We start from the raw sequence: 53,253 nt of genomic DNA on the forward strand, positions 1-53,253 counted from the left end.
GCCGACGACGAAGGGCAGCCCCAGAAACCACATTCGCAGTCCGAGACGGTCGCGAATCGCACCAGTGTAGTAGCTCAATCCTGCGCCGAAGAGACTATACGCCGCGTAGAACCATCCGAGCAGTGATTTAACCTGCGTCTGCGACACACCAAAGTCGAGAACGACTGTCTCGAAAATCGGTTGGAGAAACACGAACACGAGGTACGTCACCGCCGCATAGAGAACGTAATAATACAGAACGAACGCCCGTATGTTACGCTGTGAGACCGTCCGACGGATCATCGAGAGTGTCCGCCGAAAACTCAGTCCCGTGGTGTCGGCTTGTTCATACGTTTCAGGTTCGTCGATCGTCAGGAGGACGAACACGCCGATTGCCGTCACTGTGGCAGCCACGAACCACGGATACGACAGGTCAATACTCCCGAGATAGCCACCGATGATCGCCGCACCTGCGCCAATCGCCAGTGAAACGGACTCTCCCCGCCCACGGACGTGCGCAAACTCGTCTTCCGAGAGGTCATCGGTGAGCGTATCGTACAGCCAGGCATCTTCGCTTCCCGAGCGGAAGTTGTAACCTGTCGACCAGCACACGTACAGGGCCGTGAGTGCCCAGAAGGAACTAGATAGCCCGATTCCGAGCAGTGTGAGTGAGATGAGGACGGTTCCAATGAGGAGACTGTTGCGCCGACCAACACGGTCACCGATATAGCCTGTCGGAATCTCTCCCAGCAGCGTCGTCAGATTGTATACCGCTTCGAGGATGGCGATCTGTGTAAAGGTGAGCCCTTGGGCGAGAAAGAAGAGATACATAATTGGCCGGTAAAACTCGACCGCTTTTGTCGATTTGTAGAGATAATATTTCAGGATGCTCGGAGAGGGAAGAGCAGAAGAATTCCGGGACGGAACAGCCATATCGGATATGGATACCCCTGAAAAATGGTTGTTGTGTTATGATCAGCCTGGTGTTTCGTAATACTGCTGGACCGAACAGGAAGAGCTGTTCGTCAGTGTCCAAGAGTGAGAGTCGATTTGAAGCAGTTCCCGCTTACTAAGCGGTCCAAACTACGCCTAATTCTTTTTAAATAGTCATTCTTGTCCGCTACATACTCGAGTTCCATTGGAACGTTTTCACGGAGATGTTTGGTAATAGTGACGTCGTTAGCGGACTTCAATCGATTCAGGATTGAGTGAGGCATCAAGAACTGTCGAGAACTCGTGTAGCTCATCGAAGTAGCGACTGTTGATGCCGACCGCGCGCGCCGCACGTTGATCAACGATTGATAGCGCTCGAATTCGATGTTCGATCCTTGGACGTGTAGATTCACACCTTCCTCGAGATCGTCGGGTACGGAGATCGTGCTACCGCCCTTGCTCCGCATTCCCTGCCAGCGCGGCGCGATGTGAGTGCGGAACGACCGTTCACCGACGATATCGTCACCACTCTCTACGTTGAGTTCGAATTCGCGCCTCTCTGCGAGACGGAACTCGGTTCCAGTCGGGAGCTGGTCTCCCGGATGCTCGAGACCGGAGTCTCGATAGGACAGCGTCACCTGCCACGGCTCGCCCTTGAATGCGAACTCGGCGTGCTGACTTCCGTCACCGTCCTTGATCCGACGGTCGCACGCGAAGAACGGATCGAGACCGTGCTCTGCGAAGAGGAAGTGAGCCGCGAACTCGTGGGGCGCGGTCTCGATCAGTTGCACCCGCGCTCACCCCCCTTGCAAGCAACGGCATAGAGACTACTGAGTAGGGGGTTTGTCGTTCCGGCATGTAAACCGAGAAGGGAGTGCCGCCTTCCGGATTGTGAACCTCGCCGAGACGTGCTCGCTTCGCTGCGCACGACTCGTCTGGTTCAAATCCTCGCAAGCAGTTTCACTGCTCACGTTGTTCGCAGGAAAATGCCGCCTCCCGGATTTGAACCGGGGACAGCTCGATCTTCAGTCGAGTGCTCTCCCAGTCTGAGCTAAGGCGGCTTACCTCTATCTCCGTCCATGATATAAAAAAGGATTTCGAATCGCGATCGTCGTTCCACGCTGCTTACAGGAGACTGCAGCGGGGCGCAATATATTGAGTATGGTATTGAAAAACCAGTAACGGAGACAATACGCCGCACTCTATGTGAGATTACCGTCCGTCTGTTGGATTATCGGATATTCAAGACACCCTTTTCCGCCCTGGGAGGTAATACCGTGTTATGGAGCCCCTTACCTCGAGTCAAGAGCCCACCGAACTCGACGCCGACACGATCCTCGAGTTACTGGCGAACCGCCGACGGCGCTATCTCCTCTATGCGCTCCGGGGACAGGACGACCCGATCGAACTGTCGACACTGGCCGAAACGGTCGCCGGCTGGGAACACGACGTGCCGCCGGACGAGGTGGCAAAAAACGAGTACAAAAGTGTCTACGTCTCATCTGTCCAGTGTCACGTCCCGAAACTGGACGATGCAGGTGTTGTCGAGCACAACGAAGACAATCACACCGTCGTCCTCGCGGACAATTTCGAGCAACTCGAGCCGTATCTCCGCGTCGTCGTCGAGGACGAACCGGAGAACTCGACGTTGTATGCAGCCCTCGAGCCCGGGTCGGGGGACGGCCTCCTCGGCCAGATTCGAGAAAACGTTGCGCGACTCAAGCACTGACTACGTCGGCCCGATCCCGTTCGAACTCGAAAGCTGACTCGAGGACGGCATCGAAACCGATCGCAGGGGGACCGAAGCACTGTTGTTTGCTGTCGCCATCGGACGTCTCGGCCTCGAGGTGTGTCGCAGACACATCGGCTCGGACGGGTTCGAACCACGGCGTTGCTGCGCGCGTCTCGTCTCCGTCGAACCCGCCCTCGTTCCACATACCTGCTGCTCGCGGAGTTGCTCGCAGCAGGAAGTGGGCTCGGGCGGGTTCGAACCACCGACCTCGGCCTTGTAAAGGCCGCGTCATGACCAGCTAGACCACGAGCCCGCATCCGAGACGAGTAGGTCCGTCCGAATAACCTTTACTCTCTGGCGGTGCAGCTATCACGTATGGCATTCGGGCGCATGGGAAAGACACTGCTCGCCATTGCGATCCTCTCGATCGCCGGTGTCGTCCTCCTACAGGCCGGACTCGTCTCGACGCCGTGGGGGCCCGACAGCGGAGAGGTACGGGTGGTCGACGACGCCGACAGCGACGAGCCGAAAGCAGTCATCGACGTCGAGGTTGCGGACTCTGTCGATGAACGCTACACCGGGCTGAGCAACCACGACTCGCTCGAGCCGGGTAATGGAATGTTGTTCGTCCACGGAAGCGAACAAGACCTGACCTACGTGATGCGCGAGATGGACTTCGATATCGACATCATCTTCATCGGTGCGGACGGCGAGATCACGACGATTCACCACGCCCGCGCGCCCGGCCCGAACGAAGATGGCAACGATCTCGAGTACTCCGGTCGCGGGAAATGGGTGCTTGAAGTGCCACGCGGCTACACGAACGAGACCGGAATCGAGGTCGGCGACGAGATCGACATCGACCTCGAGTCGAATCAGACGACCATCACCAGCCTCGGTACCGGTGACCGCGCGTAAGTCACAGCGAGAACGAGCGTGAACCGCAGCCGTCGACGCCGGATATCGTTCGGTTGGTCGGCAATTCTTATTGCTGGCGATCCCTGAGCCCCGTGCAATGAATCGCTCCGGCGGAGACGAGGACGATCCATTCGAGGAACAACGGGCAGAGGTCGAGAACCCGATGAAGCGGCTGTTCCTCGAGTACGGGAACGACTACGTCGGTGCGGCGATTATCGGCGTGGTCGCAAGCGTCGTCGCTCGCGTCCTCGATCTGTTGCCACCGCTGATGCTCGGGATCGCGATCGACGCCGTGATCCGTCAAGAGATCGCGTACGCGGCGGCGTTCCCGGTGGGTGGTGGCCTCATCGCACCGTACGTCCCCGACGGTCGGCTCGCCCAGTTCTGGCTGACGATCGGGATCATCGCGGGAGCGTTTCTCTGTTCGGCGATCTTCCACTGGACCCGAAACTGGGGGTTCAACACGTTCGCCCAGAACGTCCAACACGACATCCGGACCGACACCTACGACGAGATGCAGCGCCTGGACATGGGCTTCTTCGCCGATAAGCAGACTGGCGAGATGATGTCGATCCTCTCGAACGACGTTAATCGCCTCGAGAAATTCCTCAACGACGGGATGAACTCTCTGTTTCGGCTGCTCGTGATGGTGGTGGGGATCGGCGGCTTACTGCTGGCGATCAACTGGCAGCTCGCGCTGGTCGCCTTGCTGCCGGTGCCGCTGATCGCCGGTTTCACGTATCTGTTCATCAAGACCATCCAGCCGAAGTACGCACAGGTGCGCTCGACCGTCGGCACGGTCAACTCCCGGCTCGAGAACAACCTCGGCGGGATTCAGGTCATCAAGTCGAGTACGACCGAGTCCTACGAATCCGACCGCGTCGAAGACGTCTCTCAGGAGTACTTCGACGCCAACTGGGGTGCAATCCGGACGCGGATCAAGTTCTTCCCCGGGCTGCGCGTGCTCGCGGGGATCGGCTTCGTCGTCACCTTCCTCGTCGGCGGTCTCTGGGTCATCTCGGGTCCGCCGGGGCCATTCTCGGGCGAACTCAGTACCGGGATGTTCGTCGTCTTCATTCTCTATACCCAGCGATTTATTTGGCCGATGGCCCAGTTCGGACAGATCATCAATATGTACCAGCGCGCGCGAGCCTCGAGCGCGCGCATCTTCGGACTGATGGACGAACCGAACCGGGTCGGCGAAGACCCGGACGCACCCGACCTCGACGTTACCGACGGGTGCGTCGAGTACGATGATGTGGCGTTTAGCTACGAAGACCGTGAGACACAGGAGTCAACGACCACAGAGCCGATTCTCGAGAACATCGACTTCACCGTCGAAGGTGGGGAGACGCTCGCGCTGGTCGGGCCGACCGGTGCCGGCAAGTCGACGGTCCTCAAGCTCCTCTTGCGAATGTACGATGTCGACGAGGGTGCGATCCGGATCGACGGTCAGGACATCCAGGATATCACGCTCCAGAGCCTTCGCGACTCGATCGGCTACGTCAGCCAGGACACCTTCCTCTTCTACGGCAGCGTCGAAGAGAACATCAAATACGGCACCTTCGACGCCGATCGTGAAGCCGTGATCGAGGCCGCGAAGATGGCCGAAGCCCACGAGTTCGTTCAGAACCTGCCCGATGGCTACGACACCGAGGTCGGCGAACGCGGCGTCAAACTCTCCGGCGGGCAACGCCAGCGTCTCTCGATCGCCCGTGCGATCCTGCGAGATCCGGCGATCCTCGTCTTAGACGAGGCGACCAGCGACGTCGACACCGAGACCGAGATGCTCATCCAGCGGTCGATCGACGAGCTCGCGGCGGATCGAACCACGTTCGCTATCGCACACCGACTCTCGACGATCAAGGACGCAGACGGGATCCTCGTCCTCGAGGACGGCGAGATCGTCGAACGGGGAACACACGCGGAGTTGCTCGCAAACGACGGACTCTACTCGCATCTCTGGGGTGTGCAAGCCGGCGAGATCGACGAACTTCCCGAGGAGTTCATCGAACGCGCCCAGCGCCGCCAGGCACAGACGGAAGTCGGCGACGACGACTGAGACGGTCTGCTATAACGATGTACCGGTGCAACCGCGACCCGAGCGGCGGTTGCACCGGAAATGACCTGCAGTAGTCCGTATGTGGTGGTCGGTCGCCACTGTCTTAGAACGACTCCTGCTCGCTCTGGTCGTCCTGATCCGGGGCTCCTTCGTCCTGTCTGTCCTCGCCTACCGCAGGCGGCGTGCGATCGCTGTAGTTTTTCCGACCGATGGCCTCGTCGCCGACCATGTTCATGATCGCGCCCTCGACCTCGTCGTAGTCCCGATACTCGTCTTCGTTCAACGGCCCGATGAGGTCCTCGAGCGTCGTCGTGTTGCCGCTCATTTCGATCTCCTCGTCGCCGTGTGCGTCGAGTAACTCGTCGTGACCGATCGGGTACTCCACGTTCGTGAGCGTCGCCTGTACGTCGCCGAGTTCGACGCCGCGTTCGCGGTTCTCGTCGGACATACGTGACGGAACGCAATCGGACCGCAAACGGATTGGGCCTGCGTTCGCCGTGGCCGTCGACGCGATCGAATACGTATCGACTTTTGTCCGACAGCAACGTACCGTCGAACATGGATCTCACAGCGGCGACGTGGACGGATGTGGGTGATCTCGAGACGGATCTCGCGGTCGTTCCGGTCGGCAGCACGGAACAACACGGCCCGCACGCACCCCTCGGGACGGACGTGCTCACTGCGGAAGCGGTCGCCGACGCGGGAATCGAGCGAGTCGAGCGCGAGGTCGCCCGCGCGCCGGCGATTCCGGTCGGGGTCGCCGCGGAACACCGCCAGTTCCCCGGGACGATGTGGGTCTCCGAAGACACGTTCCGCGACTACGTCGGCGAGGCCGTCGAAAGCCTCTCTTACCACGGCTTCGACCGCGTCATTATAGTCAACGGTCACGGCGGCAACGTCGACGCCCTCCGGGAGGTCGGTGGCCGGCTGACGCGAACCGGCGACGCCTACGTCGTTCCCTTCACCTGGTTCGAGGCCGTTGGCGAGCACAGCGATGATATGGGCCACGGCGGCCCGCTCGAGACCGCACTGCTTCGCCACTGCGAGCCAGACCTTGTTCGGGAGGATCGAATCGACGAGGCTCGAACCGGCGCAGCCGACGGCTGGGGCGACTGGACGAGTCACGTCAATCTGGCCTACGACTCGGCGGAGTTCGCGGAAAACGGCGTCGTCGGCGATCCTGCCGATGGCGACGCCCAGCGCGGGGAGACACTGCTCGAGTTAGCTGCCGACTCGCTGGCCCGGCTGCTCGAGACGGTCGCCGAGCGTGACGTGGCGCGGCCCGACCACCGGTAAGGATCGGCTAGTGAGTCGGCTAATTGTCGGTGCGATTCGGCCCTTCGACCGAAGGAGATCGATTACTCCTCGGCTTCGTCCTCGTCACCCGCATCATCGTCGGCTGCGTCGGCTGCATCGTCTGCGGGCCCGGCGTCCTCGAGCGTGCCGCGAAGCGCCGGAATCGTCGACGTGAGTTCGCCGACCTGCTCGCTTGCCGCCGAGATGTCCGTGATTGCCTCGTCGAGGTCGGCGATCTCCGCTTCGAGGTCGTCGGCGTCGTCGAAGGCGTCGGCACGCTGGCCCATCGTGAACCACTTTTTCGCATCGCGAAGGTGATCCTCGGCGTCGCCGACCTCGAGCGCCGAATTGAGTCCGTTGAGGGCACCCAGCACGTTGTTGGCATCGGTCTCCCAGATATCATCGGCGTCGGGGAGTGCCGCCCAGGCGTCCGCGAGCGAGGACTCGACGTCCGCGCGCATCTCGGTGGCCGCTTCTCCGAACAGTTCCTCGTCGTCGCCGAGCGTCGCTTGGCTCATGCCACCGTGTTCACGGGGACCAAGGTTAAAAGGTAGCCCGAAAGTGAAAGTGAAATCGGCCCGGAGCGGCGCAGTACCGGTAGAACAGCGAGCAGATTCCGAAAGGGAGGTCTTCCAGCGATTAGAGTTCCTCGATCGACCGTAATTTCTGCTCGACGTCCGGCGGCGCGGCGCTTGGACCGTCACGGACCCGATGGTCCGGGATGAGAATCGGCGTCGGGTTCTCGGAAAGTGCAGTCCGAACGCGGATGATGTCGTCGTCGTCTTCGTGATCGAGTCCCGATGTCATCCGGGCGAGCGTGTCGACGGTGACCTGGTCGCCGTAGGGAATCTCCTGGACGCTCTCGAGGACCGCTCGCTGGTCAGTGGGCATGGTCATCGCGACCTGCACGTCGTCGAACGTGATCGGCTCGAGGCCGTCTAAGTACTCGAAGATGCGATCGAGAACGGGGTGGTCCGCCTCGGCGTCGTCGTCGGGCACGTCTGGAAACGAAACGCTGAGGACCCGTCCACTGGCAGCCCCCACTTGCACGTACCGGTCGAGATACGACGATTCCCGCGCGTAGATTCCGGCGTCCGTAACGTCCTCCATGCGGTTCTGTAGGCAAGCCGGACTTGAATAGCCGCCGGTCCCGGTCGCGTTTCGACCGACCAGCCGTTGCTCACTCGAGGGAAACCTGCCGCCCCGTCTCGGCAGCCTCGTAGGCGGCCTCGATCGCGCGCAAGTCGGCCAGTCCGTCCTCGCCGTCGGGTTCGGGATCGGCCCCCGTCAGCACACAGTAACCGAAGTAGTCGAACTCCTCGCGGACCTCGTCGACTCGTGGACCGGTGTACTCCATGCGAACGTCACCACTCTCGACGACCATCTCCTGGGGGACGACGCCGCCGAACGGTGACTCGATGTCGATCATCCCGTCGGTGCCGACCAACTCGAGCGCGCTGCGAGCGTGGGCGTCGAAACTCGCCGTACAGGAGGCCGTCGCACCGGTCTCGTACTCGAGTTGAATGGCGACGTGTTCGTCGACGTTTGCAAACGGAGGGTCCTCCGAGCGAGTGGTAGCGTACACTCCGGTGGGCTCGCACGCGAGGACGAACCGAATCGTATTGAGCGGGTAGATCCCGAGATCGACCAGCGCGCCGCCGCCAGCAACGTCGGGATCGAGCCGCCACGTGTCCGGGTCGGCCTCCTCGAGCAGCGGATGTGAGAAGCCGCCGTGGACCTGGACGACATCGCCGATCACGCCATCCTGGACGAGTTCGCGCGTACGACGCACCGTCGGTTCGGCCTGCAACCGATAGGCCGTCATCAGCGTCACGCCGGCATCGGCACAGGCGTCGACGACAGCTCGTGCGCGCTCGACAGTCGTCTCGAGGGGCTTCTCACAGAGGACGTGCTTCTCGAAGTCGGCTGCCGCGGTCGCGTACTGGCCGTGGACGGCGTTCGGTGCCGCGATGTAGACCGCGTCGTAGGCGTCGACGCAGGCCCCCTCGAGGAAGGGATCGTAGTCGACGACGTGGTCGACGCCGTACGTTTCGGCGACGTCGGCCACGCTCTCAGGCGGGCTGGCGACGAGTACCGTCGTCTCACAGCGCGCGCTGTCGGCGATCGCGGGGAGCGCACGCTGGCGTGCGAAGTGGCCGACCCCGATGACGGCGAGTCGGACCGTGCCCGTGGTCGTCTCAGCCTCCCAATCTCGTCGCATAAAATCCGAAAAGGCGTCCTCGAGTGCCATACGCCGCCTACGAGCGCCAGCAACAAGGACCACAGCGACTCATGCAGTGACTTTCACGTCAGAGAGATGTTCACAACGCTGAGTTCCCGCCGATCGGTTTCAGTCGCCGTATTCACCGATGGTATTCGACCGGACTCGACTTTCGAAGGAAAAAGTTATTCAATACTCGCGTGTGATGTGGTGTTACCCATAGGTGACGTGAAATGGCCAATATGGAAACGGCGGAGTTCGAAACCGATCTCAGTTTGTTCAAATACGACAATCTCGAACAACTCCCGCCACGATACCGCAATCTCGAAGAAAACGAGCGGACAGAACGCATCGAGGCGGCGCTCGCCGAACTCGGCGATGACGTCGTCATTTTGGGCCACAACTACCAGCGCCGGGAAATCGTCGAGCACGCGGACTTCATCGGCGACTCCTATCAGCTCTCGAAGCAGGCCGCCGAGGCCGACGCGGAGTACGTGATCTTCGGCGGCGTGACGTTCATGGCCGAGAGCGCCGACATCATCACAGACGACGACCAGTCGGTGATCCTCCCGAGCATGGAGGCGTCGTGTCCGATGGCCGGGATGGCCGAAGCGCTCCAGGTCGACAGTGCGTGGGCCGAAATCACCGACGCAGCGCCCGACGCCAACATCATCCCGATCACGTACATGAACTCCTACGCGGACCTCAAAGCCTTCTGTGCGAGTCAGGGGGGACTCGTCTGTACCTCCTCGAACGCGCACAAGGCCTTCGAGTACGCCTTCGAGAAGGGCGACAAGGTGCTGTTCCTGCCCGATAAACACCTCGGAGAGAACACTGCCCACCGACTCGGCATGGAAGACGAAATCGCCCAGTGGGACCCCTGGGATCCAGAGGGCAAAGACGCCGCGGAGGTCGCCGAGAGCGATATTATCCTCTGGGACGGCTACTGTCAGGTCCACGAACGGTTCCGCGTCGAGCACATCGATCGGGTTCGCGAAGCGAACCCCGGTGCAAAGGTCATCGTTCACCCCGAGTGTCGCCGCGAGGTCGTCGAAGCTGCTGACAAGGCCGGCTCGACGGCGACGATCTGTGAGACGGTCGAGAACGCTGACCCCGGCGACACCTGGGCGATCGGCACCGAGGTCCACCTCACGAACCACCTCCAGCGCTGGCATCCCGAGGTCGACGTCGTCCCGCTCTGTGGCGACGCCTGCATGGACTGTAACGCCATGCGACAGATCGACCCCAACTATCTGACCTGGGTGCTCGAGGAACTCGCCGAAGGCCGCGAACACAACGTGATCGAGGTCGCACCCGAGGAGAAAGAACTCGCGGGCGTCGCGCTCGATCGGATGCTCGAGATCTAAGATGACTGAAACAGACACCAGCACGGCGACGACGACAGACGGTGAAACGACCGACGTGCTCGTCGTCGGCAGCGGAATCGCAGGCTGTGCAGCCGCTCTGTCGGCCGCACGAGAGGGCGCAGAGGTCCTCCTGCTGACGAAAGCGACGAAACCCGACGATGCCAGTACCGACTGGGCGCAGGGCGGGATCTCGACGACGCGAGGGGACCCAGAGAGCCTCAAACAGGACATCATCGACGCCAGCGACGGTACCGCCGATCCCGCGGTCGTCGACACCCTCGTCAACCACGCCGACGACGCCGTTGAGGACGTTCTCATCGACACTATCGGGGTCGACTTCGACGAGACCGCCGAGGGGGACCTCGATTATACGCGCGAGGCCGCGCACTCCGCGTTCCGCATTCTCCACGTCGACGCCGCGACCGGCACCCACATCCTTCGACCGTTCCTGAACCACATCGACGACCACGACCGCATCGAGGTTCGTCAGGATACGGCTGCGCTCGAGCTGATCACCGCCGAGGGGCGCGTTCACGGCGTCGTCAGCGATGAGGAGCCCACCGGCCACCCGATCTACGCCGGCGCGACCGTCCTCGCGACCGGCGGGGTCGGCGCGCTCTACAGCCGGTCGACCAACCCCGACGACGCCACCGGCGACGGCATCGCCATGGCCGCGCTCGCGGGCGCGGACGTCACGGACATGGAGTATATCCAGTTCCATCCGACCGCCTACGCCGGCGAGGACCCGTTCCTCCTCTCCGAGGCGCTGCGCGGCGAGGGGGCCGTCCTCCGCAACGGCGACGGCGAGCGATTCATGGATGACTACCACCCGCAGGGCGACCTCGCACCGCGGGATGTCGTCGCCCGCGCGGTTAAGGCCGAACGCGAGGCAACCGGCGAGGTCGTCCTCGACGTGGGTCCGCTCGAGTTCGAATCCGACTACCCCGCCATCGCCGAGAAATGTCGCGACCGCGGGATCGACGGCGACGAGATTCCGGTCGCACCGTCCGAACACTTCCTGTGTGGCGGCATCGACGTCGACGACCGCGGCCGCACCTCGCTCGATCGGCTCTACGCCGTCGGCGAGTGTGCCCGCACCGGCGTCCACGGTGCGAACCGACTGGCGAGTACGAGCCTGCTCGAGGGCCTCGTCTGGGGCCTGCGCGCGGGCGAGGACGCAACCGGGTTCGACTCCGAGGTCGTCGAGGCACCCGAACTCCTGAATCGGGATCCCGACCTGCCTGCGCGCTTCGCCGCCGAGAAGTTCACGCGGCTCCAGCAGACGATGGACGAGTATCTGGGCCTCGAGCGCGGTCCCGACGAAATCACCCGCGCGAGTGCCGTCCTCCGGCGGCTGAAAGGCGAGGTCGACGCCTACATTCGAACCCGAACGGCACGTGACCTCTACGAACTCCGGAACGCGAGCGTCGTCGCGCTGTTGATCGCGCGTGCGGCCGGAGAAAACACCGAATCGGTTGGCTGTCACCACGTCGATGACGAGCCACGTGCTAGCCACTGATACGGTTTCCTGGCCGTATGACAAACGCAGTGTGACGGCTACGTCCGTCGCCAGCCCGCGAGCAGGCCGCCGATCGCACCACAGATTAACGCCAGAAGCGCCGCACTGAACAACGCGGAAAGTGGTTTTCCGACGAGGGAGAGCGTCTCCTCGCGACTGACGAGCGTGTATTCGAACTGCGAGGCTCGCCAGGCGACCGTTAGCGCGAACGGGACGGCGATAGACGCGCCGAACGTCGCGTACCGCCTGATCCCGCCGTCACCGATCCGCGCGGCGAGGACGTAACTCGCAACGATAAGAAACGGACCGGCGACGACCACAGCGATAATGATTCCGAACAGGGCCAACTCCTGAGCGTCGCCGACGCCCTCGAATTGTATGCCGTTCAGCGCCGACAAAAAGAGGAGCTCAAAGCCCTGTCCAGTACTCTCGAATGGCTCCGGATCGATCGGGACGCGTCCAGCGAGAACGTATATGAGCGCGTACACGCCGACTCCCGTCCCCACGAGCCAGCTGACCGATCTCCTATCCCACGTGTCGCGATCGAACACCGACTGCGGTTCTTGTCTATTGTCTTCCAATTCCGCGTCCCCCTGAGTTGGTACTCGTTCCTCGTGTTGCTTCCCCTGATCCATGCGATATACATTCAATTTAGCAATGAAAAAGACATTGGCCGTGACAGGTTTTTATCGCCGTCCCGCCCTCTCGTTGACGATGGTTCAAGCGCAGTCGAAAACACGCCGTTTATCGTAAGTCGGTCGCCAACGTGGCACAACGTGATCACCGACGCACAGATCGACGGCTGGCTCCGCGAGGACGTCGGCCACCACGACGTGACCAATCAGGTTCCCGGCGAGACGACCGGCCGGCTCGTCGCCAAAGAATCGGGCGTCGCAGCCGGTCTCGAGGCCGCGGCGGCCGTCTTCGAGTACCTCGACGTACCCGTGACCGATCGGCTCGCGGACGGCACCGCGGTCGAACCCGGTGACGAACTGCTCCGGGTCGTCGGCTCGGCCCGTGAAGTGCTGCGCGGCGAGCGCGTCGCCGTCAACATTGCGGGCCACGCCTCTGGGATCGCGACGCGGACCCGCGAGGCGGTCGACCAGGCGCGAGCCGAGTCCGAGGACGTCGCGATCGCCGCGACCCGCAAGACCACGCCCGGCCTGCGCGGCATCGAGAAGCGCGCGGTCGTCGCGGGCGGCGGCGACACCCACCGGCTCGATCTTTCCCATATGGTGATGGTCAAGGACAACCACGTCGCCGAGTTGGGGCTCGAGGAGGCGATCGAACACTTCGACGAACGGACCTCGTTCGCGACGAAAGTCGAGGTCGAGGTCGAAACTGTCGCCGACGCCCCGCGGGCAGCCGCGGCGGGTGCGGACATCGTCTTGCTCGACAACATGACACCCGAGCAGACGGCGGCGGCTGTCGGCGAACTCACAGACTACGAGAGCGTGCTGGCCGAAGCTAGCGGCGGCATCACCCTTGCGGACGTGCCCGACTATGCCGCGACGGGTGTCGACGTGATCTCGATGGGATCGCTCACGCACTCCGCACCGTCGCTCGATCTGTCGTTTCGAACCGGGGACTAAGTCGACTTACTCCGCGTCCCAGGCACGAACGTCCGACTTCTCGAGAAACAGCGACGGATCGTCGTGGGAGAAACTGACCCAGCCGTCGTCCGGCGCGGCCAGTACGTGCACCAGCAGTTGCTCCTCGAGCAGCGCCGTTTCGAAGGCGGGACGAACAGCCGTGATATCGTAGGCAAGCGGGACGAAAATCGCCGTCTCGCTGGCATCGTCGCGCTCGACTGCGAGGGCGACTCGCTGGTCGGTCTCCTCGGCGGCGAGCGGTCGGTAGTATACGTCAGCCGCAGTGATCGTCACATCTCCGTCGTCGATGAGTCCCGCGACGACATCGTACTCGTCGGCGCTGACCGTCACGTCGAGGCCGACTCGCTCCTCGCTGTCGACCGGTGCGATGTCGGTCGGCTCGAGGACGATGGCGTCCCAGCCGTCCTCGCGGTACTCCTCGGCAAGATCTCGTGTGTCTTCGAGGAGATCGGTCCACAGAGCGTCAGCCAGTGCAGACTCGTCGTCGGTCGTCGATTCGTCCGCTGTCATCGCTTGCCCTCCAGCCGTACTAGGGTCGTCATATGCGAGTCAGACACCACGAAGCGAAAAAATAGTATCTCAGTCTCTCACAGTGATTCGATCGAAACGGTCGTCGCGTCGCCGACCAGCGCGTCCTCGACCGCTGCGCGAACGGGCTCGGGCTCGGCTGGGCCGCCCGCAGCTGCGATACTCCCTACTGACGCCGGCGCGAGCGCCACGCCGAGCGCACCGTAGACCGCCTCGAGCACGTCAGAGAGGTCCCCGCGATCCGCTACGAGGACGATGCCGGCGACGAGGGCGGCCTCGCTTCGGACACGCTGGGCGATGCCGACGACCTTGCGCTCGCCTGCGTGCGCATCGATAGAGAGCGAGTGCGTGCCGGGACAAAACGAGTCTGCAGGCTCGCCGCGATTCGGCTCGAGGCCGAGCGTCCGCAACGCCTGCTCGAGGGCAGCCGTGGTGCGTTCGTATCGGGCGGTTGTGCCGGTTCTGCCGTCTGTAACCGGTTCGGCACGGGCAAACGCCAGCGTCGTCGCGCCGTCGTAGGCCACCGCGCGACCGCCGACATCGCGCTCGATCGGCGGGAACCCACGCTCGGTAGCGGCCACACGGGCGCGCTCGTATCCCTCGAGACGGGCGTCTCGACGACCGAAGGCGACCTGTCGGTGGGGAGTCCAGACGCGGACGGCGGGCTCGCCGTCGGCAGCGATCGAAAGTAGCCGCCGACTCACGTCGCGATCAGCCGCGATGGATGCCGCCCGGCCGCGAAAGACGCGCATACCATGGGTTAGACCCGGTGGGTCTAAACGCTCCCGCCGCCCAGCGTTGGTATCCGATGGCCGTCACGCTCCCCGAACCCGTGCTGGCGCAGTACGAGCGCTTCTCGCTGTACAACTCGCCGTATCCCGCCCACGACGGTGGCTGTGCGATCGATCTCTATCCCGGAACGCTGGTCGACGGTCGGACGACCGCCGCACCGAGCCCCGTCGCTGGTACCGTCCGCGAGACCCGCACCGTCCGCGCGCCGCCGAAACCCTACGCGCCAGAACACGATCACTTGATCCTGCTCGAGCCCGCCGACTCGAGTCCGCTCGCGGGATTGGCGGTCAGAATCCTCCACGTCGAGCCATCAGTCGCGGCTGGCGACGTCGTCGAACGAGGGGAGTCGCTCGGTCGACTCGTCCGGGCCGGCTTTTTCGCTCCCTGGGTCGACAACCACCTCCACGTGGGAGTTCGCGGCCCCGAGCAGAACCCCTATCGTGCGTCGGGCTCGCTCCCGCTCGAACTCGGCGTCTCGGTCCGGCCACTCGCGTGGGACGGCACCGGTCAGGTCGTCGCGACCGGCGACACCTATGCGGTCCTCGACGCACCCGCACACCCCGATCCCGGCACTGGCTTCGTCGGCGTGCGCGCTGACGGAGGTGGCGTCTTGGATGGCGGGCTGCCACACTACGACGGCGGTGGGGTCCTCGAGCGCGGCGACGAGGAAACAGTGGTCTCGCTGAATGGCGATCGGCTCGGCGTCGCCGACGGTCGCACGATCACGTGGGACGACGTGACGGTGACGGCAAACGACGAGCCGATCACCGGCTTATCGCTGTTCTGTGCGCAGGACGGCGATTTCGGCGCGAAACTAATCTGTCCAGAGCGGTCGTTCGCGGTGGGCGAGCGGGTTCGGGTGCGGGTTCGCTCGAGCGAGCAGGCCTGAGGCTGTCCGCTGACACGGCGTGACATCGAGAAACGCAGCCGTCAAGACCGTCGCTCACAGACGAGAGGCTATGACCGAGGAGACGCCACCGGCGGACATGTTCGACGAGTTCGACGACCTCGAGAGTCTGCTCCAGTACTCTCTCGAGGAGGATCACGAGTTCCTCGCGTGGCTCGAGACGAGCGTCGACAACGTCGGCGACGGGACGATGACGATGTCGATTCCCTACGACGAGAAGCTGACGAACACGCGGCCAACCGCAGCCCCCGACGAGCGAGCGGACCTCCACGGTGGCGTCGCGGCGACACTCATCGACACCGTCGGCGGGCTCTCGCTGCAGACCGCGGTCGACAACCCCTTCGAGACGAAAATCGCGACGATCAATCTGAACGTCAACTACCTCCGCCCGGCGACGGGAGACCTCGTCGCGACCGCAGACGTGATCCGGGCCGGTAGCAGCGTCGGCGTCAGTGAGGTCACCGTCGAAAGCACGACGCCCGACGGGGAGACGAAGATCGTCGCCATCGGACAGGGCGCCTATCGGATCCTCCGACCACAGTAAGAGCGAGTCCACACCCCCGTCTCAGACCGGCTGCTGTCCCGCTGTTCCGATGGCCCCCAGCGCGGTCGCGGACCCGCCGGCACCCACTGCCAGAAGGTCGTCTCAGGAGTCAGCGGTCAGTTTTCGAAGCCGTACCACGAGAACCACCGTCACGAGTCCGAACGCGATCGCGTACAGATTCGAGCCAGCCGTGGCGAAATACCAGAGTGCGTATGCGCTGGCCGCAACGCCGAGCAGATACAGCGGTCGCAGCTGTTGTTGGTTCATCGCGTCTCACCGACCGACCGCGGCTCGAGGCTCACGTGGCTTGTCGCGTTCGCACGACGTGGCTGCAAGCTGTTCATACTGCACGTTGGATCGGCGGCGACGAAAAAGACGGTGGGACGGCTGTTGCGATTACGCGAACTCGAGGTCGGCGCTCTGCTCGACCTCGCCGAACAGCCAGTCGGCGTGCTCTAAGGCGTACTCGTGGTGGTCGTCCTCGATCGCACCGATGCAATCTTCGACCAGGATCGGGCGGAAGTCCCGCACCCCCGCACTGCCGCCGGTGTGGAGCACGCAGACGTTCGCGAGGGTGCCACAGATCACCAGATCGTGGATGTCGCGGGCCGTCAACCACCCCTCGAGTTCGGTGTTGTAGAAGGCGTCGTAGGTGTGTTTCTCGACGACGTGGTCGCCTGCCTCGACGGGGAGTTCGTCGACGATCTCGGCCTCCCAGGAGTTCTCGAGGACGTGTTCGCCCCACTGGTCGAACTCGTCGTAGTAGTGGGCGTCGTCGAACTGGTCCGGTGGGTGGACGTCGCGGGTGAAGATCACCTGGACGCCGGCCTCGCGAGCACGCTCGACTAACTCGGCGATCGGCTCGATAACGGCCTCGCTGCCCGGTGCGTACAGCGAGCCCTCTGGGTGACAGAACCCGTTTTGCATGTCGACGACCACCACTGCCGTGCGGTCTGGCTCGAGGCGCATAGCTAGACGGTCGTACGGGCGGAGCCATGAAAACGTTCGTGCCCGCTTCAACGCAGGACTTCGATTTCATCGTTCTCGCGTGATCGGCAGGAGCGAAACGCATACGTCGCGATCGTCACCGGCGACGAGCCACCCTTTCATGTGACTGCCGAACAGGGAACGCGACGGAGCGAGTATCCGCGACTCGTCACGAGCGGCCCGTACGAAAACTGACCTCCACCACTTGAGTATGCAGTACACCCGCCTCGCAGAGTACGGCGCGATCGGCGACGGGAACACAGTCGCCCTCGTTGGTCGCGACGGCTCGATCGACTGGTGTCCACTCCCACACGTCGAGTCGCCGAGCGTCTTCGCCGCGCTGCTCGATGCCGACCGCGGCGGCCACTTTGCCGTCCGGCCAACGGGCTCGTTCGACTCCGTCCAGCGGTATCACGACCGGACCAACGTCCTCGAGACGACGTTCCGGACCGCCGGCGGGGAAGCGAGGGTGACGGACTTCATGCCCGTCGCGGAGGCGACCGAATCGGACGACTCGCCGCCTGCCGTCTACCGGCGACTCGAGTGTGCGGACGGACCGATCGAGTTCGAGATCCGGTTCGAGCCGCGGTTCGATTACGCGCGTGACATCCCCGATATCGAACTGACTGCCGACAGCGTCGTTGCACTCGGCGACGACGAGCGGGCCGTCCTCTCGAGCGACCTCCCGCTCGAGCCGTCGGCCGACGGCCACGCGGCGAGCGCGACGGTGACGCTCGAGGCCGACGAGCGACACTGGCTGGTGCTCGGCTACGGCGAGGAAATCCCGCTTGCGCCGGCCACACATCGAGAGACGTTACAGCGAACCGTCGACTACTGGCGGGAGTGGAGCCACGATTGCAACGGGACGGACTGTCCCGTCGGCGGCCGGTGGCACGACCTCGCCGTCCGCTCGGCGCTCGTCCTCAAACTGCTCATCCATCGGCAGAGTGGCGCAGTGTGTGCGTCTCCGACCACATCGCTGCCCGAGGACCTCGGCGGTGTCCGCAACTGGGACTACCGGTACAACTGGATCCGCGACGCGGCCTTTACCGTCCGAGCGCTGGCCGAACTCGGTCACCTCGCGGAGGCGAAATCGTATTTCCAGCTGTGTCTCGACCACTGTAGCGAGCATGATCCTGCCGCGGTTCCGCCGGTCTACGGCCTCCACGGCGGGAGCGACTTCGAGGAGCGGGTCCTCGATCACCTCGAGGGATACCGCGGTTCGGCCCCGGTCCGCGTCGGCAACGCGGCCCGGGATCAACACCAGCTCGACGTCTACGGCGAACTGATCCTCGCGATCTACGAGGCCGTCCGCTACGGCCAACCGGTGACGCCCGACGACTGGGCGGTGATGTGTGACCTCATCGACTACGTCTGCGAGGGCTGGGACGAGCCCGACGCGGGCATCTGGGAGGTCCGAAACGATCCACAGCAGTTCGTCTACTCGAAGGTCATGTGCTGGACGGCGCTGGACCGCGGAATCAAGCTCGCCGAGGCCGCCGACGGCATCGACGCGCCACTCGAGCGCTGGCGGACGTGTCGCGCGGACGTTCAAGCGGCGATCCTCGAGCGCGGGTTCAGCGAGCGGACGAACAGCTTCGTCCGGGCGTTTGGCGACGAAGACACACTGGATTCGGCGAATCTGCTCGTCCCGGTCGTCGGCTTCCTCCCGCCCGACGACGAGCGCGTTCAGGGGACGATCGACGCGACGATCGACCGGCTGGTGACCGACGACGGCCTCGTCCGGCGCTACGAGGGCGACGACGGACTTCCGGGCACCGACAGCCCGTTCGCCGTCAGTTCGTTCTGGCTCGTCACCGCCCTCGCGCTCGCGGGGCGAACCGAGGAGGCGACCGAGCACTTCGAGGCGATCCTCGAGTACGCCAGCCCACTCGGACTGCTGGCAGAGGCGGTCGACCCGGAGACGGGTGACCAGCGCGGCAATTTCCCGCAGGCGTACAGCCACATCGGACTCATCAACAGCGCGCTCGCGCTGGCCGACGCCGACCGCTCGAGCGCCGAATCGTCGGCGCCGCTCAGCCGCGAGGAGTCGCTCGAGGATCTCGACTCGAGCGAGGAGATCATCAGCCGACCGACCGACACGGAGTGAGAGACAATGAGTGACGACAGACACGACACGACAGACGAACCGACCGCCGTCACGACCGACGCGCGCGATCGCCGCTCGCGGGCCGATGGCGGTGAGAGGACCGACACTGACGGACAGGGTGATGGAAACGGCGACTCGATGCGTCCAGGCGACATGATGCTCGCCCATCCGACGAAGGAGGTGTGGCCGCAGTACGCCATCATCTCGCTCGGCCTCTGGCTTATCGCAAGCACGCCGACACTGGGTTACGAGAGCGTGCTGATGGGCTGGAACGGCGTGATCAGCGGCATCGTCCTCATCGCGCTGGCCGGGCTCACGATCTATCGTGAGAGCGGCTACGCCAACTACGCCAACGGCTTCGTCGGCCTGTGGCTGGTGTTCGCGCCGATCGTCTTCTGGGCGCCGACGGCGGCTGCCTATGCCAACCACTCCCTCGTGGGCGTCATGGTGATCACGTTCTCGGTCCTGATCGTGATGCGCTCGGAGATGGAGGGACCCGCCGTCCCACCGGGCTGGTCGTACAACCCCTCGACGGGTGCCCAGCGCGCCCCGCTGATCGCGCTCGGCGTTTTCGGCTTCTTCGCCTCATGGTACATGGCCGCCTTCCAGCTGGGCTACATCGGTAGCGTCTGGGACCCACTCTACGGGTCGGGTACCGAGCAGATCCTCACGTCGAAAGTGTCGAAGGCGTTTCCCGTCTCCGACGCCGGGCTCGGTGCGGTGGCCTACTCGGTCGAGGCGCTGATGGGCTTCATGGGCGATCGGCGGCGCTGGCGCACCATGCCGTGGATGGTCGCGTTCTTCGGCGTCGTCGTGATCCCGCTCGGCTTCGTCCAGGTGCTGCTGGTCATCATGCAACCGATCATGGTCGGAACGTGGTGTTCCCTCTGTCTCCTCTCGGCTTTCGGCATGCTGTGGATGATCTCGCTGACGGTCGACGAGGTCGTCGCGATGGGACAGTACCTCGTCCGGCTGACGCGCCAGGGCGATAGCCTCTGGACCGCCTTCTGGATGGGCGGGACGATCACCGAAGACGAGTCGGGCGTCGACGAGGCCTCTGAGCGACCGATCGGCGAGTCGCCGATCGGCGAGCCGTTCTGGGGCGTCTCGATCCCGTGGACGCTGCTGGCCGCGATGGCGCTCGGCGCGTGGCTCATGCTCTCGCCGACCGTCTTCGGGACAACCGGGGTCATGGCCGACAGTAGCCACCTCGTCGGCTCGCTGGTCGTCTCCTTCACCGTGATCGCGACCGCGGAACCCGCCCGCGCGATCCGGTTCCTGAACGTCCCGCTGGCTGCGTGGATCGCCGTCGCCCCGTGGCTGGCGACCGGTGTCCCGACGATCGCCGCGATCAACGCCGTCGTCGTCGGCGCGCTCGTCGTGCTCGTCAGCGTCCCGCGCGGCCCGATCGCCGATCGCTACGGCGGCTGGGAGCGGTATGCCACACTCGAGACGGTCGACCGACTGAACCCGCTCAGTAGCTAACCATGTCTGAATCCACTGATTCGGAAGTCGTCGTCGTCACGGGCGCATCGGCCGGCGTCGGGCGAGCCACCGCTCGCGCGTTCGCCGAGCGTGGTGCGAAGATCGGGCTGCTCGCACGCGGCGAGGATGGCCTCGAGGGCGCACGCGAGGACGTCGAACAGGCCGGCGGCGAGGCGGTGGTCGTCCCAACGGACGTGGCCGACCCCGATGCGGTCGAGGCCGCGGCCGAGGTCGTCGAGGACGCGTTCGGCCCGATCGACGTCTGGGTGAACAACGCGATGGTTTCGGTGTTCTCGCCGGCCGCGGAGATGTCTGCCGACGACTACCGTCGCGTCACCGAGGTCACGTACCTGGGCTACGTTTACGGGACGCAGGCCGCACTCGAGCGGATGCGCCCCCGCGACGAGGGAACGATCGTGCAGGTCGGCTCGGCGCTGGCGTATCGGGGAATCCCCCTGCAATCCGCGTACTGCGGCGCGAAACACGCGATTCAGGGCTTTACCGAGTCCATCCGGACAGAACTCATCCACGACGACTGTGACGTCCAGCTGTCGATGGTGCAGATGCCCGCGATGAACACCCCGCAGTTCGAGTGGTCGAAAAGCCGGATGTCGAAGAAACCACAGCCGGTGCCGCCGATCTACCAGCCGAAAGTCGCCGCGCGTGCGATCCGGTGGGCTGTCGATCATGACAAAGACGAACTGTGGGTCGCCCGGTCGACAGTGAAAGCGATCCTCGGCAACCGCATCATGCCGCGGCGACTCGACAACTATCTCGCACGCGGCGGGTACGACTCACAGTTGACGGACGAACCGATCGATCCCGACCGAGAGCACAACCTTCACGAGCCGGTAGCGGGGGATTTCGGCGCTCACGGCCCGTTCGGCGGCCAAGCGCGCGATCGAAGCTACCAGCTGCAGGCATCGATGCATCGGCGAGCGCTCACTTTGCTCGCCGGCCTCGTGGCTGTGATCCTGGGCGTCCTGCTTGGCCGGCGGGCCGCGTCGACCGACGCCGAGTGAGTGGCGGCCTGACCGTCGTGCTTTTTGCACTTCTATTCAAATGGATCACTAGTCACGTCAGATGCCATCGACGCGCCCCCGCACGTCCGTCGTCCTCCTCGTACTGGTCCTCGCCGGAGCGCTGGTGACAAGCGGCCTCGCCGGCCCGGTCCTTGCAGCCAGCGCGACCGCGGCTTCCGACGGAACGACCGCCGCCAGTGCCGATCGAGCCGAACTGACCCCGCGTCTGAACTCGGCCACGACAACGAACGCGGCGATCACCCCACCGGACGACCGCCCCGCGAACCCATCGACCGAAGACACCGTCGGTTACGTCGAAGGCTACTGGTACGACGACGAGCTGCCCGTCGACGACCAATCGGACGCGGTCGTCGACGACGATGACCTCGAGCCCGTCGTCTACCGAGCGATGGCCCGTGTCGAGCGGATTCGAAATCTGACCTTCAAAGACGAGGTCGCAGTCGACGTCGTCTCCCGTGAGACCTACCAGCAGACGAACGACGACCGCTTCGAGAACTACACGACGGCGGAACGACTCGAGCAGAACGTCGGCTACGAAGCACTGTTTACCGTCGATCGGGACACGACGGCGGTCAACGCGACCAAGACAGTGTACGGCGGTGCCGTCAAGGGCTACTACGACCCCGAGACCGACGAGATCGTCATCGTCTCCGAAAACCCCGAAACGCCGGAACTGGACGAACTCACGCTCGGCCACGAGCTCGTCCACGCGCTGCAGGACCAGCGATTCAACCTCTCGGAACTCACCGACTCGACACAGGACGGTTCCCTGGCGACGAAAGGGGTCGTCGAAGGCGACGCGAGCTGGGTCGAACGTGAGTACGAGAGTCGTTGTAGCGTCGAGTGGGACTGTCTCACCCCCCGTAGCCAGGGAGCGGGCCAGTTCGACGTCAACTGGGGTATCTACTTCGCCATCTACCAGCCCTACAGCGACGGCCCCGACTACATCGACCACCTGCGTCAGCAGGGCGACGGATGGTCGGCAGTCAACGCAGCCTACGACGAGCCGCCGGCGACCACCGCCGCGGTTATCCATCCCGGCTCCGAGCGCGAACCGGAAACGGTCGCGATCCCCGACCGCTCGAGCGACGGCTGGCGACAGCTCACCGTCGACGGCGTGGTGGCAAACGACACCATCGGCGAAGCGGGGATGGTCGCGATGTTCGCCGCCGACGCGATGAATCAGGATCAGCCGTCGGTGCTCGACGCGACCGATCTCGATGTCCTGGGCGGCGGTCGCGGCTTCAACTACGATCACGCGGTCACCGACGGCTGGGCCGGCGATACGCTAGTCATCTACACCACCGACGAAATCGACAACGAGAGCGATCCCGCCGCTGCAGCGGGCCGAGCCGGCTACGTCTGGCGAACGGAGTGGCAGTCGACCGAGGATACCGGCGAGTTCCTCGAGGGATACCGGGAACTCCTCGAGAACCACGGTGCCGAGCCCGTCGTCGCCCGTCAGAACACCTTCGTGATCGACGATGGTGGCTACGCCGGCGCGTACTATATCGAGCGAAACGGGACGACGGCGACGGTCGTCCGCGCCCCGTCGGTGGCAGCGCTGTCGAACGTCGACGCCGGTGCCGCCCCCGACGCGACTCCCGGCTTCGGCGTGACGGCTGCGGTCGGCGCGATCGCAGTTACGTTGTTCGGAACGGGGGCCTGGCTTGCCGTCGGTCGCAAGCGATAGCGACCCGCCGTGCGAGCGACATCTCAGTTTTAATCAATGGCGAAACAGGTGCGAAAGCTGACTGTCGGAAGCTGTACGTCAGCCCCGGACGCCGGCAGACGGGTAGCTTTTTTGCCTCCCGCGGGAAATCGGCGATATGTCAAATCCGTTCGGAACCGTGCCCTCGAAGGCCATTCTCGAGGGGGACGCGACTGACGCCTACTTCGAGCGCACGCGAGCGACGCTCGAGCACGCGGGGAAAAACCCCCACGTCGTCGCCGAAGTGACCGCAGACCAGTTCTCGACCGGGGCGTTCGAGGTCTTCACCGGCGTCAAAGACGTGGCCACGCTGTTCGAGGGCCGCGCCGTCGATATCGACGCGCTTCCCGACGGCCAGTTGTTCGACGGCGGTCCCGTTCTCCGAATCGAAGGCCCGTACCTCGAGTTCGCCGCACTCGAGACCTCGATGCTCGGCTTCCTGTCGCAGCCGAGTGGCTTCGCGACGGCGGCACTCGAGGCCAGACTGGCAGCGCCCGAGTCGATGGTGTTGTCGTTCGGCGCGCGCCACGTCCACCCGTCGATCGCAGCGACGGTCGAACGCGCGGCGTTGCTCGCTGGCCTCGATGGGTTCTCACACGTCGCAGCAGGGGATATCCTCGGCCGCGAGGCAGGCGGAACGATGCCCCACGCGCTCATGTTCTGTTTCGGCGAGGGCAATCAGGCCGAGGCCTGGACGGCGTTCGATGAGGCTGTCGGCGAGGACGTGCCGCGGATCGCGCTGGTCGACACCTTCTGGGACGAGAAAAGCGAGAGTCTGCTAGCTGCCGAGACGCTCGGCGACGACCTGGATGGCGTCCGCATCGACACGACTGGCTCCCGACGTGGTGATTTCCGACACATCATCCGAGAAGTGCGCTGGGACCTCGACGCGCGAGGATACGATGACGTCGATATCTTCTGTAGCGGCGGACTCACCCCCGAAACGATCCGGGAACTGCGCGACGTCGCCGACGGCTTCGGCGTCGGCAGCCACATCACCGGTGCCGATTCGATCGACTTCAGTCTCGACATCGTCGAAATAGAAGGCGAACCCATCTCCAAGCGGGGCAAACTTTCCGGCGTCAAAGACATCTACCGAATGCCCAACGGCGGCCACCACGTCACGCTGGCCAACCGCGACGGACCGACCGAGGGCGAGTCGCTGCTCGAACCACTGGTCCGCGACGGCGAGATCGTCCGCGAGTTCGAGCTGGATGCGGCGGCCGAACGATGTTTGGCCGACGCCGAAGCGGTCGGTTTCAACCGATAGACGCCGGCACGCGACCGATAGCAGCCTGAGCCGGACTGTACGCGAGCGCGGAAGTACGTCAACGAAGGTAGGATACTTGGCTTTTTATCGGACGCGGGAAAACCGATCATCGATGGTCGCCGCCTCCGAAGCTCCGCACTCTCGAATCGCGACGCAGCTTGCGAGCCGCCTCGTCATCGTCTTTGCGATCGGTGGTGTCTGTACGGTGATCCTCCTGCCGGGGCCGACACTGCTCTCGATCCCGTTGATTCTCGTCGTCAATCTGGCCGTCCTCTGGTTTACCGTCCACTCCGTGTTCGCGGCGCTGAACGCGCTGCTCGAGGTCAAACTCGAGCGGCTGGATCGAGCAGCCAAATCGGGCGACTAAGTCGAGAGATGGGTGAGAAACACGCTGCTCTTGATACAGCAAGCGGCTCGGAGAATCGCGGCGCTATTCAGACCTGTTCGATGCTGCCGTCGGCCTCGCGTTCGCGGAAGACCTGCCCTTCGAACAGCGTGACGACGACGTCGTCGTTTTGCCACGCATCCGGCGCGAGTTTCGCTTTCCGGCAGGTGCGCTCGAGGTATTCGCGGGCGGTCCAGCCGTTTTCGACTGGGACCGTCGGATAGAGCCAGCCGCCCTCGCCGCCGTCGATGGCGATGCCGTGGGTACCGACCTCGAGATCGGCCAGCGGGTTGTCAGTCAACACGACATCGCCGACGATACAAACCGAGACCGTCAGGTTCGACAGTTCCGAGGGGCTGACTTCGGAGCCACAGGAGTCTCCACTGGCGGCTTCGATCGCCGCATCGACGATGACGTGGCCGAGCTGGTCGCCCGAGCGGTGGCCGCCCGCACAGCCACGCAGGCTGCCGCGGCCACGGGTCGACTCGAGGCGGACGAACGCCCCGGTTCGCTCGTAGAAGGCTTCGCGCATGCTGCCCGGTTGTTCTCGCTGCCCGTGTCGTACGTAAGAGTCGACGGCTTCGCGCGCGAGTTCGACCGCACGTGCACCGTCCTCGTAGGAAAGGTCGACGCCCTGTCCCTGGGACATACAGATAACCATGGCAGTAGTCGTCCTAAAGCGCTTCCATTCGTCGGTGGACGTTTTTTCGAGCCCCAATCGGGGGACTTATTCGGCAACCGCCCCTAGAATGACTGGGAGAGAGAGCCTGGCTGCCGCGATAGTCGTGCCGGCAACGGCGCGACTACCTTTCGTGGAGCGACTCGGAGAGTCGCTCCACGCACCTAACGTGATCCGTCCCTTCGGGACGCATCACGCTCGTAACGTTGGCCAACCCTCCGGGTTGCCTAACGCCCGCGAGGAAAGTCCCCCCACCTGTTCGGGCAGGTGACCGGATGCAAGTCCGGAGCGGGAGACCGCTGGCTCTGGAACAGAAACGACACGTCTCGGCCCGACCGATGATGCGCGCGAACCTGACCGAGAGGAAGGGGAGCTAACCCGCAGAGGAAAGCGTGGTCGCATGTTGCTCGCGGTTGAACTCCGCAGGTCACGCTCGACGTGACCGACCACGGACTGACGGCCGAGGATCGATGGAACGGCGAACCCTCACCGGTGCAAGTCCGCGCCGTGGTAGCCCGAACACCCCGCGGCCTCGCCGCGGACGGCGCGGACGCTTAGCCGAATGCCGGGATGAACAGAAGGGGGCTTACTCCTCTCACCCAGTTTTCGATCGTGAGTTGCGACGCTGTCGCTCGAGCGCTCGCTAGATACCGCACGGTATTGAGCTGAAGAGAAACGTCCTGACGGAGTCCAACGCGAACGAAGTGAGCGTTGGGCACGTCAGGACCGAACGCAAAAGCGAGTGCTGAACAACGTGAAGCACTCGCGATAAGTGAGCGTCCTGACGGAGATTTGAACTCCGGTCCCTGGCTCCGCAAGCCAAGAGGATAGTCCACTACCCTATCAGGACTCATCTCTACGTAACCCGCTTACCATTAAAGCCCTTTCGAAACGAAGCCGCCGCTGGCTGTCGATTCCTGCTGTCTGCCGACACGTCTCGAGGTGAGGTGTGTCACAGTAACTCGCCTGGAATTTATATACTGAGGGGAAGCCAGGGTGGGATATGGTTCCCTGCTCGAGCCCCGGCAGGTCGTGGCGTTTCCGTGCCGAGTTCACGACGACAGAACGGGTCGATCTGGCCAGTATGCGTACTGTACTCGTCGGACATTCCCGTACGGGAAAGCAGCGAATGGATAACGCTTATGCGCGGGCTACCCATGCACGAGCATAGAATGAGCGACATCGAGGGTGTATATGAGGACCTCGAGGCCGACGTTTCTCTCGAGGAGTTTCGCGAGGCCGTCGAGGCGAAAGTCGAGCAGATGGGGGGACTCGCGGACGAGGAGACGGCGGCGATGCTCGTCGCTCACGAAGTCGGCGAGAGCGAGGTCGGCGGCATCGCCGATATCGAACCCGGCATGGAAGAGGCGAAGTTCGTCGCCAAGGTAATCTCGATCGGTGAGAAACGGACCTTCGAGCGCGACAGCGAGGACGAGGACGGGCAGGTCGTCAACGTCGAAGTCGCGGACGAGACCGGGTCGGTGCGCGCGGCCTTCTGGGACGACCACGCCGAAGCTGCCATCGAGGAACTCGAGGAGGGGCAGGTCCTGCGGATCAAGGGCCGCCCCAAGGAGGGCTTTTCGGGCGTCGAGGTCAGCGTCGACGACGTCGAACCGGACGACGACACCGAAGTCGACGTGCAGGTCTCCGACACGTACGCGATCGAGGACCTCTCGCTTGGCCTCTCTGACGTCACCCTCATCGGCCTGCTTCTGGACACCGACAGCGTGCGCACGTTCGACCGCGACGACGGCTCCGAGGGGAAAGTCTCGAACCTCGTCCTCGGGGATTCCACCGGGCGCGTGCGCGTAACACTCTGGGACGAACAGGCCGACCTCGCCACGGAACTCGAGGCCGGCGAAACAGTCGAGGTCATCGACGGCTACGTCAAGGAACGCGACGGCAGCCTCGAGCTCCACGTCGGCAACCGCGGTGCCGTCGAGGAAGTCGACGAAGACGTCGAGTACGTCCCCGAGAGCACGCCGATCGAAGACCTCGAGATCGGGCAGACGGTCGATATCGCTGGCGTCGTCCGCTCGGCTGACCCCAAACGCACGTTCGATCGCGACGACGGCTCCGAGGGGCAGGTCCGGAACATTCGCGTCCAAGATGCGACCGGCGACATCCGCGTCGCGCTGTGGGGCGAGAAAGCCGACACCGACGTCGGGCCGGGCGACGAAGTCGCGCTGGGTGACGTCGAGATCCAGGACGGCTGGCAGGACGACCTCGAGGCTTCCGCGGGCTGGCAGTCGACGATTACGGTCTTAGAGTCCGAATCGGCCACCACCAGCGGCGGAGCGACAGATAGCGACGGCGCAAGCGACGAAAACGCCGGCCTGTCGGCCTTTGCTGGTGACGGGGCAAGCGAGGCGGCGACAACTGACGACACCGAGTCGACCGCTACTGCAAGTGACGGCGGGGACGATCCGTCGGACGGGGAAGAACTCGAGTTTACCGGTGTCGTCGTCCAGGCGGGGAACCCGTTGGTGCTCGATGACGGTGAGACGACGATGAGCGTCACCACCGATACCGATGTCGGCCTCGGCGAGGAGGTAACTGCTCGGGGCGTCGTCCGTGACGGTCGACTCGACGCAAACGACGTGTTCTGACGCGCCGAGCAACCTCATCAGCCGACTAGGAAAAGCGTTAAGGGCGTTAGCTTCGCCTATAATGATATGAACGTCGAACTCCCGTTCGCCCCGGTGGATACGATCATCCGTCGGAACGCAGGCGAGCTTCGGGTGAGCGCCGACGCGTCCAAGGAACTCGCAACGCGGATTCAGGAACACGGGAGCGAGCTCGCGATCGACGCCGCCGAGGAGGCGACGGCGGACGGTCGCAAGACGCTGATGGCTCAGGATTTCGGGGTCGAAACTGTCATCGACAAAGACGAGCTCGAGTTGCCGGTCGCACCGGTCGATCGCATCGCTCGATTGGAGATCAATAACCGCTATCGCGTCTCGATGGACGCCCGCGTCGCGCTGGCCGACATTCTCGAGGATTACGCCGACAATGTCGCCCGGGCGGCGGCGATCCTCGCACGCCACGCCGACCGGCGGACGATCACCAACGACGATATCGAGACGTACTTTTCGCTGTTCGAGTGAGCAAATGCAGTTCGGCTACAGCGAGGACTGCCTCGCACACGATCCCGGTTCGCGCCACCCAGAGTCGCCGGACCGGCTACGAGCGATCCGGGAACGACTGAAGCGCAAACACGGCGTCGAGTACGTCGAGGCCGACCCCTGCGACCTCGAGACGATGGCAGCCGTCCACGACCGCGAGCATCTCGAAGAGGTCCGGGAGTTCTGTGAGAACGGTGGGGGGAACTGGGACCCCGATACCACCGCCGTCGAAGCCACCTGGGACGCGGCCAGCCGGAGCGCCGGGCTCGCCTGCTGGGCCGCCGAATCGGCACTCGAGGGAGCCACGGGTCGCAAGACGCCGTTTTCGATCGGTCGACCACCGGGCCACCACGCGGAGTACGACGACGCGATGGGCTTTTGCTTCGTCAATAACGCCGCCGTCGCCGCCCAGTACGCCCTCGATCACGATGACTACGACGTCGACCGCGTCGCGATCCTCGACTGGGACGTCCACCACGGTAACGGGACCCAGGACATCTTCTACGACAGAGGCGATGTGTTCTTCGTCTCGATCCACGAGCAAGGGCTCTATCCCGGCACTGGTGATGTCGATGAAACCGGTGAGGGTGACGGCGAGGGAACGACGATGAATATCCCGATGCCAGCCGGCACTGACGATCACGAGTATCTGGCCGCTATCGACGGTCCGATCACCGCCGCGTTCACCGCGTTCGATCCGGACCTGCTCCTCATCAGTGCGGGTTTCGACGCTCATCGACACGATCCGATCTCACGGATCCGCCTGTCGACGGAAGCCTACGCGCTGATGAGCGCCCGTATGCGGACACTCGCCGACGACCTCGACGCCGCACTGGCCTTTATTCTCGAGGGCGGCTACGGGCTCGACGTGCTCGCCGACAGCGTCGCACTCGTCCACGAGACGTTCGACGGTCGCGAACCGATCGAACCCGACGACGACCCCGGCGAAAAAGCGAAAGACGCTCTCGACGACGTGCTCGAGGAACACGACCTCGACGCCGACGTTGACGTTGACGATCTCTGAACCGGCCAGCGTCTCACTGCTGTCTCAGGGCCTGGGATCGTAATACGCCGCCAGCTCCGTGCCGAACTCGTCGAGCAACGCTGCGATCTCGTCATCGACCAAGACCTCGTATCCGTCCTCGAGTGCCGTCTCGACGTGTGCGCCCAGGCCGACATCGAAGAGCCGATCACTCTCGAGAAACTCGCGCGCTGTGGTGAACGAGCGCGGGCGCTCGGTAACGTACCGGTCGCCCTCGATGAAGGGGCCGTAGGCCTCGAGATCGTCCACGTAGGCATCGTAGAAGCCGGCGGCGTGGTCGCGGACGTGGATCGGCGGCCCCTCGTGGCGCTCGACAGCAGGCCGTTCGCTGACGGAGAGTTCGGCGAAGACGACAGCCGTCTCGTCGGCGAACGTCGTCGTCCGGAAGACGTCGAATCCACGGTCATCGAGGCCGTTCGTGATCCCGTCGAGTGACTTGTAGAGCTGCGGGTAGAGTTGATCCTCGACGAGATCTGGCGCGTCGAACCGAACGGCGACGGGCGTCGTCTCGCGGCGCTCGAGGTGTTCAGACAGTGCTGGGTTAGTAAGTGGCTCCGGCGTCTCGGCTTCGAAGTAGTCTATTTGTGGAGTCGAGAGGAACGCACGGGCGTAGTGTTGGAACCGCGCGACGTTCTCGGTCGCACAGACGGCGGCGACGTTTCGCTCGGGATCGGTGGGATCGATGACGACCAATGGATCGTCGAAGCTCGCACGACCGTGGGAGTCGGGATCGAGGTCGACTGGCGGGTGCCAGTCGGCGGCAGCCTCGAGTAGCGACCGAAAGCCGCCGTACTCACAGACGAGCAGTTCGGTAAGATAGCCGCTAAAGCCCCGGGTTCGGAGGTCGCTGCCGTAGACGCCGATCCCCTTGAGAAACTGCTTCGTGATCCGGACGTCGCCAGCGAGGTCGTCGTCGAGTCGCTGCTCGAGATACTGCGTGTGAAATGGTGTCCGATCGACCGCCGACCGGATTTCCGGCGCCGACTCGAGGCGAAAGCAGGGGACGACATCGATATCGAACCCCTCGACTTCACCTTTGACGTAGGGGTGTTCGGCGTACTCCTCGTGGCCGTCGGGGAGCGTCGCGTGGCCGACCTCGAGGCCGTACTCCTCTAGGGTGTCGCGGTCGAGTTCCGGTGGGAAGCGAACGAAGATGTCGATATCGCGATCGCCGCTAATCCAGGTGTTTCTGGCCGTCGAGCCGACCTGCAAGACGTCGGCGTCGGCACACAGCTCCGTGGCCGCAGTCTCGGCGCGCTCGATCAGCCGATCGGCGACCTCGCGCAACCGTGCCCGTTCCTCGGCAGCCGGATCGACGCGGTCGCGTACCGCGGCGACGACTCCCTCGACGGTAGCGTCAGCGTCCTCATCGCTCATGGCAGGATACACTCGAGCGGTGCGTGAAAGGGTATCGAACCCGCTGCAGGGAAAACGAAAGCCCTATTAAATACAGCCGGCAACCAATGAGTGAGCCGAAGTAGCTCAGATGGTAGAGCACCTCGCTGTTAACGAGGTTGTCCCAGGTTCGAGTCCTGGCTTCGGCGCTTCTCTCGATTTCACGTTCCGGTAGACAGTGGTCTCTACTGGTTCCCAGAGACTGGCCACACGCTGTGTTGGGGCAGGATTAACGTTGTTCGGTGCTGACATGGGCATATGACCAGCGATAGCGACGACCGACGGGGGACCGACCACCACGGCCACGACACCATCGACCCGCTCTACGTGGGCATAGTGACCGTCTCGAGTTCGCGAGCGAACGACCCCGATCCCGACGATCCGGGCGGCGACACCATTCAGGACTGTTTCGAAGCTGAGGGCCACGAGGTCCGCGAGCGACGTCTGGTTCGGGACGACTACGCGGCGATCCGAACCACTGTCCGGGGGCTGGTCGCACGGCAGGATATCGACGTGGTCTGTACCACCGGCGGCACCGGCGTCACCGTCGACGACGTCTCCCCCGAGGCGACCGCCTCGCTGTTCGAGCGCGAGCTGCCGGGCTTTGGCGAACTGTTCCGGTCGCTGTCGTGGGAGGAAGTCGGCACCCGGGCGATGGCCTCCCGTGCGACGGCGGGGATCGCCGTCGATACGCCGGTATTCTGTCTGCCCGGCAGCAAAAGCGCCTGCGAAACCGCCTGCGAGGAGTTGATCGTCCCCGAAGCGCCCCACCTCGCGGGGCTGGCGACACGCCACCGCGCCGGGACGGACGAACCGACGCTGACGGAGTATCAGGAGTAGCCGGCGGCTCGAGACGCAGCGAGCGAACCGGACAGCAAACGTTAATTAGTGTGCACGGTTTGTCCCGATTGGAGGGCCCTTAGCTCAGTCTGGTAAGAGCGCTCGGCTCATAACCGAGTGGTCGTTGGTTCGAATCCGGCAGGGCCCATCCCGAAGCGGCACGATTCTGAGCCAGCGGTATCGTAGGAAACAGTGTTTGAACCGCTTATGTACACGATGGGTGAACCGAGAGTCGTACGTAGAAAGCCGACGCGCCACGAAGACACACTTTGGCGAGGGGTCTGAGACGCAGGAGATCTTCCGGCAGGAACATCTTAGTGGACTCGGATTATCTTGTTACATGATGACGATAGACGAACTCAGTGACTATGGCATGGATCGGATGGCTGACGACGAGATCAGCGGTTTTCTATCGAGTCAGAGTGTCGGGGTGCTTGGTCTCCCGACTGAGAATGTCCCCGTCATGCGTCCGCTATTCTTCTGGTATGACGGAGAATCTCAAATCTACTTTCTGTATGTTATAGGGCCTGAAAGTCAGAAAGAAGACCTCAGCGACCGTGCTGATGCTGCTCGATTTCTCGTCTACAATGTTGACACACCGTTTATGTGGACGAGCGTGCTTCTCACTGGTCCGATCAGTGATGTCCCTGAGAGCGAGCGAGAGCAGGTCCAAGATGCGATGGAAATGCAGTGGCGTCCGGACTTGTTCGAACGGGCAGGCACATCGGAAACTACCAAACTATATCAACTCCAGATCGAAGACCAAGTCGGTATTGCACACAGGGGATTGCCACCTGCGTTTGACACGGACTCGTCCGAAACCCAGTCAGAGTGACGGCATCGCGCTTCGAGACGATTCTATCCCGATAGCGCAGATGTGGTTTTAATCATATTTGAGTATCAACTCACTCCGGCAGTCCCACACCGCTAAAACCCCGTTCCAAGAATACACACACGAGCCGCGATTTACCGTCTGGATCTCTCGATTCGACCCGCCCCATTTCGTCCGCGAGACTTCTCTAGCAGTTCGACACGCTCAGGCAATATATCATAGATCTGGATTTCGGTGGCGACTCTCACTCGAGTCTCCCACCGACCCCAAGCCGAAACCCCGAAACCCATCCACTGCCTACGAGCGCTCATGAGCGAAAAGACGGGTACGTTCGTCGTCACGCACGCCGAACCGGAGTCGGCGGTCGTCCGCGACGTCGAGACCGCACAGGTCCACCCCCTCGGGTCGAATCCCGGCCTCGAGGTCCACGACGTCCTCGAGGCGACCGTCGCACCGGAACCGCCGCTGGAGGTTTCGTGGGAAGTGATCGACGTCGCAGACCGGCGCTCGGTCGAGTTGGTCGACAGCGATCTCGAGCCGACCCAGCACGAAAAGGAGCTGGCAGCCGACGCCGAGGTCGGCGACCTCATTCGGGAGGAACGCGCCGGGACGGGTGAACTACACGTGTTCTGCGTTCCCGAAGACGACCTCGAGGCGGCGGCCCAGGACGTCCTCGAGGACGAGGAGACGGTCGCGCGGGCAGCCAGACTCGAGGCGGTTCGCGTCGAGGTGCGGCGCTCGGCTCCCGATAGCGTGTTAAGCGTGCGCTATCTGCCAGACTAATCGGCACACGGTGTCGGGACCGTCGGCGCTCGAGGCCTGTGGGGTCACGGTGTTGCTTACCGGCCAGCAAAGCGAGTAGAAATTGAGAAGGCTTACTTCGGGGGCCTGCAAGAGAAGCGATATATGGCGTATTTCAACGTACCGGAGATAGACTTTACCCGGTACAGTAACCGCCAACTCGCGGCGGTTCCGCTCGCGGTTCTCGCGGTTGCATTGCTCGTCCTCAGCGGGTCGTTTCTCGTGTACGGCACGCCGGTGCCGCTGGGGATGGACTTCGCCGGTGGGACGGAACTGACCGTCCAGACGACGACGTCGGCCGACGAGGTTCCAGCAGCGTTCGACGAACAGCCCGAATCGGTGACGGGGGCAGGTGGTGAGAACCAATACATCGTACAGTTCGCCTCGAGTGATTCGCAGTCCCTGCGAGAACAGGCCGAATCGAACCTCGAACAGGACGGCGACAGTGAGGTCATCCAGTCGATCTCGTCGACGTCGGCGAGCTTCGGACAGGGAAGCCAGCAGACGGCGCTGATGGGACTCGTCATCGCCTTCGTCGGGATGAGCGCCATCGCATTCCTCCTCTTCCGGACGTTCGTTCCGTCGATCGCGATCGTCATCTCGGCGTTTTCGGACCTCATGATCCCGCTTGCGTTCATGCGCCTCGCCGGGATTCCACTCTCGCTGGGGACGGTCGCCGGCTTGTTGATGCTGATCGGGTATTCCGTCGACTCCGACATCCTGTTGAACAACCATGTCTTGCGCCGCAGCGGTGACTTCTACGAGAGTACGTATCGTGCGATGCGCACCGGCGTCACGATGACCGTCACGTCGATGGTCGCGATGCTCGTGATGGGGGTTGCGGCGTTTCTGTTCGGTATCGATCTGCTGGCGTCGATCGGTATCATCCTGTTCGTCGGCCTCGCAGCCGACCTGATGAACACCTACATGTTGAACCTGAGCTTACTTCGCTGGTACAAATTCGAGGGGGTCCGCTCATGAACCCGATCGCAGCCATCAAAGCCAACTGGCGGATCCTCATGCTCGTGGCGTTCGTCGGCTTTGCCGTCGTCGCTCTGTTCATTCCCGGTGGCATCGTCGCCGACAACAGCGTCGCCGGAAACGAGAGCCTCCAGGACAGTCCCACGAACCTCGAGTTCGGTCTCGGCCTCGAGGGCGGGACCCGGATGCGGGCACCCGTCACGGGGATGACCGCCGAGGACATCGCACCCGACGCGGTCAGCGACGACGGGCAGGTCGACCAGGACCGCATCGACGAACTCGAGCGAGCGCTTCACGGAGACGGCGCGGAGCAACTCGGCCTCGAGCAGTCGAACGCCAGCGTCCACGTGCAAGACGACGGGACCGTCGTTGCAGAGGTGTTCACCGACAGCGTCAGCGACGCGGAGTTCGCCGCGGCACTGCAATCGGCAGGCGCCGACGTCTCCGAAGACGACATCCGCGACGGCGTAAGCCAGCGGACCCGCGATCAGATCATCGAGACGATTCAGACGAAGATCAACGCTGCGGGGCTCTCCGGGGGAACGGTCTACGAGCAGACGACGCCGAACGGCGACCACTACATCGTCATCGAGGTGCCAAACATGGGCTCGGGCGAACTTCGCAGTATCCTCTCCGAACGCGGCGTCGTCGAGGTCGTCGCCTACTATCCCACCGAAAGCGGAAATCAGACCAACGAACCGGTGCTGACCAACGACGACATCGCCAGTGTCGACCCACCCCAGCAGCCCGAGTCGCGGCCGGGACAGTCGAGTCAGGGCTACGTGGTCCCGGTCCAGGTCAGTGAGGAAGCTGCGCCCGGGTTCCAACAGCAGATGAACGACCAGGGCTTTACCGACCCGAACGAAGGCATGGGCCGGTGTAGTCTCGAGACCACCAACGGAACCGTCGACTTCGACCACGAGGGCGAACAGTACTGTCTGGTGACCGTCACCGACGGCGAAGCTGTCGCCGCACACAGCATGGGACCAAGTCTTGCCGAGACGATGCGAAGCCAAGAGTGGGCCAACGACCCCATCTTCCAGATGGGTGCCCAGAACCAGCAGGACGCCCAGTCGCTCTCGGTCAATCTGAAAGCCGGCAGCCTGCGCGCGCCACTCGACTTCGAGGAGAGTCAGATCTACTCGATCGAAGCGGCCCACGCAGACCAGTTCAAAGAGTACTCGCTGCTGATCGGACTCCTCTCGGTACTTACCGTCAGCGGCGTCGTTTACGCCCGATACACGGACGTTCGCGTCGCCGTGCCGATGATCGTCACGGCGCTGGCCGAGGTCGTCGTCTTGCTCGGGTTCGCCGCGCTGATACGCATGCCGCTGGATCTCTCCCACGTCGCCGGGTTCATTGCCGTCGTCGGGACCGGGGTCGACGATCTCGTGATCATCGCCGACGAGGTGATGGACGAAGGTGATGTCAGCTCGGAACGTGTCTTCCAGTCACGGTTCCGCAAAGCCTTCTGGGTCATCGGCGCCGCCGCGGCGACGACCGTCGTCGCTCTCTCGCCGCTTGCCGTCTTGAGTCTCGGCGACCTCCGCGGGTTCGCGATCATCACCATCCTCGGCGTCTTCATCGGGGTGTTGATCACTCGCCCCGCCTACGGTGACATCCTCCGTCGGCTGTTGACCGACCGCTAACGCTCGTTTTCCTTTTCCGACGGAAAGTCCCCCATTCAGACAGCACGGAACCGATCGACGGTGTCGCCGTAATCGTATACAGTCCCAACAGCCTCCGAGACGGCGTATGCAAGAGGGTTCGGGGAACGACGACCAATCGGATCGGAACCGCGATCACCACAGTCCACAGCAGTGCAATAGTAACAGCTGAACCGAGTGACACATCGATCGCACAACAGTCGTGGAATCGGGTGTGAAGTGACGGTCAGTGGCTACTATAAAGAGCGAAGTACGCAGCCTGTGAGGCGACTCCCGATCAGATTTGAAGCCGTATATATGAATTCAGCCGTTGCTTGGCGGAGTCGTATACGAAGTGACGCGAAAGAGGAAGCGGAGTGCGCCGTAACAAGCCTAGGCCGGGATTTGAACCCGGGCTCTCGTCCTTACCAAGGACGCGCTTTACCGCTAAGCTACCCAGGCGCGTACTTCTTTGTTGTTCGGAGCTGTCTTTATGGGTTTCGATTCGAACGGACTGTGCGTCGGTCTGTCGTAGCTCCCGCCCGGCATCTCGAGCCATACGGGAACCTGTCAGAGGATACTGACACACAATGCGGCCATCCGGCGATACTATCGGGACAGGAGCCCGTCTCAGTCAGGGATCGGTCGCCGATGTCGCGCGATCGGTCGTCGAGTCCTCGAGCGACTGCTCGCGAACTTTCGCTTCGAGGTCGGTCAGACACTCCGTAACCGGCGGAAACGAGGTGCCGGCGGCATCGGCGAGATCCGTGGCAACGGCGAGCAGTTGTGGAGAGGGTGTTTCGTCGACGGCAACGGCTCCGGCACGGACGGCCAGTTCGAGCACGTCGTGCTCGAGGTTGGCATCGAGCGAATCGGGAGCGGAATCAGCACCGTCGGGTCCGACGGCGGACGCTGTCTCGGGTTCGAGCTCGGCACGGCGGGTCTGGTCGCGACCGAACGATTGGACCGTCCGGACGGCTTTGCCGGCGGCGTCGGTGCGAGCCAACAGGTAGAACCCACGCGCGACGAGGATGTCGGCCGCGAGAATCGCCAGATCGCCCTCGTCTGCGTCGTCATCGGCCACTGTCCAGGGTTCGTCGTGGGCGAGCGATCGCGTCAGACGTAACCCCTCGTAGATGAGCTGAACGCCGGCTGCGTGGGTGACGATGCGCTCGGAGTCGTATTCAGAGATCTGGGTTCGGTCTCGGTCGGTCTCGGACTCACCAGCGCAGTGTCGGCCATCCTGGTCTTCGAAGACGTAGTCCTCAGGGGACATCGCCGCGGCGCTCTCGAGCGTCAGTGCGGCGGGAACCATCGATGCCCGGTCGAGGACGGATTCGATATACTCGTACAACCGTGGTGGTTCGACGTCCGCGACGGCCTCGACGGCGGCACGCCGACAGCTGTCGGCCTTCTCCATTAGCGGGGGGTTACGACGGAGTAGGCAAAGACCTTTGGAAACGCCTGATCGACTGCAACTATGATCGACGTTGACACGAACGGATCGATTCGGACGATCATACTCGACCGCCCCGAGGCGCGCAACGCCCTCACCGTCGACGGACTCACCGCACTCGAGGCGGCGATCGACGACGCCGACGAGCCGGTCATCTATCTCCGTGGCCGCGGCCCGGCGTTCTGTGCAGGGGCGGATCTGAACGCGGTCGCGGCCCTCGAGGGGGATCGCGACCGCGCGGCTGACTTCGCGCGACTGGGCCAGCGCGTCGCCCGGACGATCGAGGACTCGCCGGCGATCGTCGTCGCGGGAATCGACGGCCCTGCCCGAGGCGGCGGGCTCGAGCTCGCGGTCGCCTGCGACGTCCGCGTCGGGACACCCGACTCGACCTACGGCGAGCCAGGCGTTAGCTTCGGCCTGTTCGGTGCCTGGGGCGGCACTGTCCGGCTGCCCCGCGTCATGGGCGAGGGCGATGCCCTCGAGTTCGCACTCACCGGGCGATCGATCGACGCCGAGGAGGCCCTGCGGACGGGACTCATCTCGCGTATCGAGGACGATCCTCAGTCACTGGCCGAAGAGATCGCAGCAAATGCCACCGACACGCTGCCGGTCCTGAAACGGCGGCTCCGTGACGACAGCGAGCGGGCGACACAGGAACGACGCGAGGCCGCGGCCTTTGCCGATCTCGTCGCCGCTCATGCCGACGACATCGACGCCGTCCTCGAGTAAACAAGCCCTTTGAGCCAAACAACGCGCTCACACAGCGACCTCGGTGACAAGCGGAGAACGTCTCGCTGAGCGAAACAGATCAACCTGGATCGCTGTTACTCGAGTGGCTCCGGAGCCGGCGGCACCGAGCGCTTGTGTGCACTACCTTTGTACATCCCGCGGACCCGCCTGACCGTCTCCTCGTCGACCTCGAGCAGCCGGCAGGTCGCAGCCACGGAGAGCGGACCGTCGATGTGGGTCGCCAGAATCGAGTCGAGCGTTTCGTAGCTGATTCCAAGTTCGTCCTCGTCGGTCTGGTCGGCCCACAGCTCCGCGGTCGCTGTCTTTTCGGCCAGTTCCTCGGGGACGCCGACGTGGCGGGCGAGCTGGCGAACCTGTGCCTTGTAGAGGTTCCCGATCGGGTGACAGTCGACTGCGCCATCGCCGTATTTGGTGAAGTAGCCGACGGCGGCCTCGCTACGGTTGCCAGTACCCAGTACCAGCCGACTCTCGTGGTTGGCGACGAGGTAGTTGAGTACTGCCCGAACGCGGGCACGGGCGTTGCCGACGGCTTCGTGGTCGCCCTCGGCTTCTGGGTAGACAGACAGCAACGAGTCGACGATCGGCTCGATTTCGATCACGTCGTAGGTAATCTCCAAACTCTGTGCGACCCACTCGGCGTCGCTCATGTGCTCCTCGCTGCTGACGGTCGCCGGGAGGACGAGCCCGTGGACGTGCTCGGCCCCGAGTGCCTCGACGGCGAGATGGCCGGTCAGCGTACTGTCGATCCCACCCGAAAAGCCGAGGACGACGCCGTCGGCTCCCGCGGCGTCGACCTGCTCCCGAATGAACGTCGTGATGTGGTCGCGATGCTGCTCGAGTTCCGCCTCCGAAAAGCGAAGGTCGATCATGCGACAGGCTAGGGGCGGCGTGGCCTAATAGGCACCCCTCCCCGCAAAAAAGTGGGCGAACGATCGATTTCGGGATGTGCTCTGGAGCGCTACGTTGAAGTGTAGCCGGCAAGTACAGTCATGCGAGCGCCGATGGTGAGCAGTTCCGGCGGAACTGCGATCTGTAGTGCGCGAGGAACGCAGTGACGAAGCGCGCCGATGGTCCAGTGGTAGGACTCGAGCTTCCCAAGCTCGCGGCCCGGGTTCAATTCCCGGTCGGCGCATTTCTCGAGGATATCTCCGGATGAGTGTCGCGACTCTGCAACGATCAAGAATAGCAAGAAGCTCAACGTCGTGACTCGAGCCCTGGCAGCCGCTACTCGTGAATCCCCATCGCTTCGATCTGCTCTTGATACCGGTTGCGGATCGTCACTTCGGTCACCTGCGCGACGTCCGAGACCTCCCGCTGAGTCTTCTTTTCGTTACAGAGCAGTGAGGCGGCGTAGATCGCGGCTGCGGCATACCCCGTCGGTGACTTGCCCGAGAGTAGCCCCTTCTCGGTCGTCGTGTCGATGATCTCGTTGGCTTTCGCCTGGACCTCTTCAGAGAGCTCAAGTTCCGAACAAAAGCGAGGCACGTACTTTTTGGGGTTGACCGGCTCCATCTCGAGGCCGAGTTCCTGGGCCACATACCGATAGGTGCGACCGATCTCCTTGCGCTCGACGCGGGAGACACCGGAGACTTCCTCGAGCGAGCGGGGGATGCCTTCCATCCGGCAGGCAGCATAGAGGGTGCTGGTCGCGACGCCTTCGATCGAGCGCCCGCGGATGAGGTCTTCGTCGAGTGCGCGCCGGTACATCACACAGGCGACCTCTCGCACCGATCGGGGGATGCCGAGCGAGGAGGCCATTCGGTCGGTTTCGGAAAGCGCGAACTGCAGGTTGCGCTCGCCGGCGTCTTTGGTGCGGATGCGCTCTTGCCACTTGCGCAGGCGGCGCATCTGGTTGCGTTTGTCCGAAGAAAGCGACCGGCCGTAGGCGTCCTGATTCTTCCAGTCGATCGAGGTCGTCAGCCCCTTGTCGTGCATCGTCTGGGTCGTCGGCGCGCCCACCCGGGACTTGTTCTGCCGTTCGGAGTGGTTGAACGCCCGCCACTCCGGTCCGTGGTCGATGTTGGACCCTTCGACGATCAGGCCACACTGATCGCAGACGAGTTCGCCCTGATCCTCGCTTTTGACGAGCGTTCCGCCATCGCATTCGTCGCAGGCACGCTCACCCGCCGATTCCTGCGTTTGTTCCGTCGATCCAGAAATCCGTTCGCGCTGGCGGGGTGGGCTTGCCATGTCATGTAGAGAACAACGGCGCAAGAACTTAAGGGCTCGCCACGAGAGGGTGCCGTTCTCGTGGGGGTCCGATCCATTTCGCCGATACATCGACGCCACGGGCCGGTCAGAAACGACCCAACAGCGTCCCGACCAGCACCAGCACCCACATCGCGGTTCCGACCAGCAGCATATCGTTGACCTTCGAGGCACGCGCTGCGCGTTTGGCCGCGCCACCGGCAATCAAGCCGAGCGCGATGACCACGAGCATCCGCTGGACGACGACCTCGAGCGGGAGGGTATCGACACCGAGCATGCCGTAATCGAGCCAGATCGCGACTGCGAGCGAGCCCGCGGCGACGATGGCGGCGTCGAGCCGCCGTGTCAGCCCACGTGCGATCAGGTACGTCGCCGTCGGGATACCGAGGCCGATCACCGGATAGAGCAACGCGGCGATCTGGTGGGGCGTAAGAAACGTCGCGCGGTGCTCGAGGACGATACCGCCCGCCCGCACGCCGAGCAACAGGGCGATGATAGCAAAGGCGAGCGCGAAGTGGCCACCCTCGAGGCGGGCGAACGCAGCCGCGAGACGGCGACGATCGGCGTCGGCCAAGTGGTCGTCGATGGCGGCGGCCGCCCGCTGACCGAGCCGGTCGATGACGTGGTCGGCGTCGGCGGTGCCGTGTGCGGCGCGCCTGCGGGCCCGGATGCCGACCAGCGTGGGCACGACGAGCAGGCCAGCGAGGTCGACCACCGTTGCCCAGCCGTCGGCGTCCGAGGAGTTGCTGTTCGCCAGATAGATGCGCTGCACGTCGTTTTTGGGATCGATCTGGGGATGGTCCATGAAATTGGACTCGACTTTTCGCTGGGCGGCCTGTGAGCCGTGGACCCGGTGGCGAAGCGTGAACCAGTCGAAGTGTTCGGAGTGAGTCTGCATGGCGACCCAGTCGTCGTCCTCGTTGGGACTTTCATAGAGGCGAATGTGATAGCGCTGGCCGTAGTAGTCGCCGTCCTCGAGTTGGCGCGTCTCGGTCGTCCAGTAGCCGCTCTCGTTGGGACCGGGGTCGACGTAGGCGTAGCGAGTTCCGCCGTCGGCCTCACCCCAGTTGAACTCGGGCAGGCGGCTCCGTTGGCCGGTCGACGTGTCGTCGGTCGCGTTGGTGCTCGAGTCGTTCGACGCGTTGTGCGTCGAATTGTTCGACGCGGTCGCGACGGAGTCGTTCAGCGGCGTTTCGTTGCTCGAGTGGGTCTCGTTGTCGGTGCTGTTCCCGCCAACGAGGGCATACGTCTCTGAAACCGCTGCCTCCTCGGCGTCGTCGATCTCGGACCAGTCGCCGTCACTCGCTTCGACCAGCACCCGCTCGACGTCCGCGACGTCACCGCGGACGATCACGTTGATCGGACTCCGTTTTTGAAACGCCTTGCGAGGGCTGAGATACTTCCAGAAGCCGCTCTCGGAGTCCTCGAACGAGACGAGGGGCGGTGTCGGCTGTGTGGTGTGGGTCGGCTCCGCGGCTGGCTGCTGGCTCGACGAGAGCGACAGTGCCATGGATGGTCCACCGATGAGCACGAACGCGAGGACGAACAGGACGGCCGCGATCACGAGCGAGCGACGCATGTCTCCATCAGTAGCGACAGGGGACATATCAAACTGTATGTACTGCGTCGACCCGTCGCGCAGAGAGAGTGACAGCCGACGGCCAACGGCCAATAGCTGGTCACGTCAGCGACCGGGACTCGAGGCGAGCGGACGCCGGTCTCGTCGGACCCGGATCAGTCCTCGACGTCGGGACCGACGGTGGTGACGGGAACGGGCGCTTCGCGGACGACTCGCTGTGAGACGCTGCCGACGACGTTGCGTTCGTACTCGTCGCCGCTGGTTCCCATGACGATCAGGTCGGCATCGCTGTCTGCGGCGTAGTCGACGATACACTCGGCCGGATTCCCCGTCTCGACCGCCGTCTCCGTCTCGAGGTCGTACTCGGCGGCTCGCGTGACGGCGTCGTCGATCGCTTCGCGGGCGGTCGCGGCGAGGTCCTCGCGGACGCGCTCGACGCGGTCGTCGTCGAGGACGAGGAAGGCGCGGTCGTCGACGACCGAGAGGATGTGCAACGTGGCGTCTCGCGTGGCCGCGATATCGATCGCGTGGTCTGCGACGGTCGCCGCGTGCTCGCTGCCGTCAGTCGGGAACAGAATCGTCTCGTACATCGCTGTCTAGGCTGTCCTCTCGTCCCGATGGAAAAAGGGGTTTCCTTCCCTCTTCAACGGTGGGAACGACTGGCCAGAGACAGCATCAGACGCCCGGAATTCCGAGCGCGTCGGGTGTGACGAAGCCGATCGCGGCGAACAGATAGACGATCGCGACTGCGACGATCCAGGCGACGAAGCCGATCGCGACGGCCGCACCCCAGCCGCCGGGGTAGCGCCAGTTGATGACGCCGACCCAGACGACAAGCATCAACAACACACCCAGGATCGGGATCCAGCCGACGAAGAAACTCGTGATCGCCCAGGCGATCGCGCCGATCAGTGCGGTTACGGCTGCGTTCGCAAAGCCCGCATCCCTGTCCAACACCAGTCGCACGCCCGCGAGGATGCCGATCGTCCCCACGAGCAGACTCAGGACGAAGATCAGGATAGAATCCGCAGCAGCCATGTTACCGTTTCCAGCTCAGTTCGATGTCGATCGTTTCGCGGTCCCCGCGGAGCATCGACGACCGCTCGACCACTTCCACCGACACGTCGAGCGTCTCCGGTGGCGTCAGCGCGACGTTCTTGTTCCCGACCGGAACGGTGACTTGCTCGTCGCCCTGCTCGAACTCCGCTGCGAGGTCCCGAAGGTAGGCGGCGAATTCGTCTCGTGACAGTGTTTCGTCGGCGGTCGTCCGTTGGGCCATGCGGGGGTATGACGGTCGTATCCGCAAAAGTATGGGCAACGAACGGCATCCTAACACGGTGTTACTGGACCGACCGCCGCTGTAACAGTTCAGTGCCGTAGAAAGTGATGCTAAAACAGATTCGCCTGTTGATGGACCGAAATGCCGTCGGGCGTGATCTCGTACGGTTTTTTCTCCCGAGAGTGGTTCGCATCGCGGATTTTCTGGATTTCGACTGCCATTCTGGTCTCGCGGAAGTCGTCCGGTCGAACGTACTGCAAGACCATGACAGCGTCGGTGAGGTACTCGACGATCCCATACCGCGAGGCGTAGGCCGTCTCCGCTGCGGCTTCGCTCGTTAGCAACGCGGTGACGCCTGCATCCTTCAGACTGCGGGCGAAATCATATATTTCGTTGCGCCGTTTCGCCCGATCCTCGTACATCATCTCGAGCAACGAAACCGAATCCAACACGAGCCGCGAAGCGCCGAACTCCTCAACGAGTGCCGGCAGTTCGTTACGGATCGACGCCAGACTGTTTGCCATCTCGATCGGATCGACGTCGACGACTGCGAGCTGTCTGTCGGCGACGTACTCGTCGAACGCGTATCCCTTCTCGGTCGCGCTGCTAATAACCCGGTCGCGGCTCTCCTCAAGTGTGATGAAAACCGCGCGCTCGCCGTGCTCGAGGCCGTGGTGAAGAAACTGCAGTCCAAACGTGGTCTTCCCGGTGCCGGCACTACCCATGACGACGATCAGCGAGCGTTCGGGAACGCCACCCTGAATCATCCGGTCGAGTCCGTCGATACCGAGGTCGAGTCGGGGAAGGTCCGAATCGAGTTCCGCGTCGAAATCGGGCTCGTCGCCACCCAGAACGAAATCGAGGTCGTCGAAGCCCGCCGGTCCCACAGGGTCGTCGCTGTCGTCGTCAGCGTCGACTGGCGGTCCGACGTCCCGAAGCGCCGTATCGAAGTCATCATCGAACAGGGCCCCGTCGTCGCCGTCGGCTTCGCCCTCGTCGGTCGTGGGCGACTCGTCACCGTCCTCGTCTTCGTCCTCGAGTGCGCGGTCGAACCAGTCGTCCTCGTCACCCACGGCGACCACCTGTGGTCCGTCGACGGATGCGACAGTCACAGACGAGAGAAGCTGCCGACTGCTTGGCTACTCGTACCGGCGGCAAGATGACGGGAAGATGCGAGCTGACAGACACCATACGAAACACGGCGACGGGGTCGTCGTGGCTGTTCACGTGCCCGGAGACGTTCCAGCCGGATTAACCTTGTTGCCGCGGCGAGACAAGCGTGGGTTTTTGATCACGGGGCGGGAAGCCGCCGACGATGGACGTCGCCGTCGGAATCGTCGCTCAACGGAACAACGAACGCGCACAGGCACTCGCCGCGACCCTCGTCGACACCCTCGAGCACGAGGGCGCACGCGTCGTCGTCGACGAGCTAACCGGCGAGGCGGTCGACGCGACCGCCGTCCCGGTCGCCGCGATGACAGACCGCGATCTCGTCGTGAGTATCGGCGGCGACGGAACGCTGCTGTTCGTCGCCCGCGAGGTCAGCCCTACGCCGATTCTCGGCGTCAATCTGGGTGAAGTTGGCTTTCTCAACGCTGTCGCCCCCGACGACGCGCTCGCTGTCGTCACCGATCTCGTTGCCGACCTCGAGGAAGCGGGCACCGTCGATGGACGCGAACTGGCACGGCTGCAGGCGACGGGCGTTGACACAGAGTGGACGCTCGAGCCCGCGCTCAACGAGGTGGTCGTCCACGGTCCCCGGCGAGGTCACGGTGGCGGTGCGACCATCGAGATCCGTGTCGACGGCCAGCAGTACGCCGAGAGTCACGTCGATGGCGTCCTCGTGGCCACGCCGTCGGGCTCGACCGCGTACAACCTGAGCGAGGGTGGCCCGCTCGTTCACCCGTCAGCCGACGTACTCGTCGTCACGCAGATGGCCGCGACCGAGTCGATGCCGCCGCTGGTGGTCGAACCGGACACCGAACTCACGCTGACCGTCTCCGGAACCGACACCGCCTATGTGATCAGCGACGGGCGCAACCGACAGCAACTCGAACCGCCCGCGACGGTCTCGATCTCGCTTGCGGACGAATCCGTCACGCTCGTCGGGCCACAGGCGAACTTCTTCGATGGGCTCGACAAACTCGAATGAATCCGCTCGGACGGACTACTGTCAGTCAGTGCCGGTGGGACCGCAGGGCGGTCGCGGTCCCACCGGTCAATCGTGACAGCAAACCGTATCAGTAGTCGACTGTAGAAACGTACTGAAAATTGTCCGTCAGTCGTACCGCCGGACGCAGTCAGTCTTAGTTACGGACGACGTTCGTCGCGCGTGGGCCTTTGGGGGCCTGTTCGATGTCGAATTCGATCTCGGTGCCTTCTTCGAGGTCCGGTCCGCCAACGTCCTCCATGTGGAAGAATACGTCGTCGTCCGCGTCGTCCGTCGAAATGAAACCGTAGCCGCCTGTGTCGTTGAAGAAATCAACGTTACCTTTCGCCATTACAAACAAACGTACGCCCAGTACACGGATAACACTTGCGAGGGTGATAGTACCACGATCGTGAAACGTCACCGTTCCCGGCGACCGTTACCGCTCGCCCTCGACGAGCCGTGCGATGTGTTCCGGCGGCACCGCACCACGGGCGACGTGGCCGTCCGAGACGAACGTCGGCACACCGGTGATCCCCCGTTGGGAAGCCTTGGCGAACCGCTCCTCGAGTGCCGCTCGGCGGTCGTCGTCCGCGACCGCGTCGCGGATCTCGTCGGTCGGCAGGTCGACGTCGGCAGCGAGCTCGGCGAGAACGTCGACATCGCCGATGTCGCGGCCATCCTGCCACAGCGCGGTGTAGATCGCTTCGTCGAACGCCGCCCACTGGTCGGGATACTCGGTTTTGACGTACCACGAAGCCACCTGCGCGTTGAACGAGTCAACGTCGGTCGCGATCTCCTGGGCCATCTCGACGCCGTATTCGTCCTGCAGCCGGTGGACGTTCCGTCTCGCCTGCTCGTAATACTGGTCGTCTTTCCCGTCGGCGACATCGTGGTCGATCGAGCCGTCCGGGTTGCGTTTGCCACGGCGCAGATCGAAGGGATGCCACTCGACGACAAGCGGCTGGTCGCGATCCTCGCGGTACTGGGCGAGCGAGCGCGTTCCCAGATAGCAGAACGGACAGACGTAGTCGGCGTAGATCTCGAGTCGATCCGCACCGTCCGGCGTCGATCCGGTATCAGCGTCGGTCATAGCTCCGATAGGGAGTCACGAAAGAAAAGTCGCTGGGCACCGGCAGGGACGGAGTGGCACAGCCCGCGTCCGATGGACGAGCAACGACGGACTCGAGACGGGACGGACAGGATATCGTGTTACCGGCGACCGTCCGATCAGCTCTCCGTTTCGGGGGCTGTCGCGTCGGCGGTGTCCGACTCGGTCACGTCCGGCAGGTTCGGATCGCGGTAGGGATTGCGACCGTAGGCCGGAAGTTCGTCCTCGAGTTGCGATTTCAGGACGCGGCGCAAGCGATTCAGACTCGTCGTATCGAGCCCGTATTCGGCTGCGAGGCGCTTGAACGCCTCCTCGTCGGTGATGTCGTGGGCCCGATACTGGGCGAACAGTTCTTCCATGCGGTCGGCGGACAGCGACTGCGCGTCGATCTCGTCGAGTCCGAAGTACTGCTGGCGGTCGACGTCGACGACGTGGCGGATCACCACGAGCGCGACCTTTTCGATCGCTCGCTGGCTGCCGAACTCGGTGAGGTCGATCTCGTCCATGACGCCGAGTGCGAGATCGCGCTGCCACGGCGTCACCTCCAAGGCGTTACACAGCGCCTGCGTGGTTCGCAACCGATCGAGGCGATGAGCGCGCTCGCTGTAGCCCGGCGTCGCCGCGTGCTGTTCGTCGTGAAGACGGCGGACGCTCTCGGAAAGATCCGCGTCAGGCGAGTCGGCGCGACCGATGACGGTCGCACTCGGCGTGACGACGCCCCACTGGCGAACCGTCGAATCGCGCTGGACCTCCGCCCGCGAAAGTGCCCCAGACCCGGGCCGGGTCTCGAGGCGACGCTCGCGGTCGAGATCGTACTCGACGCCGTCCGTGCTGGCCGTATCCGCCGCAGGAGGACGACCAGGGTCGGCACCGTCGTCGTGCATCATCTGTCGGTCGGAGGGGGAGCGTGAAAAAGGCTCGCTCCGAACGGGAGACGTTTCAGCCGGACTGACAGCGCCACTAACAGGTCTGTGGCGTGACTCGACGATAACCAGCGCGATCGCTCCGTGTTCAGAGTATAGCCCGCGAAAAGCCCTTCGTAGCTTTACCTTGTGACCAGAAGCACTTAAAGAACGGCAGACTGTTCGGTCGCGGCGATCACCTCATTGACGAACCCATCCAGCCGCGCGGGATCGGGACCGGCCCGCGCGTGCACGTCGGGATCGATCATCGTCGGCGGCTGTGCGAACTCCCGACCGACGGCGTCGCCGATCGTGGCGTCGCCCTCGCCGGCTCGTTTTCGCTCGAGTAACTCACGAGCGCGGTCGATCCGCTCGGGGTCGAAAACAGCGGGAGCCTGCTCACGGAGGAACGTCTCGAACGCGAGCGCTGGCAGATCGTGCGTGTCGCGCTCGCCGGTCGCTTTGAGGTAGTAGGCGGCCATCGCCGCGCGGCAGATCGTCAGGTTTCGCTTGACTGTGGGTTTCGTCTGTGTCTCCTGAAATCGCTCGTCGTCAGCCGACACCGTCATCGTGCCGTCGTCGGTTTCGACGACGAACGTCTGGCCGTCTGCCTCGCGAATCGGAAAGAGTTCGTCGTCACTGCGGACCAGATGGTGCGAGATGTACTTGCGATAGTTGCTCGTCGCAATGCCGCGCCACGTATGATAGAGGTCGATCGGGTTGTACGTCCGTTTGACGTAGGCAGCGAGGTCGTCAGGCTCGTAGACGGCCCGATAGCGGAGCGGACTGCGAACCAGGTCGATTGCACCCTCGTTCGAGTCGGCGAGCAGTCGCGCGAACGTCCGCACGTCCCAGCCCTGGTACTCGAACGCGCCGCAGTCTTCGACGATGGTCTCGGGCGGGCGCTCGAGGTGCGCGTACCGGCGTAAATCGGTCGATACGAAGACGAAACCTACGTCGTAATCGCTGTCGGGACTCGCCCCACCCCAGGCGTGGCTCCCACGGGCGACCGCCAGCGGGACCGCGACGTCGTGTTCGCGTTCGATCGCCGTCAAGTGGTCGTCGACGGTCTCGTGGACGTGTGGTGGAACAGTAGCCATGGCTGTGGCTCGAAGAACGGAAGACGAGAGAAAACCGGGTGCCAAATGCCCTTCGTAGCTTCACCTTGTGACCAGAGGCACTTAAAGAGGAGTTGGAGCGCGACGGCCACGCCATGACGCGTATTGTAACGTCGTAACTACCAGTTGGGGTCCCAGAGAACGACCGTCACCCCGTCATAGCTCTACCTTGTGACCAGAGATACTTAAAGAATGAACGGCTCGAGCCGCAGTCGATCTCGACGCTGCGACCTAGAGATATAGTTCAGCCAAATATTGTATGGAATAATGGCTGCCCTCCGCGCCGCTCTCTTCGAGTGGGGCCGAGAGAGAATTGCCAGCGTCGTCATCGCTAGAGTGGCTGTCGCCCTTAGAGTGGCTGTCTCCCTTGCTCACCGCGTCACCGACGAGGTTCTGGCTGGGGTGGGAGCAACGGTGCGATTCGCCATCGCTCTCATCACTTCGCGGGCGATCATCGACCGGCTCATCCATCGCTCGAGTGACTCCTCTATAGTAACAACTGAAACGGGCTGCTGTCACTGGTACCGGCACACACCCGTATGGCGAGTCACAAGTGCACCGGCAATGACAGACGCACCGCTGAAAAGGCAACATCCGGAGAACGACGACCTCCCGTCATAGCTCAACCTTGTGACCAGAGACACTTAAAGAACGGACAGCTCGAGCCAGCGGCGACCCGCACTCACCGCAACACTCCCGGTTCCGAAAGCTTGAATCGGCCGCTGCCCTGAATGCGGTCAATGAGTCATCAGTTGCCGGACGTGCAGGCGACGTCGCCCGACGTGACCGTCGGTCTGAGCCAGGTCGGCGTTACCGGTGTCGACAAGCTCGTCAAGATCGCACGCGAGGACAAGCGCCCGATCGTCCTCACCGCCGAGTTCGAGGTCTTCGTCGACCTCCCCGGCTGGCGCAAGGGTGCGGACATGAGCCGCAACATGGAGGTCATCGACGAAATCCTGGAGGACGCGACCCGCGAGGAAGCCTACGGGGTCGAGGAAGTCTGTGGCGAGGCCGCCGAACGGCTGCTCGAGAAACACGACTACACCTCCCGAACGGAGGTCTCGATGGAGGCCGAATTCATGCGCCGCGAGCAGACGCCAGCGAGCGACCGCGAGACCCAGCACATGGTCGACATCGTCGCGTCGGCGACGGCGACCGAAGAGGGGACCCGCGAGGAGATCGGCGCACAGGTCACCGGGATGACCGTCTGTCCCTGCTCGCAAGGGATGTCCGCCGCCCGCGCGAAACAGACGCTCGAGGACCTGGGTGTCGAGGAGGAGACGATCACCGAATTCTTGGAGGAAGTGCCACAGCCGGGCCACTCCCAGCGCGGCCATGCCACGCTGACCGTCGAGGCCGGTGGCGACCCCGAGGTCGATCTCAACGACGTCATCGATATCGCACGGGATTCGATGAGCGCACGGATCTACAACCTCGCGAAGCGACCCGACGAGGATCACATGACCTACGAGGCCCACGCCGACGCGAAGTTCGTCGAGGACTGTGTGCGTGCGATGGCCGAGGGCGTCGTCGACGAGTTCGATCACCTGCCAGACGACGCGGTGATCACGATGGCCCAGTCCAACGACGAGTCGATCCACCAGCACAACGCCCACGCCGAGCGCGTTGTCGATCTGGAGACGCTCCGCGAGGAGATCAGCGACTAGAACTCGAGGGGCTCCGCTTGCTCCCACCGCGGGACGAACTCCGCGTGGACGTTCGCGGCGAACTCCGGATCCTTGAGGTCGATCATGCCAAAGGCCTCGTCCGACGACAGCGGGTTCGGCACCTGAATACAGACTTCGACGCCGTCGATGAGATTGAACGACCCAGTGAGGTCGTCGTGGGTTCGGACGTCGAACGCCTCGCGTTGCTGTAAGGTTTCCCGATAGCGTCGACCGACGTCTTCGGAGATCGACGCGACCATCTCACGGGTCAACAACAACTCGACCGACACACCACGGTCGAGTGCGTCCTCGAGATGTGCGTTGACTTTCTCACTGACGGTTTCGATGTTCCACTGCGGCGAAGGGTGTGCTGACACCATCACAATGTCACTGTCAGCCGCCGCGAGCCGCTCTAAGAGCAGATCGCGCGTCTCCTCGGGGCCGACGGCAGCGGTCCAGAACTGCTCCTCGACCGGTTCGGCGGCGTCGAGTTCATCCGAGAGGTCGTCGACGATCGACTCGTACTGGTCTGCCTGTTCCGCGAGTTCGCGTTTCTTGTCCTCGAGCAGCCGGTCGAGCGCCGTCGACGGCTCGACTGCGACGTACTTCTTCGGTCGACTGGCGGTCTGACTGCGCACCAGATTGTACTGTTCGATGCTGTTGAGGACGTCGTAGATCCGCCCCATCGGCACGTCGCTCGCTCGCGACAACTCCTTTGCCGTTGTGGGACCGGTAGTGAGCAGCGATCGATAGGCTCGCGCTTCGTACTCGGAGAGTCCGAGATCCCTGAGACTTGCCATATCGAACACGAACCCATCGAAGCGGTATAAACGCTCGGGTAGTTTGAGTGGCGGACGGTATCGACCGGTTCGAGCCGAACGGCAGCCTGTCGAATACCAGTCTAGCAGTGAATAGGCAGCAGCGAAGCGCTTACAGGCACATGTTACTTGTCATGATCGTCAGCGATCTGTTCGAGAAATCGACGCACCTCGTCGAATCTCCGTCCTCGCCGTACTTCGTCTTCGAACCTGTCGAACTCGACGAGTCTCATGTCCGCTAATTCAGGGAGTAGAACGTGATGGAGTTCGTAACAGATCGTGAGGTACTCCCCGGAGTCAAGAAGCTCTCCCTTTCGAAGAATCGGATCTGCAGACATCACACTCTCGTCTAGTAGCGCACGTAATACTCGCCACTGTTGTGCTGAGAGCACCCGTTCGATGCGATCGTCGTTACGGCGTTCCTCTCTCACGGACCTGTTATCTGCTACGATCGGTCTCCCTCGTCGTCGGTCACTCCGACTGCTCGTTCTTTTCGACTTCCGTGACGATCACGTCCCAGTCAGGATGTTCGACCCCATTCCGACATTCGAATCCCCCCTCCACATCAATTCCACTCTCGTAGGCCCTGCGAAGGAGCGCTTTCAGCTCCGCGTTCAATTCCTCCTTCGACGTAAGCGAGGTCTCCTCAGACGTCATCTTCCCTCGCCCCTGCCGTATTTTTCCGTTGTGAGTTCGTGTCTGGTGTGATGGCGATCACACCGTAGCTATGTACGGTTATCGCGTGGCCCTCATGGGTGAATGCACTGTGGGTATCTCCGTTTGCCCCGTTGCGAACCCGGACGAACGAATCTAACTCTTCGGGGTCAACAGTGGAATGGAGCGGGGTCAGATCAACCGGATCAGTGTCCATTACATCTGCCAGCGTTGCGATAACAGCCATGCTCGCAGGTGTCTTCTCTTGATCGAACTGGGTGCGAACAGTCCTAGATTCCGGAGTGTACTCGACCGATTCGACTCCAACCCCAGAAACTGTTGCGTTCATCTCACTTGATTCTAGCCGTCTGGGTCGGTTCAATAGGGGTACTGATTATACAGAGGGTTTAACAGGAGGGCCCCCTATCCGAACGATCACGCCGAACTGCTGAGTGTCGCTCCAATGAGGCGTCGATGCCCGCGTCGAAGGCGTGACGAAAGCGACTGCTGGGTGATGCCGAGCTCGGCAGCGAGCTCTTCGAGCGACGTCTCGCGTGGGGTGTCGAAGTAGCCCCGTTCGTAGGCCAATATCAGCGCCTCGCGTTGGGTCTCGGTCAACTCGTAGCCCTCTCCCTGTATCGGAAGCATGGCGTGAACCGCGGTGATCGCTATCGGGATGTCGTTTTCCTGGCAGTACTCTCGAAACTCAACGAGTGTCTCCTGACTCTCGCCGCGCACCTCGAATCGCCACTCGTCTTTCGTTCCAATCCCGGAAAGCACGACAACGTTGGCCTTGGCAAGCGCACTCAGGATACCGAA

General features: G+C 63.4%; 58 protein-coding genes, 7 tRNA genes and 1 other RNA gene (2 of these 66 running past the window's edge). 32 read left to right on the plus strand and 34 right to left on the minus strand.

From position 1 onward, the window contains the following. On the minus strand, positions 1 to 912 hold the 5' portion of the coding sequence (locus tag ACERI1_RS04935) for an MFS transporter (RefSeq protein ID WP_373616966.1). The gene continues 318 nt to the left of window position 1, outside the view; the window shows 912 of its 1,230 coding nt (coding positions 1-912); the start codon lies at positions 910 to 912; its stop codon lies beyond the left edge, outside the window. A gap of 488 nt (positions 913 to 1,400) precedes the next feature. Between ACERI1_RS04935 and ACERI1_RS04940 the strand changes: the two genes are divergently transcribed. Continuing rightward, entirely contained in the window at positions 1,401 to 1,736 is a 336-nt protein-coding gene (locus ACERI1_RS04940) for a hypothetical protein (protein ID WP_373616967.1), read from the plus strand. Between the two features lie 163 nt (positions 1,737 to 1,899). Here ACERI1_RS04940 and ACERI1_RS04945 read toward each other — a convergent pair. Further along, positions 1,900 to 1,973: transfer RNA gene (locus ACERI1_RS04945), tRNA-Phe, on the minus strand. Between the two features lie 221 nt (positions 1,974 to 2,194). Between ACERI1_RS04945 and ACERI1_RS04950 the strand changes: the two genes are divergently transcribed. Further along, a complete protein-coding gene (locus ACERI1_RS04950; protein WP_373616968.1) occupies positions 2,195 to 2,641 on the plus strand; it encodes a hypothetical protein in 447 nt (148 codons plus the stop codon). Here the strand turns inward: ACERI1_RS04950 and ACERI1_RS04955 are convergent. Together ACERI1_RS04955 and ACERI1_RS04960 are read right to left on the minus strand one after the other, a co-directional pair. Beyond that, a complete protein-coding gene (locus ACERI1_RS04955) occupies positions 2,631 to 2,849 on the minus strand; it encodes a hypothetical protein (RefSeq protein ID WP_373616969.1) in 219 nt (72 codons plus the stop codon). The genes ACERI1_RS04950 and ACERI1_RS04955 overlap by 11 nt on opposite strands. A 34-nt stretch (positions 2,850 to 2,883) precedes the next feature. Continuing rightward, a tRNA-Val gene (locus ACERI1_RS04960) sits at positions 2,884 to 2,957 on the minus strand. A gap of 62 nt (positions 2,958 to 3,019) precedes the next feature. Between ACERI1_RS04960 and ACERI1_RS04965 the strand changes: the two genes are divergently transcribed. Together ACERI1_RS04965 and ACERI1_RS04970 are read left to right on the plus strand one after the other, a co-directional pair. Further along, positions 3,020 to 3,562: a DUF192 domain-containing protein gene (locus ACERI1_RS04965; protein WP_373616970.1), complete on the plus strand. Its 543-nt coding sequence runs from the start codon at positions 3,020 to 3,022 to the stop codon at positions 3,560 to 3,562. A 97-nt stretch (positions 3,563 to 3,659) separates the two neighbouring features. Continuing rightward, entirely contained in the window at positions 3,660 to 5,624 is a 1,965-nt protein-coding gene (locus ACERI1_RS04970; protein ID WP_373616971.1) for an ABC transporter ATP-binding protein, read from the plus strand. A gap of 103 nt (positions 5,625 to 5,727) precedes the next feature. Here the strand turns inward: ACERI1_RS04970 and ACERI1_RS04975 are convergent, their stop codons facing one another. After that, a complete protein-coding gene (locus tag ACERI1_RS04975; RefSeq protein ID WP_373616972.1) occupies positions 5,728 to 6,072 on the minus strand; it encodes a hypothetical protein in 345 nt (114 codons plus the stop codon). Between the two features lie 110 nt (positions 6,073 to 6,182). Here ACERI1_RS04975 and ACERI1_RS04980 point away from each other — a divergent pair, with 110 nt between their 5' ends. Beyond that, the gene (locus ACERI1_RS04980) at positions 6,183 to 6,920 is read left to right on the plus strand and encodes a creatininase family protein (protein WP_373616973.1); all 738 of its coding nucleotides are present in this window, start codon (positions 6,183 to 6,185) and stop codon (positions 6,918 to 6,920) included. Between the two features lie 62 nt (positions 6,921 to 6,982). Here ACERI1_RS04980 and ACERI1_RS04985 read toward each other — a convergent pair whose 3' ends face one another. The 3 genes from ACERI1_RS04985 to gfo6 all read right to left on the minus strand — a co-directional run bounded on the left by ACERI1_RS04985 (position 6,983) and on the right by gfo6 (position 9,171). Further along, positions 6,983 to 7,438, minus strand: coding sequence for a DUF5790 family protein (locus ACERI1_RS04985; RefSeq protein ID WP_373616974.1), 456 nt, complete (start codon positions 7,436 to 7,438; stop codon positions 6,983 to 6,985). 121 nt (positions 7,439 to 7,559) lie between these two features. Further along, a complete protein-coding gene (locus ACERI1_RS04990; RefSeq protein WP_373616975.1) occupies positions 7,560 to 8,030 on the minus strand; it encodes an MGMT family protein in 471 nt (156 codons plus the stop codon). Positions 8,031 to 8,100: 70 nt separating this feature from the next. Continuing rightward, positions 8,101 to 9,171 carry a D-xylose 1-dehydrogenase Gfo6 gene (gfo6, locus tag ACERI1_RS04995; RefSeq protein WP_373616976.1) on the minus strand — a complete coding sequence of 357 codons (1,071 nt, stop codon included), beginning with the start codon at positions 9,169 to 9,171 and terminating at the stop codon, positions 8,101 to 8,103. A 203-nt stretch (positions 9,172 to 9,374) separates the two neighbouring features. Here gfo6 and nadA point away from each other — a divergent pair, with 203 nt between their 5' ends. Both nadA and ACERI1_RS05005 read left to right on the plus strand, forming a co-directional pair. After that, positions 9,375 to 10,508, plus strand: a complete 1,134-nt coding sequence (gene nadA / locus ACERI1_RS05000; RefSeq protein ID WP_373616977.1) for a quinolinate synthase NadA — start codon at positions 9,375 to 9,377, stop codon at positions 10,506 to 10,508. Position 10,509: 1 nt separating this feature from the next. After that, positions 10,510 to 12,027, plus strand: coding sequence for an L-aspartate oxidase (locus tag ACERI1_RS05005; protein WP_373616978.1), 1,518 nt, complete (start codon positions 10,510 to 10,512; stop codon positions 12,025 to 12,027). Between the two features lie 38 nt (positions 12,028 to 12,065). On the opposite strand, the gene ACERI1_RS05010 is transcribed toward ACERI1_RS05005, so the two are convergent. Beyond that, entirely contained in the window at positions 12,066 to 12,662 is a 597-nt protein-coding gene (locus tag ACERI1_RS05010) for a hypothetical protein (protein ID WP_373616979.1), read from the minus strand. 141 nt (positions 12,663 to 12,803) lie between these two features. On the opposite strand from ACERI1_RS05010, the gene nadC reads away from it, so the two are divergent. Further along, positions 12,804 to 13,619: a carboxylating nicotinate-nucleotide diphosphorylase gene (nadC, locus tag ACERI1_RS05015; RefSeq protein WP_373616980.1), complete on the plus strand. Its 816-nt coding sequence runs from the start codon at positions 12,804 to 12,806 to the stop codon at positions 13,617 to 13,619. Positions 13,620 to 13,625: 6 nt separating this feature from the next. Here the strand turns inward: nadC and ACERI1_RS05020 are convergent, their stop codons facing one another. Next, the gene (locus tag ACERI1_RS05020) at positions 13,626 to 14,150 is read right to left on the minus strand and encodes a hypothetical protein (protein WP_373616982.1); all 525 of its coding nucleotides are present in this window, start codon (positions 14,148 to 14,150) and stop codon (positions 13,626 to 13,628) included. Positions 14,151 to 14,227: 77 nt separating this feature from the next. Then, positions 14,228 to 14,920 (minus strand): lipoate--protein ligase family protein, encoded by a 693-nt coding sequence (locus ACERI1_RS05025; RefSeq protein ID WP_373616984.1) that lies wholly within the window; start codon positions 14,918 to 14,920, stop codon positions 14,228 to 14,230. Between the two features lie 56 nt (positions 14,921 to 14,976). Between ACERI1_RS05025 and ACERI1_RS05030 the strand changes: the two genes are divergently transcribed. Further along, complete coding sequence (locus ACERI1_RS05030; RefSeq protein WP_373616985.1) at positions 14,977 to 15,849, plus strand: hypothetical protein; 873 nt, start codon at positions 14,977 to 14,979, stop codon at positions 15,847 to 15,849. 70 nt (positions 15,850 to 15,919) lie between these two features. Further along, the gene (locus ACERI1_RS05035; RefSeq protein ID WP_373616987.1) at positions 15,920 to 16,411 is read left to right on the plus strand and encodes a PaaI family thioesterase; all 492 of its coding nucleotides are present in this window, start codon (positions 15,920 to 15,922) and stop codon (positions 16,409 to 16,411) included. A gap of 102 nt (positions 16,412 to 16,513) precedes the next feature. Here the strand turns inward: ACERI1_RS05035 and ACERI1_RS05040 are convergent, their stop codons facing one another. Together ACERI1_RS05040 and ACERI1_RS05045 are read right to left on the minus strand one after the other, a co-directional pair. Further along, on the minus strand, positions 16,514 to 16,678 hold the full coding sequence (locus ACERI1_RS05040; protein WP_373616988.1) for a hypothetical protein: 165 nt from the start codon (positions 16,676 to 16,678) through the stop codon (positions 16,514 to 16,516). 129 nt (positions 16,679 to 16,807) lie between these two features. Beyond that, positions 16,808 to 17,380: a cysteine hydrolase family protein gene (locus ACERI1_RS05045; RefSeq protein ID WP_373616989.1), complete on the minus strand. Its 573-nt coding sequence runs from the start codon at positions 17,378 to 17,380 to the stop codon at positions 16,808 to 16,810. Between the two features lie 229 nt (positions 17,381 to 17,609). Here ACERI1_RS05045 and ACERI1_RS05050 point away from each other — a divergent pair, with 229 nt between their 5' ends. The 6 genes from ACERI1_RS05050 (at position 17,610) to ACERI1_RS05075 (ending at position 25,384) form a co-directional block, all read left to right on the plus strand. Beyond that, entirely contained in the window at positions 17,610 to 19,508 is a 1,899-nt protein-coding gene (locus ACERI1_RS05050; RefSeq protein WP_373616990.1) for a glycoside hydrolase family 15 protein, read from the plus strand. A gap of 6 nt (positions 19,509 to 19,514) precedes the next feature. Then, positions 19,515 to 20,993, plus strand: coding sequence for a vitamin K epoxide reductase family protein (locus ACERI1_RS05055; protein ID WP_373616991.1), 1,479 nt, complete (start codon positions 19,515 to 19,517; stop codon positions 20,991 to 20,993). A gap of 2 nt (positions 20,994 to 20,995) precedes the next feature. Next, positions 20,996 to 22,015 carry an SDR family oxidoreductase gene (locus tag ACERI1_RS05060; RefSeq protein ID WP_373616993.1) on the plus strand — a complete coding sequence of 340 codons (1,020 nt, stop codon included), beginning with the start codon at positions 20,996 to 20,998 and terminating at the stop codon, positions 22,013 to 22,015. Between the two features lie 61 nt (positions 22,016 to 22,076). Continuing rightward, positions 22,077 to 23,729, plus strand: coding sequence for an Hvo_1808 family surface protein (locus ACERI1_RS05065; protein ID WP_373616994.1), 1,653 nt, complete (start codon positions 22,077 to 22,079; stop codon positions 23,727 to 23,729). A 136-nt stretch (positions 23,730 to 23,865) separates the two neighbouring features. Further along, positions 23,866 to 25,017 (plus strand): nicotinate phosphoribosyltransferase, encoded by a 1,152-nt coding sequence (locus ACERI1_RS05070; protein ID WP_373616995.1) that lies wholly within the window; start codon positions 23,866 to 23,868, stop codon positions 25,015 to 25,017. A 112-nt stretch (positions 25,018 to 25,129) separates the two neighbouring features. After that, positions 25,130 to 25,384, plus strand: coding sequence for a hypothetical protein (locus ACERI1_RS05075; protein WP_373616996.1), 255 nt, complete (start codon positions 25,130 to 25,132; stop codon positions 25,382 to 25,384). 67 nt (positions 25,385 to 25,451) lie between these two features. Here the strand turns inward: ACERI1_RS05075 and ACERI1_RS05080 are convergent, their stop codons facing one another. Beyond that, positions 25,452 to 26,051, minus strand: coding sequence for a TIGR00296 family protein (locus tag ACERI1_RS05080; protein WP_373616997.1), 600 nt, complete (start codon positions 26,049 to 26,051; stop codon positions 25,452 to 25,454). 106 nt (positions 26,052 to 26,157) lie between these two features. On the opposite strand from ACERI1_RS05080, the gene rnpB reads away from it, so the two are divergent. Then, an RNA gene (gene rnpB, locus ACERI1_RS05085) (RNase P RNA component) lies at positions 26,158 to 26,682 on the plus strand. A gap of 176 nt (positions 26,683 to 26,858) precedes the next feature. On the opposite strand, the gene ACERI1_RS05090 is transcribed toward rnpB, so the two are convergent. Continuing rightward, positions 26,859 to 26,931 (minus strand) — tRNA-Arg (locus ACERI1_RS05090). Positions 26,932 to 27,253: 322 nt separating this feature from the next. Between ACERI1_RS05090 and ACERI1_RS05095 the strand changes: the two genes are divergently transcribed. The 3 genes from ACERI1_RS05095 (at position 27,254) to ACERI1_RS05105 (ending at position 30,230) form a co-directional block, all read left to right on the plus strand. Beyond that, complete coding sequence (locus ACERI1_RS05095) at positions 27,254 to 28,690, plus strand: single-stranded DNA binding protein (protein ID WP_373616998.1); 1,437 nt, start codon at positions 27,254 to 27,256, stop codon at positions 28,688 to 28,690. Between the two features lie 66 nt (positions 28,691 to 28,756). Continuing rightward, the gene (locus tag ACERI1_RS05100) at positions 28,757 to 29,188 is read left to right on the plus strand and encodes a histone (RefSeq protein WP_373616999.1); all 432 of its coding nucleotides are present in this window, start codon (positions 28,757 to 28,759) and stop codon (positions 29,186 to 29,188) included. 4 nt (positions 29,189 to 29,192) lie between these two features. Beyond that, positions 29,193 to 30,230, plus strand: a complete 1,038-nt coding sequence (locus tag ACERI1_RS05105) for a histone deacetylase family protein (protein WP_373617000.1) — start codon at positions 29,193 to 29,195, stop codon at positions 30,228 to 30,230. Positions 30,231 to 30,254: 24 nt separating this feature from the next. On the opposite strand, the gene cca is transcribed toward ACERI1_RS05105, so the two are convergent. After that, positions 30,255 to 31,625, minus strand: coding sequence for a CCA tRNA nucleotidyltransferase (cca, locus tag ACERI1_RS05110; protein ID WP_373617001.1), 1,371 nt, complete (start codon positions 31,623 to 31,625; stop codon positions 30,255 to 30,257). A 94-nt stretch (positions 31,626 to 31,719) separates the two neighbouring features. Here cca and ACERI1_RS05115 point away from each other — a divergent pair. From ACERI1_RS05115 to ACERI1_RS05145, 7 genes are all read left to right on the plus strand, one after another. Next, positions 31,720 to 31,792 (plus strand) — tRNA-Asn (locus tag ACERI1_RS05115). 109 nt (positions 31,793 to 31,901) lie between these two features. Further along, positions 31,902 to 32,483 (plus strand): molybdenum cofactor biosynthesis protein B, encoded by a 582-nt coding sequence (locus ACERI1_RS05120; RefSeq protein WP_373617002.1) that lies wholly within the window; start codon positions 31,902 to 31,904, stop codon positions 32,481 to 32,483. 73 nt (positions 32,484 to 32,556) lie between these two features. Further along, positions 32,557 to 32,631 (plus strand) — tRNA-Ile (locus tag ACERI1_RS05125). A gap of 195 nt (positions 32,632 to 32,826) precedes the next feature. After that, on the plus strand, positions 32,827 to 33,318 hold the full coding sequence (locus ACERI1_RS05130) for a pyridoxamine 5'-phosphate oxidase family protein (protein WP_373617003.1): 492 nt from the start codon (positions 32,827 to 32,829) through the stop codon (positions 33,316 to 33,318). Between the two features lie 306 nt (positions 33,319 to 33,624). After that, the gene (locus ACERI1_RS05135) at positions 33,625 to 34,098 is read left to right on the plus strand and encodes a DUF5812 family protein (protein WP_373617004.1); all 474 of its coding nucleotides are present in this window, start codon (positions 33,625 to 33,627) and stop codon (positions 34,096 to 34,098) included. A 123-nt stretch (positions 34,099 to 34,221) separates the two neighbouring features. Then, a complete protein-coding gene (gene secF / locus ACERI1_RS05140; protein WP_373617005.1) occupies positions 34,222 to 35,097 on the plus strand; it encodes a protein translocase subunit SecF in 876 nt (291 codons plus the stop codon). Then, the gene (locus ACERI1_RS05145) at positions 35,094 to 36,746 is read left to right on the plus strand and encodes a preprotein translocase subunit SecD (protein WP_373617006.1); all 1,653 of its coding nucleotides are present in this window, start codon (positions 35,094 to 35,096) and stop codon (positions 36,744 to 36,746) included. Before secF ends, ACERI1_RS05145 begins: the two co-directional genes overlap by 4 nt. Before the next feature lie 387 nt (positions 36,747 to 37,133). On the opposite strand, the gene ACERI1_RS05150 is transcribed toward ACERI1_RS05145, so the two are convergent. Both ACERI1_RS05150 and ACERI1_RS05155 read right to left on the minus strand, forming a co-directional pair. Next, positions 37,134 to 37,205, minus strand: a tRNA-Thr gene (locus ACERI1_RS05150). Positions 37,206 to 37,377: 172 nt separating this feature from the next. Further along, positions 37,378 to 38,163, minus strand: coding sequence for a hypothetical protein (locus ACERI1_RS05155; protein WP_373617007.1), 786 nt, complete (start codon positions 38,161 to 38,163; stop codon positions 37,378 to 37,380). 60 nt (positions 38,164 to 38,223) lie between these two features. Between ACERI1_RS05155 and ACERI1_RS05160 the strand changes: the two genes are divergently transcribed. Next, positions 38,224 to 38,928: an enoyl-CoA hydratase/isomerase family protein gene (locus ACERI1_RS05160; protein WP_373617008.1), complete on the plus strand. Its 705-nt coding sequence runs from the start codon at positions 38,224 to 38,226 to the stop codon at positions 38,926 to 38,928. Positions 38,929 to 39,023: 95 nt separating this feature from the next. Here the strand turns inward: ACERI1_RS05160 and ACERI1_RS05165 are convergent, their stop codons facing one another. Next, the gene (locus tag ACERI1_RS05165; RefSeq protein ID WP_373617009.1) at positions 39,024 to 39,818 is read right to left on the minus strand and encodes an NAD+ synthase; all 795 of its coding nucleotides are present in this window, start codon (positions 39,816 to 39,818) and stop codon (positions 39,024 to 39,026) included. 192 nt (positions 39,819 to 40,010) lie between these two features. Here ACERI1_RS05165 and ACERI1_RS05170 point away from each other — a divergent pair. Further along, positions 40,011 to 40,081 (plus strand) — tRNA-Gly (locus tag ACERI1_RS05170). A gap of 92 nt (positions 40,082 to 40,173) precedes the next feature. Here the strand turns inward: ACERI1_RS05170 and ACERI1_RS05175 are convergent. The 6 genes from ACERI1_RS05175 to ACERI1_RS05200 form a co-directional block, all read right to left on the minus strand. Next, positions 40,174 to 41,139 carry a transcription initiation factor IIB family protein gene (locus ACERI1_RS05175; protein ID WP_373617011.1) on the minus strand — a complete coding sequence of 322 codons (966 nt, stop codon included), beginning with the start codon at positions 41,137 to 41,139 and terminating at the stop codon, positions 40,174 to 40,176. A gap of 106 nt (positions 41,140 to 41,245) precedes the next feature. Continuing rightward, on the minus strand, positions 41,246 to 42,736 hold the full coding sequence (locus tag ACERI1_RS05180; RefSeq protein WP_373617488.1) for a hypothetical protein: 1,491 nt from the start codon (positions 42,734 to 42,736) through the stop codon (positions 41,246 to 41,248). Between the two features lie 155 nt (positions 42,737 to 42,891). Next, a complete protein-coding gene (locus ACERI1_RS05185) occupies positions 42,892 to 43,326 on the minus strand; it encodes a universal stress protein (protein ID WP_373617012.1) in 435 nt (144 codons plus the stop codon). A gap of 85 nt (positions 43,327 to 43,411) precedes the next feature. Beyond that, entirely contained in the window at positions 43,412 to 43,774 is a 363-nt protein-coding gene (locus ACERI1_RS05190; protein ID WP_373617013.1) for a hypothetical protein, read from the minus strand. A gap of 1 nt (position 43,775) precedes the next feature. Continuing rightward, a complete protein-coding gene (locus ACERI1_RS05195; RefSeq protein WP_373617014.1) occupies positions 43,776 to 44,015 on the minus strand; it encodes an amphi-Trp domain-containing protein in 240 nt (79 codons plus the stop codon). Between the two features lie 110 nt (positions 44,016 to 44,125). Beyond that, positions 44,126 to 45,097, minus strand: coding sequence for a KaiC domain-containing protein (locus ACERI1_RS05200; RefSeq protein WP_373617489.1), 972 nt, complete (start codon positions 45,095 to 45,097; stop codon positions 44,126 to 44,128). A 233-nt stretch (positions 45,098 to 45,330) separates the two neighbouring features. Here ACERI1_RS05200 and ACERI1_RS05205 point away from each other — a divergent pair, with 233 nt between their 5' ends. Then, positions 45,331 to 46,167 carry an NAD(+)/NADH kinase gene (locus ACERI1_RS05205; RefSeq protein WP_373617015.1) on the plus strand — a complete coding sequence of 279 codons (837 nt, stop codon included), beginning with the start codon at positions 45,331 to 45,333 and terminating at the stop codon, positions 46,165 to 46,167. A gap of 154 nt (positions 46,168 to 46,321) precedes the next feature. On the opposite strand, the gene ACERI1_RS05210 is transcribed toward ACERI1_RS05205, so the two are convergent. The 4 genes from ACERI1_RS05210 to ACERI1_RS05225 form a co-directional block, all read right to left on the minus strand. Further along, positions 46,322 to 46,516 carry a cold-shock protein gene (locus ACERI1_RS05210; protein ID WP_097009945.1) on the minus strand — a complete coding sequence of 65 codons (195 nt, stop codon included), beginning with the start codon at positions 46,514 to 46,516 and terminating at the stop codon, positions 46,322 to 46,324. An 87-nt stretch (positions 46,517 to 46,603) separates the two neighbouring features. Beyond that, positions 46,604 to 47,257: a DsbA family protein gene (locus tag ACERI1_RS05215; RefSeq protein WP_373617016.1), complete on the minus strand. Its 654-nt coding sequence runs from the start codon at positions 47,255 to 47,257 to the stop codon at positions 46,604 to 46,606. A gap of 137 nt (positions 47,258 to 47,394) precedes the next feature. Next, a complete protein-coding gene (locus ACERI1_RS05220) occupies positions 47,395 to 48,159 on the minus strand; it encodes a DNA-directed RNA polymerase subunit epsilon (RefSeq protein WP_373617017.1) in 765 nt (254 codons plus the stop codon). A 182-nt stretch (positions 48,160 to 48,341) separates the two neighbouring features. Then, positions 48,342 to 49,277, minus strand: coding sequence for a DNA polymerase beta superfamily protein (locus ACERI1_RS05225; RefSeq protein ID WP_373617018.1), 936 nt, complete (start codon positions 49,275 to 49,277; stop codon positions 48,342 to 48,344). 285 nt (positions 49,278 to 49,562) lie between these two features. Between ACERI1_RS05225 and ACERI1_RS05230 the strand changes: the two genes are divergently transcribed. Then, positions 49,563 to 49,916, plus strand: coding sequence for a hypothetical protein (locus ACERI1_RS05230; protein WP_373617019.1), 354 nt, complete (start codon positions 49,563 to 49,565; stop codon positions 49,914 to 49,916). Between the two features lie 119 nt (positions 49,917 to 50,035). After that, entirely contained in the window at positions 50,036 to 50,962 is a 927-nt protein-coding gene (gene mptA, locus ACERI1_RS05235; RefSeq protein ID WP_373617020.1) for a GTP cyclohydrolase MptA, read from the plus strand. On the opposite strand, the gene ACERI1_RS05240 is transcribed toward mptA, so the two are convergent. The 5 genes from ACERI1_RS05240 to ACERI1_RS05260 all read right to left on the minus strand — a co-directional run. Next, positions 50,959 to 51,762: a TrmB family transcriptional regulator gene (locus ACERI1_RS05240; protein ID WP_373617021.1), complete on the minus strand. Its 804-nt coding sequence runs from the start codon at positions 51,760 to 51,762 to the stop codon at positions 50,959 to 50,961. The two genes, mptA and ACERI1_RS05240, sit on opposite strands and share 4 nt — an antisense overlap. A 143-nt stretch (positions 51,763 to 51,905) precedes the next feature. Further along, complete coding sequence (locus ACERI1_RS05245; protein WP_373617022.1) at positions 51,906 to 52,118, minus strand: hypothetical protein; 213 nt, start codon at positions 52,116 to 52,118, stop codon at positions 51,906 to 51,908. A 133-nt stretch (positions 52,119 to 52,251) separates the two neighbouring features. After that, complete coding sequence (locus ACERI1_RS05250; RefSeq protein ID WP_373617023.1) at positions 52,252 to 52,437, minus strand: hypothetical protein; 186 nt, start codon at positions 52,435 to 52,437, stop codon at positions 52,252 to 52,254. Beyond that, complete coding sequence (locus ACERI1_RS05255; RefSeq protein WP_373617024.1) at positions 52,427 to 52,783, minus strand: HalOD1 output domain-containing protein; 357 nt, start codon at positions 52,781 to 52,783, stop codon at positions 52,427 to 52,429. Before ACERI1_RS05255 ends, ACERI1_RS05250 begins: the two co-directional genes overlap by 11 nt. A gap of 86 nt (positions 52,784 to 52,869) precedes the next feature. After that, a protein-coding gene (locus ACERI1_RS05260) for a helix-turn-helix domain-containing protein (RefSeq protein ID WP_373617025.1) crosses the window boundary here: on the minus strand, positions 52,870 to 53,253 show its 3' portion. The gene runs 261 nt beyond the window's last position; 384 of the gene's 645 nt are visible here — the last part of the coding sequence; the start codon falls outside the window, past its right edge; its stop codon occupies positions 52,870 to 52,872.

Origin of the sequence: Natrinema sp. HArc-T2, assembly GCF_041821085.1 — an archaeon.
In the GTDB taxonomy this organism is placed as follows: domain Archaea; phylum Halobacteriota; class Halobacteria; order Halobacteriales; family Natrialbaceae; genus Natrinema.

What these genes read in the sequence shown, in the direction of transcription:
- ACERI1_RS04950 (WP_373616968.1), top strand. Translation starts at nt 2,195, where the DNA reads ATGGAGCCCCTTACCTCGAGTCAAGAGCCCACCGAACTCGACGCCGAC.
- ACERI1_RS04955 (WP_373616969.1), bottom strand. Translation starts at nt 2,849, where the DNA reads ATGTGGAACGAGGGCGGGTTCGACGGAGACGAGACGCGCGCAGCAACG.
- ACERI1_RS04965 (WP_373616970.1), top strand. Translation starts at nt 3,020, where the DNA reads ATGGCATTCGGGCGCATGGGAAAGACACTGCTCGCCATTGCGATCCTC.
- ACERI1_RS04970 (WP_373616971.1), top strand. Translation starts at nt 3,660, where the DNA reads ATGAATCGCTCCGGCGGAGACGAGGACGATCCATTCGAGGAACAACGG.
- ACERI1_RS04975 (WP_373616972.1), bottom strand. Translation starts at nt 6,072, where the DNA reads ATGTCCGACGAGAACCGCGAACGCGGCGTCGAACTCGGCGACGTACAG.
- ACERI1_RS04980 (WP_373616973.1), top strand. Translation starts at nt 6,183, where the DNA reads ATGGATCTCACAGCGGCGACGTGGACGGATGTGGGTGATCTCGAGACG.
- ACERI1_RS04985 (WP_373616974.1), bottom strand. Translation starts at nt 7,438, where the DNA reads ATGAGCCAAGCGACGCTCGGCGACGACGAGGAACTGTTCGGAGAAGCG.
- ACERI1_RS04990 (WP_373616975.1), bottom strand. Translation starts at nt 8,030, where the DNA reads ATGGAGGACGTTACGGACGCCGGAATCTACGCGCGGGAATCGTCGTAT.
- gfo6 (WP_373616976.1), bottom strand. Translation starts at nt 9,171, where the DNA reads ATGGCACTCGAGGACGCCTTTTCGGATTTTATGCGACGAGATTGGGAG.
- nadA (WP_373616977.1), top strand. Translation starts at nt 9,375, where the DNA reads ATGGCCAATATGGAAACGGCGGAGTTCGAAACCGATCTCAGTTTGTTC.
- ACERI1_RS05005 (WP_373616978.1), top strand. Translation starts at nt 10,510, where the DNA reads ATGACTGAAACAGACACCAGCACGGCGACGACGACAGACGGTGAAACG.
- ACERI1_RS05010 (WP_373616979.1), bottom strand. Translation starts at nt 12,662, where the DNA reads ATGGATCAGGGGAAGCAACACGAGGAACGAGTACCAACTCAGGGGGAC.
- ACERI1_RS05020 (WP_373616982.1), bottom strand. Translation starts at nt 14,150, where the DNA reads ATGACAGCGGACGAATCGACGACCGACGACGAGTCTGCACTGGCTGAC.
- ACERI1_RS05025 (WP_373616984.1), bottom strand. Translation starts at nt 14,920, where the DNA reads ATGCGCGTCTTTCGCGGCCGGGCGGCATCCATCGCGGCTGATCGCGAC.
- ACERI1_RS05030 (WP_373616985.1), top strand. Translation starts at nt 14,977, where the DNA reads ATGGCCGTCACGCTCCCCGAACCCGTGCTGGCGCAGTACGAGCGCTTC.
- ACERI1_RS05035 (WP_373616987.1), top strand. Translation starts at nt 15,920, where the DNA reads ATGACCGAGGAGACGCCACCGGCGGACATGTTCGACGAGTTCGACGAC.
- ACERI1_RS05040 (WP_373616988.1), bottom strand. Translation starts at nt 16,678, where the DNA reads ATGAACCAACAACAGCTGCGACCGCTGTATCTGCTCGGCGTTGCGGCC.
- ACERI1_RS05045 (WP_373616989.1), bottom strand. Translation starts at nt 17,380, where the DNA reads ATGCGCCTCGAGCCAGACCGCACGGCAGTGGTGGTCGTCGACATGCAA.
- ACERI1_RS05050 (WP_373616990.1), top strand. Translation starts at nt 17,610, where the DNA reads ATGCAGTACACCCGCCTCGCAGAGTACGGCGCGATCGGCGACGGGAAC.
- ACERI1_RS05055 (WP_373616991.1), top strand. Translation starts at nt 19,515, where the DNA reads ATGAGTGACGACAGACACGACACGACAGACGAACCGACCGCCGTCACG.
- ACERI1_RS05060 (WP_373616993.1), top strand. Translation starts at nt 20,996, where the DNA reads ATGTCTGAATCCACTGATTCGGAAGTCGTCGTCGTCACGGGCGCATCG.
- ACERI1_RS05065 (WP_373616994.1), top strand. Translation starts at nt 22,077, where the DNA reads ATGCCATCGACGCGCCCCCGCACGTCCGTCGTCCTCCTCGTACTGGTC.
- ACERI1_RS05070 (WP_373616995.1), top strand. Translation starts at nt 23,866, where the DNA reads ATGTCAAATCCGTTCGGAACCGTGCCCTCGAAGGCCATTCTCGAGGGG.
- ACERI1_RS05075 (WP_373616996.1), top strand. Translation starts at nt 25,130, where the DNA reads ATGGTCGCCGCCTCCGAAGCTCCGCACTCTCGAATCGCGACGCAGCTT.
- ACERI1_RS05080 (WP_373616997.1), bottom strand. Translation starts at nt 26,051, where the DNA reads ATGTCCCAGGGACAGGGCGTCGACCTTTCCTACGAGGACGGTGCACGT.
- ACERI1_RS05095 (WP_373616998.1), top strand. Translation starts at nt 27,254, where the DNA reads ATGAGCGACATCGAGGGTGTATATGAGGACCTCGAGGCCGACGTTTCT.
- ACERI1_RS05100 (WP_373616999.1), top strand. Translation starts at nt 28,757, where the DNA reads ATGAACGTCGAACTCCCGTTCGCCCCGGTGGATACGATCATCCGTCGG.
- ACERI1_RS05105 (WP_373617000.1), top strand. Translation starts at nt 29,193, where the DNA reads ATGCAGTTCGGCTACAGCGAGGACTGCCTCGCACACGATCCCGGTTCG.
- cca (WP_373617001.1), bottom strand. Translation starts at nt 31,625, where the DNA reads ATGAGCGATGAGGACGCTGACGCTACCGTCGAGGGAGTCGTCGCCGCG.
- ACERI1_RS05120 (WP_373617002.1), top strand. Translation starts at nt 31,902, where the DNA reads ATGACCAGCGATAGCGACGACCGACGGGGGACCGACCACCACGGCCAC.
- ACERI1_RS05130 (WP_373617003.1), top strand. Translation starts at nt 32,827, where the DNA reads ATGACGATAGACGAACTCAGTGACTATGGCATGGATCGGATGGCTGAC.
- ACERI1_RS05135 (WP_373617004.1), top strand. Translation starts at nt 33,625, where the DNA reads ATGAGCGAAAAGACGGGTACGTTCGTCGTCACGCACGCCGAACCGGAG.
- secF (WP_373617005.1), top strand. Translation starts at nt 34,222, where the DNA reads ATGGCGTATTTCAACGTACCGGAGATAGACTTTACCCGGTACAGTAAC.
- ACERI1_RS05145 (WP_373617006.1), top strand. Translation starts at nt 35,094, where the DNA reads ATGAACCCGATCGCAGCCATCAAAGCCAACTGGCGGATCCTCATGCTC.
- ACERI1_RS05155 (WP_373617007.1), bottom strand. Translation starts at nt 38,163, where the DNA reads ATGGAGAAGGCCGACAGCTGTCGGCGTGCCGCCGTCGAGGCCGTCGCG.
- ACERI1_RS05160 (WP_373617008.1), top strand. Translation starts at nt 38,224, where the DNA reads ATGATCGACGTTGACACGAACGGATCGATTCGGACGATCATACTCGAC.
- ACERI1_RS05165 (WP_373617009.1), bottom strand. Translation starts at nt 39,818, where the DNA reads ATGATCGACCTTCGCTTTTCGGAGGCGGAACTCGAGCAGCATCGCGAC.
- ACERI1_RS05175 (WP_373617011.1), bottom strand. Translation starts at nt 41,139, where the DNA reads ATGGCAAGCCCACCCCGCCAGCGCGAACGGATTTCTGGATCGACGGAA.
- ACERI1_RS05180 (WP_373617488.1), bottom strand. Translation starts at nt 42,736, where the DNA reads ATGCGTCGCTCGCTCGTGATCGCGGCCGTCCTGTTCGTCCTCGCGTTC.
- ACERI1_RS05185 (WP_373617012.1), bottom strand. Translation starts at nt 43,326, where the DNA reads ATGTACGAGACGATTCTGTTCCCGACTGACGGCAGCGAGCACGCGGCG.
- ACERI1_RS05190 (WP_373617013.1), bottom strand. Translation starts at nt 43,774, where the DNA reads ATGGCTGCTGCGGATTCTATCCTGATCTTCGTCCTGAGTCTGCTCGTG.
- ACERI1_RS05195 (WP_373617014.1), bottom strand. Translation starts at nt 44,015, where the DNA reads ATGGCCCAACGGACGACCGCCGACGAAACACTGTCACGAGACGAATTC.
- ACERI1_RS05205 (WP_373617015.1), top strand. Translation starts at nt 45,331, where the DNA reads ATGGACGTCGCCGTCGGAATCGTCGCTCAACGGAACAACGAACGCGCA.
- ACERI1_RS05210 (WP_097009945.1), bottom strand. Translation starts at nt 46,516, where the DNA reads ATGGCGAAAGGTAACGTTGATTTCTTCAACGACACAGGCGGCTACGGT.
- ACERI1_RS05215 (WP_373617016.1), bottom strand. Translation starts at nt 47,257, where the DNA reads ATGACCGACGCTGATACCGGATCGACGCCGGACGGTGCGGATCGACTC.
- ACERI1_RS05220 (WP_373617017.1), bottom strand. Translation starts at nt 48,159, where the DNA reads ATGCACGACGACGGTGCCGACCCTGGTCGTCCTCCTGCGGCGGATACG.
- ACERI1_RS05225 (WP_373617018.1), bottom strand. Translation starts at nt 49,277, where the DNA reads ATGGCTACTGTTCCACCACACGTCCACGAGACCGTCGACGACCACTTG.
- ACERI1_RS05230 (WP_373617019.1), top strand. Translation starts at nt 49,563, where the DNA reads ATGGCTGCCCTCCGCGCCGCTCTCTTCGAGTGGGGCCGAGAGAGAATT.
- mptA (WP_373617020.1), top strand. Translation starts at nt 50,036, where the DNA reads ATGAGTCATCAGTTGCCGGACGTGCAGGCGACGTCGCCCGACGTGACC.
- ACERI1_RS05240 (WP_373617021.1), bottom strand. Translation starts at nt 51,762, where the DNA reads ATGGCAAGTCTCAGGGATCTCGGACTCTCCGAGTACGAAGCGCGAGCC.
- ACERI1_RS05245 (WP_373617022.1), bottom strand. Translation starts at nt 52,118, where the DNA reads ATGTCTGCAGATCCGATTCTTCGAAAGGGAGAGCTTCTTGACTCCGGG.
- ACERI1_RS05250 (WP_373617023.1), bottom strand. Translation starts at nt 52,437, where the DNA reads ATGACGTCTGAGGAGACCTCGCTTACGTCGAAGGAGGAATTGAACGCG.
- ACERI1_RS05255 (WP_373617024.1), bottom strand. Translation starts at nt 52,783, where the DNA reads ATGAACGCAACAGTTTCTGGGGTTGGAGTCGAATCGGTCGAGTACACT.